Raw genomic sequence first — 53,877 nt, 5'->3', positions numbered from 1 at the left:
TTTTCAAGTACCCATGGGACATCGTCATCGTTAACAGCGCTCAAACGCTGGTTGCCCCCTGAGCCCCATTCCTACCCACAAGGTCCGGAGGAATTTTGATGAAGTGGAAATCAGCTCTTCTAATCGCACTTGGCTCGGGGTTCCTGGCCGGCCAGTCCCCGGCGCACGAGGCCCGGGGCAAGATCCAGATCTTTGTCGACACCACGACATTCCATGACTACAACTTGGCGAGCATCAATAACTATGTGTTCACCGACAAGGCGAAGGACCAGGTTGGAATCGGTCTCAGGTTTGTCGCCGATTTCCCGGACGCGCCCAACTGGGGCCTTGAACTGGGAGGCCGGTTCCCCCAGCGGTCCAAATTCCAGCTCAATGGTTCCGGGGGTGGATGGAGCATCGATAACATGGAGACGAAGCTTCGCTATTCCTGGTGGTCGGTCGGCCTGGGGTATGCCTTGCGTCCGTCGTCTTCGTTCGAGATCGCGTTCCACCTCGAGGGTCGGGGCGAGAACCTGAAGGTCGAAGGGGCGACCACGGCGACCTCCGGCGGAGTCACCACCCAATACCCCGCTTCGCAGGGGGTGAACTTCTGGCGCCCCTGGGCCAGGATCAGCGCCGAGTTCAGCCTGCCGTCGAGTGGAAGGACTTGGGCTCCCCATTTCGGGGCGGATGTCTCCGGAGCGCTCAAGAACACGACCCAAGACGGGGTCCAGCTGCTCAGCGATTCCATCCACAACGACACGACCCTGAAATCCATGGGCCCTCGCTGGGAGGCTTCGGTTTACGCGGGAATCCAGTTCTGAACCCGGTATCACGCTGATATAACACGCCAATCCCCCCAAAAACCCGCGCTGGCTCCTCTTCGGAATTGGCGCGGGGCCGGTGTGCCCTCAAGCAGGCCGGGTGTCGCGGAACGGCGGGCCAGAACCCTGGGGGCGTCGAACCGGGTCGGGTCAGGAGCGGGGCCTTGAGGAGGTGGGGTGGTGGCGGAGGGATCCGCCTCTGCTTTCACGCGCTTGCGGCGGGCAGGGGATGCGGTGACATGCGACACTGGAGGGCCGGAGTTTCCATGCCCTTCCTCCCGCCCCACGACGGATCCGACCTGGAGCGTTTCGAGCATCCCCTGGCCAGCCGCTACGCGAGCAAGGCCATGGTGCGCCTGCTCTCGCCCCTCTACCGCCAGCGGGTCTGGCGCCGCCTCTGGGTCGCCCTGGCAGAGGCCGAATCCGAGCTGGGTCTGCCGGTGACCAAGGCCCAGATCACGGAGCTGAAGGCCACGCAGGACGATGTGGACCTGGACGCCATCGCGAAGCACGAGTCCGCCCTGCGCCATGATGTCATGGCCGCCATCCACGCCTGGGGCGAGCAGGCCCCGGGGGCCCGGCCCATCATCCACCTGGGCGCCACCAGCTGCTTCGTCACCGACAACGGGGACCTGCTCATCGTGCAGGAGGCCCTCGCCCTGCTGCGCCGCCGCCTCCAGGACGTGATCGCGGCCCTGGCCGCCTTCGCGGACCAGTGGAAGGACCAGCCCACCCTGGGCTTCACCCACTTCCAGCCCGCCCAGCCCACCACCGTGGGCAAGCGGGCCAGCCTGTGGATCCAGGACCTGCTGCTGGACCTGGAGGACCTGGACCACCTCATCCGCACCACGCCCGTGCGCGGCGTGAAGGGCACCACGGGCACCCAGGCCAGCTTCCTGGAGCTGTTCGAAGGTGAAGGCGACAAGGTGGAGGCCCTGGAGCGGCGCTTCTGCGAGAAGGTGGGCTTCCCCGCCATCCCCGTCAGTGGCCAGACGGCCACCCGCAAGTTGGAGGACCGCATCGGCCAGGTGCTCTGCGGAATCGCCGCCAGTGCCTCGAAGTTCGCCTGCGACCTGCGCCTGCTCCAGCACCTGAAGGAGGTCGAGGAACCCTTCGAGTCCAAGCAGATCGGCTCCAGTGCGATGCCCTACAAGCGCAACCCCATGCGCAGTGAGCGCATCAACAGCCTCGCCCGCTTCGTGCTGGGACTCATGCCCTCCAGCTACCAGACCAGCGCCACCCAGTGGATGGAGCGCACACTGGACGACAGCGCCCACCGCCGCCTCACCATCAGCCAGGGCCTGCTGGCGGCGGACGCCATCCTGATCCTCCTGCGCAACGTGGCCTCGGGCCTGGTGGTCTACCCGAAGATGATCGAGGCACGCCTGGCCCAGGAGCTGCCCTTCATGGCCGCCGAGGTGCTGCTCATGGAGGCGGTGAAGCGCGGCGGCGACCGCCAGGACCTGCACGAGCGCTTCCGCGTGGCCGCCCTCGAGGCCGGCCGGCGCATCAAGGCCGAGGGTCGCCCAAACGAACTGCTGAAGCTCCTGGCGGCGGATCCCGCCTGGGCCATGACCGAGGCCGAGCTGGCCGCCCTGCTGGACGCCAGCCGCTTCACGGGCCGCGCCGGGGACCAGGTGCGGGCCTTCCTGGCGGGTCCCGTGGCCGCCGCCCTGAAGGACCACGCTCCGGCCGACGAGGCCGCCGTCCGCGTCTGACACTGACATCGAAAGGTACGACATGTTGAAGCTCGCCGTCATCGGCGCCCAGACCCTGCTGGGTCGCGAACTCGTGAACGCGCTGGAGGCTCAGGATGCCTCGGTGGTGCCCCTGTCCATCGGCCCGCTCACCGTGGCCGAGGAGGAGGGGGACCTGGTGGTCTTCGCTCCCGATCCCGCGCTGCTGGAGGGCCTGGATGCGGTGATCCTCGCCGACACGCCCGACCCTTCCTTCCTGGAGGGATTCCCGGGCCGCATCCTGGACCTGCGGGCCGAGCCCGAGGTCCGGGTGGACCCCATGCCCCTGGCGGGCGGATGGCCCAAGGGCGCGAAGTCCCTGAGGGGACGCCCGGCCCTGGAGCAGGTGCTGGCGCTCCTGCCCTCCCTGCTGGACGGCATCGGAGACGTGGGCGGCACCCACCTTCGGTCCGTGGCCTGGATGGGGGACCGGGGCCTGGACGGCCTCGTGGAGCAGACCCTGGCCGTCCTCAACGGCGAGGATCCGGATCTCGCCAAGCTGGGCTACCGCCAGGCCTTCGAGGTGGTGCCGGTCCCGCCTACGGCGGGCAAGGGCCGGCTCATGGAGATCCGCGTGCCCTCGTTCCATGGGGATCTGCTGATCCTCCAGATCCGCGCCGCGGAGGGGCGTTCCTTGGCGAAGAAGGCAGCTCCGGCCGGCGTGGCCTGGGTGGATGCGGCACCCAGCTCCCGAGACGTGGCCGTGAGCGCGGACCTGCTGGCCCACCTGGACCTCGCGGGGGATGGGAAGGCCGCCGTCCTGACCCTGGGCTTCGATCCCGTGCTCTGGGGGACCCTGCGGCCCACCATGCGCGTGCTGGGACTCATGAGCTGAGGCGGCGATGGCGAAGAAGCTGGACGAACCCCAGGAACGAGGCGACTTCTTCAAGTCCCTCGGCACCTTGTTCGCCGGCTTCGTGGCGAACCGCGTGGAAGAGGCGGTGACGAACCTGGGGCCCCGGCTGCTCCGGCCGCCCGGCGCCCTCGATGAGCTGGAGTTCCTCACCAAGTGCACCCGCTGCGACAAGTGCATGCGGGCCTGCCCCGAGAACGCCATCCTCAAGGCGGGCCCCAACGCGGGCCTTGGCCTGAAGACGCCCTACCTCGACCCGCGCAGCATCCCCTGCTTCCTCTGCACCACGCTGCCCTGCGTGGCCGAGTGCGATGACGAGGCCCTGGTTTGGCCCCGGCTCGTCCGGAAGGATGGCACCGTGCTTGAAGGGCCGAAGGCCGTGCGCATGGGCACGGCCCGCGTGAAGCCGAGCCTCTGCGTCACCTGGGGCGACCTGGACCGGGAGCCCCGCGCCTGCCGCGTCTGTGTGGATCGCTGCCCCTACCCAGAGGAGGCCATCCGCATCGCAGAACTCCGGGAGGGGGAGACCGTGGGCCACCCGGTGGTGGATGCGGATGTCTGTACGGGCTGCGGCCTCTGCGTCTTCGCCTGCCCCGCCGAACCCGCAGCGATCGTGGTGGATCCGCGGCGGGACTGAGTCCGGAATCCGGCGCGGAACCAAGCCTCAGGCGATGCTGATGCCTTCCATACTTGCGACCTCGTGGGCGTTGAAGCTGGAGCGCACGAGGGGTCCGGCGTAGACGGTCTGGAAGCCGAAGGCCTTGGCCTTGGCGCCCAGGGCCGCGAACTCGTCCGGATGCACGTAGCGCTTCACGGGCAGCTGGTGGCGGGTGGGGCGCAGGTACTGACCCAGGGTGAGGATGTCCACGTTGGCCTTGGCCAGGGCCTCGAAGGTCTGCATCAGCTCGGACTCAGCTTCGCCAAGGCCGAGCATGAGTCCACTCTTGGTGCGGAAGCCGCCGCCATAGAGTGCCCTTCCCATCTCCTTCGCGTGCGCCAGTACGCGGAGGCTGCGCTCGAAGCGCCCCGCGGGCCGGACTTCGGCGTAGAGGCTGGGCACGGTCTCCGTGTTGTGGTTGAACACGGTGGGGCCCGCGGCCACCACCCGGGCCACGGCCTCGAGATCGCCCAGGAAGTCGGGCACCAGCACCTCCACGCCCACGCCGGGGTTGCGGCGCTTGATGGCCAGCACGGTCTCGGCGAAGTGGGCGGCGCCGCCATCCGGCAGGTCATCCCGGTTCACGGAGGTCAGCACGGCGAAGCGCAGCCCCAGCGCCGCCACGCGCTCGGCCGTCTCTGTGGGCTCGTGGGGGTCCAGGGCCCTCGGCTTGCCGCTCTGGATGCTGCAGAAGCCACAGGCCCGGGTGCAGACCTCGCCCATGAGCAGGAAGGTGGCCGTGCCGTGGGTGAAGCAGTGGGTGCGGTTGGGGCAGCGGGCTTCCTCGCAGACCGTGTGCAGGTGCGAATCCCGGAGGTCCGCCTTCATGCCGTGGAGGTCGCCCAGCTTTACCCGCTCCTTGGTGATCCACTCGGGGAGGCGGGGGTGTCCTTCGAGCACTTCGCGGCCCACGCGCTTCGAGAATCGGGGCATCCGCCCTCCTTGCGAACCTCCAGTTTCCTGTAGCGGGCCGGATTCTCCAACCCACCGCCCGGACGGGGCGGGCCCGGCGCCCTGTGGCGTCCGTCAACCCTTGTCCCCACAGCCTGCGCCTGCCCCCATAATGGGTTCCTTTGGGGTGTGCCGGGTATGGCGTGGTTGGGTTGGGCAATGGCGGCAATGGTCCTCATGGGCCTGGGCAACCTGGGCATGAAGGCCGCGGGTCACCACGGGCTTCCGCCAGCGGCGGTCCTCGTCTGGGTGGTGGCCGGTGAGGTGCCCCTGGCGCTGGCCTACTGGCTGTGGCGCGGGCGCCCCAGCGCGCCCGCCGGAGCCACGGCCTGGGCGCTGGTGGCCGGAATCGCCACCGCGGCGGCCCTGATCGCCGTGAACGAAAGCTTCTTTCGGGGCGCCAAGGCCGCCGTGGGCGTGGGCATCATGAATGCGAACTTCGTCCTTGTGGCCCTGATGGCCTTCCTCCTCTTCCGCGAGCAGCTCCAGCCCTCCAAGCTGGTGGGACTCGCGGCCACCCTCTCCGGCCTCTGGCTGATGGCCCGCTGAACCAGGAGCCTTGAACATGGCCAATGTCCGACGCCTCCTGCTGGGCCGCCGCCTCGCCAGCGAGGAAAGCCACGAGGCCCGCATCAGCAATCCCGTCGCCCTGGCGGTGTTCAGTTCCGACGCGCTCTCCTCCGTGGCCTACGCCACCGGCGAAATCATGGCCGCCTTGGGCCCCTACATGGCCATGGCGGCCTTCGGGCCGGCGGTGCTGTCCTGGTCCTGGCCCGTGGCCGTGGGCATCGTGCTGCTGCTGACGATCCTCACCATCAGCTACCGGCAGACCATCTTCGCCTACCCCAGTGGCGGCGGCGCCTACATCGTGGCCAAGGAGAACCTGGGCGAGCTGCCGGCCCAGGTGGCGGGCGCCTCCCTGCTGGTGGACTATGTCCTGACGGTGGCCGTGAGCGTGTCCGCCGGCGTCACCGCCATCACCAGCGCCTTTCCCGGGGCGGATGCCCACCGGGTGGCCCTCGCCCTGGCGGTGGTGGCCTTCATCGGACTGATCAACCTGCGGGGGGTGAAGGAGAGCGGGGCGGTGTTCTCCGTTCCGACCTACGGGTTCGTGATCTCGATGTTCGCGATCATCGCGCTTGGGTTCTGGCGCTACTTCGCGGGTGGCGTGGCCGCGGGGGGGCATCACGCGGTGGTGGCGCCGCCCCTGCCGGGCTGGATCGCCATCTGGGTGTTCATGAAGGCCTATGCGGCCGGCTGCACGGCGCTCACGGGCGTGGAGGCCATCTCCAACGGGGTATCGGCCTTCCGGGAGCCCACGGCGCGGAACGCGGGCAAGACCATGATCGCCATGGTGCTGATGCTCGGCGCCATGTTTCTGGGCATCACCTGGCTGTCCAACCACTTCGGCATCATGTACACCGGCGAGGGCGAATCCCTGCTCTCCATGCTGGAGCACCGGATCCTCGGGAACGGCCCTGGGCTTCCCCACATCACCTACCTGCTCATGCAGGCCTTCACCATGCTGATCCTCTGCCTGGCGGCCAACACGGCCTACGCGGACTTCCCGCGCCTGGCGGCCATGATGGCCCGCGACGGCTTCCTGCCCCGCCAGTTCTCCAGCCAGGGCGACCGCCTGGTGTTCTCCAACGGCATCTTCATCTTGTCCTTCCTCTCGGGCGTTCTCCTGTGGATCTTCAATGCCCGTGAGCATCACCTGCTGCCGCTCTACGCCGTGGGCGTCTTCCTGGGCTTCACGCTATCCCAGATGGGCATGGTCCGGCACTGGCTGAAGCTCCGGGGCCGCCGGTGGGTCTTCAAGTCGCTCATCAACGGGGCCGGGGGCCTCACCACCCTGATCGTGATGACGGTGATCATCTTGACGAAGTTCACCCACGGGGCCTGGGTGGTGGTGCTGGTCCTGCCCCTCATGGTGATGACCTTCTTCAACATCCACCGTCACTACATCCGCGTGAAATCCATCCTGGCCGGCAGCCGGGCGGATTTCATCACGCCCCGCAAGAACCGCGTGGTGGTGCTGGTCTCCGGCATCCACTCCGGCGTGGTGCAGTCCCTGAACTACGCCAAGGTCATCGCGGATCACGGCGAGGTGGAAGCGCTGACCGTGGACTTCCCCGACGAGCACGGCCGCGACAGCGCCGCCCTGGAGAAGCTGCGGTCCGACTGGCCGCGGTACTGCGAGGGCATCCCCCTCCGGTCCATCCGCAGCCCCTACCGCAAGATCGTGGAGCCCATCGTGGAGGAGCTGGACCGCATGCGCCGCGTGGAGCCGGAGTACACCATCACGGTGATTCTGCCGGAATTCGTCACGGGCCACTGGTGGGCCAACCTCCTGCACAACCAGACCGCCTGGCGCATCAAGGGCACCCTGCTCATGAAGCCCAAGACCGTGGTGATCTCGATCCCCTACCACCTGGAGCCCATACTGGAGTAGCGTTCTGTCCGGGAGACACGGATGCAGAGCTTGAGGCGGATCCTGCTGGGACGTCGGCTCTCCAGCGAAGAGACGCAGCACACCAAGATCAGCAATCCCGTCGCCCTGGCGGTGTTCAGCTCGGACGCCCTGTCCTCCGTGGCCTATGCCACCCAGGAGATCATGGCGTCCCTGTCCAGCACGGTGGGCCACGCCCTCGGAGCCGGGGCCCTGGCCGGAGCCGCGGGCTACGCCATGTTCGGCTGGTCCATCCCGGTGGCCCTGGGCATCGTGGCGCTGCTGGCCATCCTGGCCGTCAGCTACCGGCAGACCATCCTCGCCTATCCCGGCGGCGGCGGCGCCTACATCGTCGCCATGGAGAACCTGGGCGACCTCGCCGCCCTGACCGCCGGCGCCTCCCTGCTCCTCGACTACATCCTGACGGTGGCCGTGTCCGTCTCCTCGGGCGTGGCGGCCATCACGGCCGCCCTGCCGGCCCTGGAGGGCCACAACGTCTCCCTGACCCTGGCGGCCATCGGCTTCATCGCCCTGATGAACCTCCGCGGGGTCAAGGAGAGCGGCGGCCTGTTCGCCATCCCCACCTACGGCTTCGTCATCAGCATCCTCGTGGTGCTCGGCTACGGGACGATGAAGCTGGTGATCGCGGGCGGACCCTCGCCGGTCCAGGCGCAGGCGGCCGTCGAGCAGGGCACCCATCTGGCGGGCCTCACCATGGCCTGGGTGTTCATGCGGGCCTACAGCGCCGGGTGCACCGCCCTGACTGGTGTCGAAGCCATCAGCAACGGCACCACGGCCTTCCGGGATCCCGCCGGTCCCAATGCCGCCAAGACCATGCTGTGGATGGTGGGGCTGCTGGCGGTCATGTTCCTGGGGATCACGCTCCTGGCCCACCGGTTCGGCGTGACCTACCAGCACAGCGCGGATCCCGCGGTGGTGGCCGAGACGCTGCTGTCCAAGCTGAACAAGGCGATCCTGGGGGACATCAGCCACGGGTTCCCCAAGCTGGTCTACTACGTGGTCCAGGGCTTCACCTTCGCCATCCTGGTGGTGGCGGCCAACACGGCCTTCGCGGATTTCCCCCGCCTGGCCGCGCTCCAGGCCCGGGACGGGTTCCTGCCCCGCCAGTTCGCGAGCCAGGGCGACCGCCTGGTGTTCTCCAACGGCATCCTCATCCTCTTCTTCTTCTCGGGGGTGCTGGTCTGGCTCTTCCATGCCAATACGGACATCCTGCTGCCCCTCTACGCCGCGGGCGTGTTCATGGGCTTCACCATCAGCCAGACGGGCATGGTGGCCCATTGGCGGAAGGTCCGGGGCCGCCACTGGCACCTGAAGGCGGCCATCAACGGCCTGGGGGCCATCACCGCCTTCGTGGTGCTGCTGGACATCGCCATCACCAAGTTCATCCACGGGGCCTGGATCGTGATCCTGCTGGTGCCGGCCCTGGTGGTGGTGCACTTCAACATCCGCCGCCACTACGTCGGCGTGAAGGGCAAGCTGGCCGCCAGCCGGACGGACGCCACGCTGCCCACCAAGCACCACGCCCTGGTGCTGGTGAACAGCATCCACCGGGGCGTGGTGCAGTCCCTTCTCTACGGCCGCCACGTCGCCGGGGATCGCGTGGAGGCCCTCACGGTGGACCTGGGCTCCGATGGGGTCCGGGAGAGCAGGGCCATGGAGAAGCTGCGGGCAGACTGGACCATCTATGGCATGGGCGTGCCCCTGCGCTGCATCCCGAGCCCCTACCGCAAGGTCGTGGAGCCGATCCTGGCGGAGGTGGACCGCATCCGGCTCGCGGAGCCCGAGCTGGTCCTCACGGTCATCCTGCCGGAGTTCATCGCCCCCAAGTGGTGGCAGCAGTTCCTGCACAACCAGAGCGCCCTGCGCATCAAGGCGGCCCTGCTCGTGAAGCCCGGCGTGATCGTCACGTCCGTGCCCATGCACCTGCCCCAGTAGGCTCCCGTGCCGAGGGCGCCCCTCAGCGCATCCGGCCCGTGGGGCGCGTCAGCAGTTCCTGGCCGCTGAGCAGCTCCCCCAGGGTCTGGTGCCGGGGGCTCAGCACCATGCACAGGAAGCTGAGGGGGAAGCAGGCCACCGATACGAGGTGCACGAGCGAGAAGGTGATGCGCCGCTCCGGGGCATTCTCGGGCAGGGTCACGCCGAAGGGGGCCATGAGCGGAGACTGGCCCGTGAGCACCAGGGGCGCCATGAAGAGAATCCAGGACGTCGCGAACAGGTAGGGCACCACGAAGGGCCAGGCCCCGGCGAAGAGCCGCAGGGGGGAGATGCCCAGGGCCCATGCCGGGAGGGCCAGGGCCAGGCCCTGGACGAGGGTGAGCAGGAGCGCCTCGGTGGCCTCCACCTTCACCAGCGGCCAGAAGCTGGAGCCGGGGTCCTGGATCCCGAGGGTCGCCTGGGGGTGGAACCCGGGGGCGGGGAGGGGATCGCCAGCGTCGGATCGCTGCAGCTCCTCGGGGGCCACCTCCACCGCCACTTCCGGCACCCGGCCCAGGGCGGGGGCGGTCAGGGCCCGGGGTGAGGCCTCGAGCGGCACTTGGGCCAGGGCCGAGGCCTGGAAGAGCATGGGTCGCCCCTGCCGCGGCGGCGCCAGGGCCAGGCCACACTCCGGGCACTCCGCCGCGAGGGGGGAGAGGCGAGTCTGGCAACTGGGGCAGGTGCGCCGGGTGGAGGCGGTCATCATGCACCACTATCGGCCAGGGGCGGTTCCAGGGGAAGGGCGGCCAGAACGAGCGCGCCCCGGCCGAGGCCGGGGCGCTGCGGGGTGGAGGGAAGCGCTACTTCACGTTCACGGCGAGCCAGGCGGTGTTGACCGAGTTGTATTCGGCGGACCCGGCCCCGTAGAGGTCCGTGGCGGCGCTGAGGGTGGCGGTGCGGGCGCCGGCGTAGTTGGTGCTGCTGGTCATGTAGACCGTGAGGGCACGGAACCAGATGCGGGCGGCCTTGTCGTTGCCCACGCCGGCGACGCTGGTGACGCCGTTGGCCATGGGGGACTGGACGCCGTCGGAGAAGCTGTCGATCTGGCTGCCGTGGGAGAGCAGGAAGTAGAAGTGGTTGGCCACGCCGGAGCTGTAGTGGACATCCAGGCGGCCGAGGGTCTTGGACCAGGCGTCGGGACTGGAGCCGTCCAGGCTGGGCTTGTACATGAAGCGCAGGGGATGGGTGAACTTGCTCGTGGCCAGCTGTTCGCCGATCAGGTAGTTCGCGGCGGGCACGGCCTTGCTGGTGGAGGGCGTGGGGGTGGTGGTGCCCGTCCAGTAGACGTTGATGGTCGAGGTGATGTTGGAGTAGTTGGGCACGGTGGTGGTGCCGCCGCCATGGGCCATGAACTCGACCATGGTGCCCATGATGTCGGAGTTGGCCTCGTTCAGGCCGCCGGACTCGCCGCGGTAGGTGAGGTTGGCGGTGCGGGCGCAGACGCCGTGGCTCATCTCGTGGCCGGCCACGTCGATGGACTCGAGGGACTTGAAGGAGGAGCCGTCGCCGTAGGTCATGCAGAAGCAGCTGTCGGACCAGAAGGCGTTGTCGTAGGCGCTGCTGTAGTGCACGCGGCTGTAGGTGGCGGTGCCGATGCCGTCGATGCCGTTCCGGCCGAAGATGTTCTTGTAGTAGTCGTAGGTGAGGCCCACGCCGTAGTGGGCGTCCACGGCCGCGGTCTGGCCGTTGGCGGAGGTGGTGGTCCCGCCGTTGTAGTTGAGCCCGTCGCCCCAGGTGTTGTCGGCATCGGTGTAGGTGGTGCCGTTGCCGGTGGTGGCGTGGTTCAGGTCGCGGGTGTCGAAGTTCATGCCGCGGACGGTATCGCGCAGTTCATAACCACTGGCCAGGCTGTTGGTGTTCAGCGCGACGGTGCCGGAGTACTGGCTGTTGCCGGTGCCGTTGGCGGCGGTGGTGTGGAGGGTGCTCCACTGCTCCAGGATGGCGCCGCTGTGGGCGTCCACGAGGAAGTCGGTGTGGCGGGTCTCCTCGGCGCCGTTCTCCAGCTCCGTGTGGACGTGATAGGCCAGGGTGGGCTGGCCGACGGTCACCACCACGAGCTCGGAGGTGGGCGTGTGGGCGTAGGCGCCCTTGGGGGCCAGGGACTGGTGGGCCACCGCCAGGGCCTCGGAGGCACCGAGGGTGGGAGTCACGTTCAGGTTGAGGCCGCGGACCAGGGCATCCGTGCGGCCGGTGACGACGCCACCCCGCATGTGGACGATGGTCTCGCCCTCGAACACGCGCACGCCCTTGTAGAACTGGTTCATGCGGACGTGGGCGTCGCCGGTGGCCTCTTCCAAGATGTTCTTGGTGGCGAAGCCGGCGTTCCGGTCCAGGCCCAGCTGGAAGACGCGGGCGTCCAGGTGGCGGGCCGCCTCGTTGGCGAGGGGGTTGTCCACGGGGCGGGCGGCGAAGGCCGGGACCACCAGAAGCGCGGCGGCGGCAAGGCGAAGGGCGAGACGAGATGGCAAGGTGACCTCCAGGGAGCTTGAGCTCCAGATGGGTGGATGGGGATGACAAGGACTGAGGTGCGTGGATGAATGCTAGGTGCCAGAAGGCAAAACAACCCTGTTAAGTGTTATGAATTTTTATGAGAATCAATTCTATTTGCGGGGTTTGGGGAGGCCCCTGTCACCATCGGGGATCGAGTCACCCCGGCTTTCCCCTTGTTTCTGCTGTCGCTCTGGCCCACCTGAGGACCCCACGATGACCTCCGCGATTCCCGGCGCCTTTCATCCGAGTTCCCGGCTCTACCGGTTCACGATCCTGATCTTCATCAGCCTGCTGGTGCTGGGGAGCTACTTCGCCTACGACAGCATCGGGGCCCTCGAGACCACGCTGATGCGGGAGCTGAACCTCGACCGGAGCACCATCGGCAATCTCTATACGGCCTATTCGGTGGCCGCCATCGCCATCGTGTTCTTCGGCGGCATGCTCTACGACAAGCTGGGGCCCCGCAAGGCCAGCCTGCTGTTCAGCACCCTCGTCTTCCTGGGCGCGGTCATCGTGGCGGTGGCGAAGGGCAAGTGGATGCTCATCTTCGGACGGCTGATCTTCGGCGCCGGCTCCGAATCCCTCATCGTGGTCCAGAGCGCCATCATCAGCCGCTGGTTCAAGGGCAAGGAGATGGCCATGGCCTTCGGGATCGCGCTGACCCTCAGCCGGGTGGGCACGCTGTTCTCCTTCAACACCGAGGAGCTCATCGCGGACCACTTCCACAGCTTCCGCACGGCCCTCTGGGCGGCGGCCCTGCTCTGTCTCTTCTCCGTGGTCTGCAACCTGGTCTTCGTCGCCATGGACCGGCACGGCGAGCGCGAGCTGTCCCTGCCGAAAGCCGGCGCCGGCGACAAGATCGTCTTCTCGGACCTCAAGAAGTTCACCTCGTCCTACTGGTTCGTGGTGCTGCTCTGCGTGACCTTCTACAGCGCCATCTTCCCGTTCACCGCCCTCTCCACGGACATGTTCCACGACAAATGGGGGATCCCCCTGGTCAGCGTCTCGAACGGGGGGTTCCTGTCCCGGGTGTTCTACAACTTCACCCACATGTTCAGCACCGCGCCGGGGATCACGAGCATCGCCATCGCCGCCTCGATGTTCTTCGCGCCCTTCGCGGGTGACCTGGTGGATCGCCTGGGCCGGCGCGCCTCTCTGATGGTGGTGGGCTCCCTGCTGATGATCCCGGCGCACCTCCTGATGGGCATCACCCACTGGAATCCCATCCCGATGATGGTGATGCTGGGCGCGGCCTTCGTGCTGGTGCCCGCCGCCATGTGGCCTTCGGTGCCCCTGGTGGTGGAGGAGAACCGGGTGGGCACGGCCTTCGGCCTGATGACCGCCATCCAGAACCTGGGTCTGGCGCTGTTCCCCTATCTCAACGGCAAGCTGCGGGACGTGACGGGAACCTATACCTCCACCCAGATCATGTTCGCGGGGCTGGGCTTGGCCGGGCTCGTCTTCGCCTTCCTCCTGCTGCGGGCGGACAAGCGGCATGGCGGCGTCCTGGAGGCCGGATCCTCCAAGGCCTGATCATCGGAGCCCGGGTAGACTGAAGGCCCTTTCCGGAGCACCCATGACCTGCTGGCGGAGGACCCTCGCACACCTGGCCGGTGGCTTGGCGCTCCTGGCCGCCTTGGTGGCCCCGCTGGCCTGCGGCCCCGAGCCGGCGCCTCCGACTCAGCCGGCCCAGGTTCAGCAGGCCCCGCCGAGCGACCCGATTCCCGCGCCGGCCCGAGAGACCCTGGCCTACGTCCGCCAGCACGGCTACGCTCCGCCGGGGTACATCGGCGGGCGGGTCTTCGGGAACTACGAGGGGGCGCTGCCCCGCTACGACGCCCGCCGCAAGCGCATCGAGTACCGGGAATGGGACGTGCACCCCAAGGCCGAGGGGCGCAACCGCGGTGCCGAGCGCCTGGTGACCGGCAGTGACGGCCGGGCCTGGTACACGGCGGACCACTACCGCACCTTCACCGAGGTGAAGTGATGGCCGAGGTGGACTGGTCCTTTCTGGCCTCGACCCAGCGGCCCCGCGTGCATGTGTGGTCCGGGTCCGCCTCCGCCCTGGTGGATGCCGCGCCCGTGGAGACGGGCCGCATGCTCCGCTGGCTGCGGGGCGATCGCATGCGGACCCGCCAGGGACTCCTGGACGAATGGGCGGCCGCGGCCCAGTTCCCGCCCCACTTCGGCGGCACCTGGGACAGCCTGCGGGACTGCCTCTCGGACCTGCCCGAGGGCGGCGCCTTCCTGATCCTGGAGGCGGATCAGCTCCTTCAGGACGCACCGCCGGAGGATGGGGTCACGCTGATGGCCGTCCTGGCCGATACCGCCGAGGATCTGGCTCCCCAGCCCTTCCACCTGGTGCTCCAAGTGGATCCCGCCCGCCGGGGCGACCTGGTGGCCGGCCTCCGGGCCCTGAATGTGGCCTACCGGGATCTTTGACGTGGGATTTTCGGCCGGCTCTAGAACTGGGCCCTGAAGGCTTCGAAGGCCTGGCGCAGGTCCGCGAGCTCCTCGCGCAGCGAGGCGACCTCGACTTCCAGCTGTTCCACCCTGCCGGGCGTGACGGGAACGGTGGCCTTGGCGGGAGCGGTCTCGGCCGCCACCGGGCCCGAGAGCAGGTGCGCCACCCGCGCCTCCCGGGCGCCCGGGGCCCGGGTCAGGCGCACGGCCAGGGGGGGCTCCGCTTCCATCAGGGCCGCCAGGCAGCCCTCCAGCTCCGCCAGGTCAGGGAAGGCGTACATGCGCTTCGTGTTCGTGCGCAGCTCGCCGGGCGTCTGCGGACCCCGCAGCAGCAGCTCCGCCAGCAGGGCCGCCTCCTGCACGGACAGGTTCCAGGTGGGCTTGGCCGTGTGGGCGAACTTGAGCACCCGGCCCGGCCAGGTCTCCACCAGGCCCCGGCCGATGAGCGCCTCCACCGCCGCATGGACCTCCGCCTCTGCCACCGCCAGCACGGGCTCCCGGTTGCTGGACTGGTTGCAGGCGTTCACCAGGGCGTTCAGCGAGAGGGGATAGACGTCCGGCGTGCTGAGCTGCTTCTCCAGCAGGCAGCCGAGGATGCGGCATTCCAGGGGAGTGAGGTCGACGTCGGGCATGGAGGCATTATGCCTCTGCCGGAGGCCGTCCCAGGTCCTCCAGCAGGGCCCGCTGGGTGGCGGGGCCGAGCGAGGTGCTGGCTGCGAGCTCCGGCAGGTCCACCATCAGGCCCGCGGGGACGCGGTCGTCCACGGGAAAGATGAGGAACTGCACGGAGGAGAGGCGGGCCTCATCCATCTGGGTCGCATCGAAGCGGGCCGTCTCCCGGGTGCCGTCCGTGAAGGTCAGGTGCAGGTGGCCCGGGAGGCCCCGCCAGCGCCGGAGGAGCACGGGGCGCAGGGCCGCGTCCGGGATCTCGATGAGCAGGGTGCAGCCCAGCTCCCCCTCGCCGCCCAGGAGGGCGTTGTAGGTGTCCAGCTCGTGCTGGATGTCCGATTCGCGCACCATCTGCTCGGCCCGCACCATCTCCTGGATCTGGTAGCGGATGGTCTCCCGGTTCTCGAAGAGCAGGGTGAGGTGCTCGCCCAGGTGGACCCGGCGCAGGTCCTTGGCGGCCATGGCGGAGGCCCGGATGGCGTCCCGCCGGTCGGCGTAGGTGAGGAAGTCCAGGATCTCGGAACGATCGACCCGCGCCATCGTCACTCCACCTGAGGATCCACGGCCTTCGGAAACCCATCCTTGCGGTAGGCCCGGGCCAGGATGGTCATGGGATGCAGGGCCCGCCGCCCGGCGTGCTGTTCGAACTGCATGCCCGCCAGGGGGCACTCTGTGGCCCAGACCTCCGCCTCTTCCGCGGCCTGCATGCCCGTGAAGGCCTTCTGGCCCACGCGCCGGCTGGCCTCGTAGGTCTCGGCGCGCATGGCGTAGGTGCCGTCGTGGCCGCAGCACTCCATCACGGAGGTGAGGGTGACACCGGGGATCTTCTTCAGCAGGTCGCGGCCCTTGAAGCCCACCCGCTGGGCGCGGAGGTGGCAGGGGGCATGGTAGGCGATGGGACCGGGGCTGGATTCGAAGCTCCAGTTCGCCCGGGGCTCGTTCCGGATGGACCAGAGGAACTCCGCGGGATCGCGCACGGCGGCGGCGAGCTTCTTCGCCCGCTCACGGTCCGCGCCCTCCAGCAGCTCCGGATACTCCTGGCGCAGCATCATGGCGCAGGTGGGGTTGATGGCCAGCACCAGCGAGCCCGCCTCCACGTGGGGCATGAGGGCGTCCAGGTTGGCGTGGGCCTGCTTCCGGAGGCTCTCCAGGTCGCCGTGCTCCCAGGCGGGCATGCCGCAGCACTGGAGCCCCTTCACACAACCCGCCCGGCAGCCGTTCTTCTCCAGCACCTCCAGGGTGTCCTTGCCGAGCTGGGGCTCGTTGTTCTGCACAATGCAGGTCTGGAAGAGTACGGCCTCAGCGCCGGGCTCCGTCTGGATGCGGCCGCTCTTCTCGGCCCAGGCTTCGAAGGTGGCGGCGGCGAAGTCCGGCAGGTGGGCCGCCCGGTGGATGCCCAGCGTCTTCTCCATGAACCAGCGGTGGATCGACACCCGGTTCATGGTGTTGGCCAGGCCGAAGGAGGCCCGGGCCAGCTTCGCGGAGAGGTCCGGATTGCCCAGGAGCTTGTCCCGGAGCGTGCCGCCCTCGCGCTTCCGGCGCTGGGCCTGGTAGCGGTGGACGAGCTTGGGGAAGTCGAGGGCGAAGGCGTGGCCTTCCCGGGGTGTGTAGGGGCACTGCACCTCGCAGAGCTTGCACTGGAAGCAGCCGTCCATGACGCCGTCGCGCTCCGCCTTCGAGAGGGCGCGCACGTCGCCGTGGTGCTTCTCGTCCAGCAGGGCGAAGAGGCCGGGGAAGGCGTCGCAGTACTTGAAGCACATGCGGCAGCCGTGGCAGATCTCGAAGGCCCGCTCCACCTCCTCCTTCAGCAAGGTCTCGTCCCAGTAGCGCGGATCCGCGGCATCGTAGGTGGTGCCCTTCCCGGCCACGTAGCTGATGCGCTCGCCCGGTGTGGTGTGCGGGCGCGCGTGGTCGCCCACCTCGTAGCGCTCGGCCATGCGTCACCTCGAAAGGATCCGGAACGCGAAGAACGCAGAGGTAGCGAAGGACGCCGAGCAATCATTCTTTGTTCGCGGCTCTTCGGCCTGTTCGCGTCCTTCGCGTTCCCGCTTTTTTTAGCTGATGGATTCGAGCATCTTCTGGAAGCGGCCGGCGTGGCTCTTCTCGGCCTTGGCCAAGGTCTCGAACCAGTCGGCGATCTCGGCGAAGCCCTCCTCGCGGGCGGTCTTGGCCATGCCCGGATACATGTCCGTGTACTCGTGGGTCTCGCCGGCGATGGCGGACTTGAGGTTCAGGGCGGTGTCGCCGATGGGCAGGTCCGTGGCGGGATCACCCACAGCCTTCAGGTAGTCCAGGTGCCCGTGGGCATGGCCGGTCTCGCCGTCGGCGGTCTCCTTGAAGTTGCCTGCCACCTCCGGGTAGCCCTCGATGTCGGCCACCTTGGCGAAGTAGAGGTAGCGGCGGTTGGCCTGGGATTCGCCCGCGAAGGCGTCCTTCAGGTTCTGGTGGGTGCGGGTGCCTTTGAGCTTGGTCATGGCTCCTCCGGGATCGGGTCCCCAACATAGGTCCGGGGGCGCCGGCGGGCCGATACTTCTTCCAGATCGCGTTGATAGGGTGTGGCTATCGGCTTCGCCATTGAGTCTTGGCAGATCCGATTACGGCTGCCATCCTCCCCCCGTGGCGCGCCCCTCGGACCTCTCCTTCCGGCAGCTGGAGTACCTGGTGGCCCTGGCAGACACCCTGGGCTTCCACCGGGCGGCGGCGCGCGTCCACGTCTCCCAGCCCTCCCTCAGCGCCCAGATCCAGCAGATCGAGGCCACCCTGGGCCTGCGGCTGTTCGAGCGGGACCACCGCCGCGTGCTCCTCACGCCCGCGGGCGAGGCGGTGGTGGCCCGGGCCCGCCGCATCCTGCGAGAAACCCAGGACCTGCTGGCCTCGGCCCAGGTCTGGCGGGATCCCTTCCAGGGCGTTTGGCGCCTGGGGGTCATCCCCACGGTGGCGCCCTACCTGCTGCCGGAGGTGCTGCCCGTCCTGGCCGCCGCGCACCCGGACCTGCGCCTGAAGCTGCGGGAGGAGCGCACGCCCGTCCTGCTGGCGGAGCTGGCCGCAGGGGGCCTGGAGGCGGCCATCCTGGCGGAGGGGACGGACCTGGGCGACCTGGTGCGGGTGCCCCTGCAGGAGGATCCCTTCCTGCTGGCGGCACCCCTCCACCATCCCGCGACCCGGAAGGCCCAGGTGAGCCTGCGGGACCTGGAGGGCCAGCCCCTCCTCCTGCTGGAGGATGGTCACTGCCTGCGGGGCCAGGCCCTGGCCTTCTGCGGGGAGGCGGGGGTGCGGGAGGTGGACTTCCGGGCCTCCAGCCTGCCCACTCTGGTGCAGATGGTGGCCGCGGGCCTGGGCCTCACGCTGCTGCCCGGCCTTTGCATCCCGGTGGAGGCGAGCCGTGCGCCGCTGGCCCTGCGCCCCTTCGGCCGACCCACACCCGGACGCACCCTGGTGCTGGCCTGGCGGCGGGAATCCCCCCTGGCCGAAGCCATGGGGGTCTTCGCGGAGGATCTGCGGAGGGCCTGGCCGGAAGCCCGCTAACGACCGCCTATCGCCCCACGACGCCAGCCACCGGGCTGCTGGCGCTGGCGTAGAGGCGCTTGGGCATGCGGCCGCTCTCGAAGGCGAGTCGGCCCGCCTGCACGGCGTGGTCCATGGCCTGGGCCATCTTGGTGGGCTCGCCGGCCTCGGCCACGGCGGTGTTGAGCAGCACGCCGTCGGCGCCCAGCTCCATGGCGAGCGTAGCGTCCGAGGCCGTGCCCACACCCGCGTCGACGATCATGGGCAGCTGGTAGGCCTCCACGACCTCCTTGATCAGGAGCAGCGTCATGGGGTTCTGCACGCCCAGGCCCGAGCCGATGGCGCTGCCCAAGGGCATGACGGCGGCGCAGCCCACGTCGCAGAGCTTCTTGGCGAGGATGGGATCGGCGTTCACGTAGGGCAGCACCGTGAAGCCCTCCTTCACGAGGATCTTCGCGGCCTCCAGGGTCTCTTCGTTGTCGGGGTAGAGCGACTTCTGGTCGCCGATGACCTCCAGCTTCACCCAGGGGGTGTCCAGGGCCTCCCGGGCCAGGCGGGCCACGCGCAGGGCCTCCTCGCGGGTGTAGCAGCCGGCGGTGTTGGGCAGCAGGGTGATGTCCTTGGGGATCCAGTGGAGGATGTTGTCCTGGCCCTTGGCGTTCAAATCGAAGCGGCGGACGGCCAGGGTGACCATCTCCACCCGCGCGGCCCGGTAGCAGGCCTGCATGGTGGCGAAGTCCTTGTACTTGCCCGTGCCCAGCACGAGGCGATTGCTGAAGGTCTTGCCGGCGATGACGAGGGACATGGGGCGCTCCGAGACTCCAGTCTAGCCCCGCCTGCCTCCGCCTAGAGGGGCCGCGCGCCCGGACCGATCAGGGCCAAATTCCGTTCCCCCGCGCTGCCCCGGTAGATGATCAGCAGGGGCAGGGGTGCATAGAGATCTGGGGCCCGCAGGAACACCAGTCCCCGCCGGGTCTGGCCGGCCCTCAGCAGCCCCGGGGACCAGGCCTGGTCTCGGAAGAACGCCTCCAGATGCCGGTTGCTCCGGGCGGCGATGAGGGCGTTGGGAATCCCGATGCAGGCGCCGACGATGACGAGGCCCTGGAGGATCGCTTGATCCGAAGGGCCCACAGAACCGCTGGGGGGCTTTTCCGCGGCCCCCAGACTGGCCAGGCCCGGGAGCAGTGGATAGAGGATGTAGGCGAGGCTTCGCTGTTTCACGAGGCTTGTGGCGGCCGCTGGCAGAAGGGCCGTGGCTCCCTCCGGGAGGTCCAGGCGCAGAATCTCAAGGTCGACCGAAGAGGTGTTCTCGAGAGTCAGCACGAAGACGCGCAGGTTCGCCTGAAGGGCCTTCCGCTCGTACCTCGAGTTGTCGCCCCAGGGCTGCAACGCCACCTGCCCCGCAAGCCCTTCACCGCGAATACTGGCGGGTGGCGTGGCGAGGGTCACGGGCCGGTAGATCCGAGCGCACCCCAGGCCCCCGATGATCGAAAGAAGGGCGCAGATCAGCCTTCTCATGGGGCCTCCTCAGGAGGTGGAGATCAGGCGGGATGAGGGCGGGGCCAGGGCGGCAGGGCGGAAGCGAGGCCCAGCAGCGTCCCCCACAGGTGGGCGCCAGGTAGGGTGCGCCAGCCTTCAGGGTGGAGCAGGAAGCAGCCGCCGAAGGCCGCCTCGGTCCCCAGTTTCAGCATGAGCCCCCCAAGCATCAACAGACCGAGGGGTGTGGATCCTTGCCGCCCGGTCAGGCGCAGGCCCACCAAGCCCCAAAGTGCGCAGGCCAGGCCCGAGGCGCCGCGGTAATCGCCGCCGCCGAGGGAGGGCAGGAGGAGCAGGCTCAGGAGGGGCGGAAGGACGAGCATCGCCAGGGCCAGCCGCCGCCGATCCTCGGGTGGGGCCAGGATCCACGGTACGGCCAGGGCCACGGCATTGGCCAGGGCATGCTCCCAGCCGAAGTGGACCAGGTGCCCCGTCCAGAGGCGCCAGGGCTCCCGGAGGGCCTCGGCGGTGAGGGCGAGGGGATCCATCAGGCCCGCCGGAACCGCAGGGCGAGACCGAGGACGAGGAGGGCGCCCAGGACCTCGATCCAGCCGGTGCTTCCGCCGAAGTTCCGGCCACCGCTCTGGCGCAGGGACACGCCCTGGCGGTCCACCACGTCCACGTCCTTGCGCTCACCCCGGGCCACCTCCGCCTTGAAGGCGCCCACTTCGGCGTCGAGGTTCTTGGCCAGATCCGTCATGGCCAGCTCCAGGCCCTTCGCCGAGTGCTCGCGCAGCTGCTTCTCGCGGTAGGCCCAGGTGGAGCTGCCCTTGACCTGGCTCTGGCCGGGGGCGCGCAGCAGGAAGGTATGGCTGGCCACGTCGTAGACGGCCGCGTCGATGAGGGTGTTCGTGTCGTTGGCGTCACCGGGCAGCACGTAGGCGCCCACGATGGAGAGGTAGGTGAAGCTGTACCAGCGGGGATCCGTGTTCTGCACCTGGTCCACGCTCACCAGGGCCATGACGTCCACGCCATACATCCGGGCCACCTGGTCCATGTTCTCGAAGCCGCCACCCGGACGGAGGTAGGCGCTGGGGACGAGCTTGATCTCCGAGATCCAGGGCCGGTCCTTGAAGCTCTGCTTCACCACGTCCAGAAGCTGCTTCTCCTGGCCCGGAGCCATGAGGTTCTGGACCCGCCAGGAGGCCGTGCCGCCCGGGACGAAGGCCACGCCCAGCTTCAGGGGCAGCTTGAGGCGGGCCCCGGCGGGGTTCGGCATGGGGGCGGCCTTCTCCTTCGGATAGAGGTAGTCCATGAGGCTGCTGCGGCGGACGTGCGTCTCCGGCGTGTTGCAGCCGAGGAAGGTCAGGAGCGCCAGGGCGGCAGTGAGGAAGGGGTGGCGGGGCATCGGAACTCCTTGGAAGCTGCACTCAATACGCATGCGTATGGATGCCATACGGTATGGTATGGTATGCTGGCCCGGTCACCTGTCAAGGCCGCCATGCCCGCTCCCCGCAAGAAGCCCCGCCGCCCCACTGAGCCGCTGTCCCCCGAGGTCTGGGTGAAGGCGGCCCAGGCCCTCATCATCCGGGAGGGGGTGTCGGCCGTGGCGGTGGAGCCGCTGGCCCAGGCGCTGGGGGTCACGAAGGGAAGCTTCTACTGGCACTTCGACAGCCGGGACGCCCTCATCAAGGCGGCCCTGGCGGACTGGGAGCAGGACCAGAGCGCGGACGTGGTGGCCCGCTACGGGGGCATCGCCGACCCGCGGCGGCGCCTGCGGGTGCTGCTCTTCGCGGCCTTCGAGGACGTGGAGAACGGCCTCTTCTTCGCGGCCCTGGCGCTCTCCGGGGAAGACCCCCGGGTGGCGCCCTTCCTCCGCCGCGCCACGGAGCGCCGCCTGGCCTTCGGCGCGGAGGCCTTCCTGGCGCTGGGCCTGACGGAAACCGAGGCGCGCCAGCGGGCCCTGCTGGCCTATGCGGCCTATGCGGGCTACTTCCAGCTCCTGCGGGCTACCCCCAAGGCCGTGAAGGAAGTGACGGACCTCAGCGGCTATGTGCGCCAGCTGGCGGACGCCCTGGTGCCCGCGCGGGCTCCAAGGAGGGCTTGAACTCGGGCTCCGGTGGGCGTTCCATGGAGCCATCCCACGGTGATCCATGGCCGCCATCCTGATCGTCCCCGGCTACCAGAACTCCGGCCCTGGCCACTGGCAGAGCCTGTGGGAGGGCAGCCTCCGGGACGCGAAGCGGGTGGAGATGCCCAACTGGGAGTTCCCCCGCAAGGTGGAGTGGGTGGAGGCCCTGGACGAGGTCATCGCCGATTGCACGGAACCGCCCATCCTCGTGGGGCACTCGCTGGGCTGCCTGGCGATCGTCCACTGGGCGAAGGACCACGACCGCGAGATCCGCGGGGCCCTCCTGGCGGCGCCCACGGATGTGGAGCGTCCGGATGTGCTGCCCCTCCTGCGCGGCTTCGCGCCGATCCCCCGTCAACGGCTGGCCTTCCAGGCCATCCTGGCCGCCTCGTCGGACGATCCCTTCCTGGCCCCGGCCCGGGCCCACGCCCTGGCCTCGGACTGGGGGGCCCGGCTGGTGGACCTGGGGCCCTGCGGGCACCTGAACCTGGCCTCGGGCCACGGCCCCTGGCCCCGGGGCGAGGGGCTGCTGGCCGACATCCGTTAGCGGGTTGCGGAAGGGGGCCCCGGCATGGGAAGGTGGAGGTTCCGATGGAGGAGCGGTCCCCATCAGTACCAGTGGCGAGGGCGATGAACCCGATGACCCGGTGGGAAAGGGGAGGATCGCCGAAGGGTTCGCGAGTCATCGGCGCGGCCCCTGGACGTCGAGGCGAAAGCCCGGCGGCTGTCGTGCCGGTCACCCGGCGCGGAGGGCCTGAGGCGCGGCGGCGGGATCCTTCCCACCGCGTTCCTGATGGCACCGTCGGCCCGCCGAGGTTTCCATGAACGCCACCCCCGCTGATCTCCGAAGCTGGCTCACCGGCAGCCTGCGGCGGCTCTGCGCGCAGGAGACGACCTCGGGCCGGGAGGACGCGGGCCTGCCGGAGCTCCGGAAGCTTCTCCGAGAGCTCGGCGCCACGGTGGTGGAGCAGCCCGTGGCTGAAGGCCGCACCAACGTGCTGGCCACCTGGGGCCGGCCGAGGGTCCTCTTCTCCACGCACCTGGACACGGTACCGCCCCACCTGCCGCTCCGCCTGGAGGGCGAGGTCTTCCATGGCCGGGGGGCCTGCGACGCCAAGGGCCAGGTCGCGGCCCAGCTCGGGGCCGTGCGGACCCTGCTGGCCGAGGGCCGGGAGGGCCTGGCCTGGCTGGGGGTGGTGGGCGAGGAGACGGACAGCGCCGGGGCCACCGCGGCCCTGGGTTTGGCGGACCGGCTGCGGGACCTGCGGGTCCTCATCAACGGCGAGCCCACGGACCTGAAGCTGGCCACGGGCCAGCGAGGGGCCCAGCACCTGCACCTCCGCTGCGTGGGCCGCGCCGCCCACAGCGGCAGTCCCGAACTGGGTCGCGATGCCGCCTGGCCCCTCCTGGACTGGCTCCAGCGCCTGCGCGACCAGGCGCGCCCCGTGGACCCGGCTTTGGGTCCGGAGGTGTGGAATCTGGGCATCCTCCACGCGGGCGAAGCCCTCAATTCCATCCCCGCCTCCGCCGAGGCCCGGCTCATGATCCGCACCCTGCCCGGGAGCACCTTCGTGGACGAGGCGCGACGCCTGGCCCCGCCCGAGGGCACCCTGGCCCTCACGCTGGATGAGCCGCCGGACCGGTACCCCGAGATCCCCGGCTTCGAGCGCGCCCCCATGCCCTTCGGCTCCGACGCCCCCACCCTGCGGGCCCTGGTGCCGGACCGCACCGTGGTGCTGGCGGGGCCCGGCAGCATCCGCGTGGCACACACGCTGGAGGAACGCCTCAGCCTCGCCGACCTCGAGGCGGGGGTGGAGCTCAACCACCGACTGGCCTTGCACTTCCTGGGAGACTGAACCATGACCGCCAAAATCCCCGTCACCGTTCTGGGCGCCACCGGCGTCGTCGGCCAGCGCTTCGTGCGCCGGCTGGCCAACCATCCCCTCTTCCGCATCGAACACCTGGCCGCCAGTGAGCGCAGCGCGGGCAAGCGCTACCGCGAGGCCTGCGCCTGGCGCCTGGACGGCGAACCCTACGGCGGCCTGGGCGACCAGGTCATGGCCGAGGGCACGCCGGAGTTCGCCCTCTCCCCGGTGATCTTCAGCGCCCTGGACACAGGCCCCGCCAAGGAGCTGGAGCCCGAGTTCGCCCGGGCCGGCGCCATGGTGTTCTCCAACGCCGCCGCCTTCCGCATGTCGCCGGAGGTCCCGCTGCTGGTGCCCGAGGTGAACGCGGACCACCTGGGCCTGCTGGACGTGCAGCGCCACCACCACGGCTGGAGCGGCGGCATCGTTACCAACGCCAACTGCACGGCCACGGTGCTGGTGATGGCGCTGGCGCCCCTGCACCGGGCCTTCGGCATCGAGGCCGTGATGATGACCTCCATGCAGGCCATCAGCGGCGCGGGCTATCCCGGCGTGGCCAGCCTGGACATCCTGGGCAACGTCATCCCCTTCATCCGCAACGAGGAACCCAAGGTGGAGGAGGAGACCCCCAAGATGCTGGGCCGCTTCACGGGCAAGGAAGTGGAGCTGGCGCCCATGCTGGTGAGCGCCCTCTGCCACCGCGTGCCCGTCATCGAGGGCCACACGGAGGCCGTCAGCGTGAAGCTGAAGGGCAACCCGTCCCTGGAGGCCGTGCGCGACGCCTGGCTGAGCTGGAGGCCCGAGCCCCAGCAGCTCAAGCTCTTCTCCGCGCCCGCGGTGCCCATCCATGTCCACACCCTGGAGGACCGCCCCCAGGTGCGCCGCGACGTGGAGAAGGATGAGGGCATGAGCGTGCACGTGGGCCGCTTGCGGCCCTGCCCCATCCTGGGCGTGAAGTTCGCCCTCCTCGGCCACAACACTGAGCGAGGGGCGGCTGGTGGCAGCATCCTCAATGCGGAACTCGCCCATGCGAAGGGGTACCTCCGATGATTCGTACATCCATTCGTCCCTCGCACGTGTTGTCTGGCAGCCCGCGATCGGACATGCCATCAAGGCATGTCCTCCTGCTCCCCGCTGCGTGGGACCGCAGAGCGGGGCCCCCCCGAGCGGGGGCGGCCGGTAGCAGCATCCTCAATGCCGAACTGGCCCACGCGAAGGGGTACCTCCGATGATCGTCCTCAAGTTCGGTGGCAGCAGTGTGGCGGACGCGGCCTGCATGCGGCAGGTGGCAGGCCTGGTGAAGGCGGCGCTCCCCCAGGCGCCCCTGGTGGTGCTGTCCGCCATGGGCAAGACCACCAACGGCCTCTTCGATGCCGCCAAGGCGGCGGAGGCGGGCGACCTGGGTGGCGCCATGGAGCGGCAGCGCAAGCTCATGGCCGCGCACCGGAAGGCGGCGGAGGATCTCTTCGCCGGCGAGGTGCCCGAGGACCTGGACGCGGCCCTGACGGACCTCTTCGGTGAGCTGGAGCTGCTGCTCCGCGGCGTGGCCATGCTCCGCGAGCTGAGCCCCCGCAGCATGGACGCCATCGCCTCCCTGGGCGAGCGGCTGTCCACGCGGATCTTCGCGGCCTTCGTGGGCGGCGCCTGGGTGGACGCCCGCACCGTGCTGCGCACGGACGCGGTCTTCGGCGAAGCGGCCCCGCAGGCGGAGGCCATCAAGGCCCTGGCGGCGGAGCACCTGAAGCCGCTGCTCGGATCGGGCCGATCCGTCATCACCCAGGGCTATATCGGCGCCACGGAGGACGGCCTCACCACCACCCTCGGCCGCGGCGGAAGCGACTTCTCCGCGGCCCTCTTCGGCGCGGCCCTGGGGGCGGCCGAGGTGCAGATCTGGACGGACGTGGAAGGCGTGCTCACCTGCGACCCCCGCATCGTCCCCGAGGCCCTGCCCATCCCCGAGCTGAGCTTCGCGGAAGCCGCCGAGCTGGCGGCCTTCGGGGCGAAGGTGCTGCACCCGGCCACCATCCAGCCCGCCGTCGAGGCGCGCATTCCCGTCACTGTTCGGCATACGCAAAAACCGGAGGGCCGGTTCACCACCATCTCCGCCGAGGTCCGCACGGGCCGGCCCATCACGGCCCTGGCCAGCCGCGGGCCCGTGACGGTGCTCACGGTGAGCAGCTCGCGCATGCTGGCCCAGAGCGGCTTCCTGGCCCGCCTCTTCGAAGTGTTCGGGCGGCGCGGCGTGAGCGTCGACCTCGTCGCCACCGCCGAGGTGAGCGTCTCCCTCACGGTGGAGGCGGACATGCCCCTGAAGGCGCTCATCAAGGACCTCTCGGCCTTCGCCACGGTGGAGGTGAACGAGGACCGGGCCATCATCGCCGCCGTGGGCGAGCGCCTCAAGTCCACGCCGGGCCTGGGCGCGCGCCTGCTCTCGGCCCTGGGCGACATCAACGTGGAGATGATCAGCATGGGCGCCAACGAGATCAACCTGAGCCTCGTGGTGCGCCGGGAGCAGGGCGATGAGGCCCTGCGGCGCCTCCACAAGGTGCTGGTGGGAGGGGCGCCGTGACGCTCCGCCTCGGGCTCTTCGGGAAGGGCCGCCTGGGCTCGGCCATCGCCGCCGAAGCTGGACCGGCCCTGGTCTGGCACGTCGGCCGGGGCGAGACCCCGGCGCCCAGGGCCGACGTGGCCCTCGACGCCAGCGTGGCCGAGGCCGTGGAGGCGCACCTGGCCTGGGCCCTGGAGACGGGCACGGACCTGGTGATCGGCACCACCGGCTGGTCCTTGCCCGATCTTGAGACCCGGGTCGCCGGCCGCATCGGCGTGCTGACCGCCTCGAACTTCTCCTTGGCCGTGGCCCTGATGGCCCGGATGGCCACCGTGCTTGGCCGTTTCGCCGCCCTGGACCCCGCCCGGGATCCCTACCTGGTGGAGCATCACCACCGGCTCAAGGCCGATGCGCCCTCGGGCACCGCCAAGACCCTGGCGGCGGCCCTGATGGCGGGTTGCCCCCGGAAGACGGAATGGACCCTCGGCACCCCGGCGCCCCACCAGCTGAGCCTGGGGGTGGTCCGGGCCGGCGCCGAGTTCGGCACGCACACCGTGGGCCTGGACGCGCCGGCCGAGGTGCTGGAGCTCACGCACCGGGCCCGGTCCCGCGCCCCCTTCGCCCAGGGCGCCCTGGCAGCCGCCCAGTGGCTCCACGGCCGCAAGGGCGTCTTCACCATGGATGACCTCGCCGCGGATCTGCTCGATCCCCTCTTTGTGTTTGGAGGAAGACCATGACCCTCGATCTCTCCGGCCTCGCCGTCGCCCTGGCCACGCCGTTCAAGGCCTCGGGCGAGGTGGACCTGCCCGCCTATCGCAAGCTGGTGCGCCACGTGGTGGCCGGCGGCGCGGACTTCCTCGTGCCCCTGGGCTCCACCGGCGAGGCCGCCACCATCCTCGACGCGGAGCGCGACGCCATCATCACGGCCTGCCTCGAGGAGGCTGGCGGCCGCCCGGTGGTCGTGGGCACGGGCCACAACGCCACCCGCCAGGCGGCGGCCCTGACGAAGCGGGCCCAGGCCCTGGGGGCCCAGGGGGCCCTGGTGGTGACGCCCTACTACAACAAGCCCACGCCGGACGGCCTGGTGGCCCACTTCGCCGCCGTGGCCGAGGCCGCGCCGGGCCTGCCGATCGTCGCCTACAACGTGCCGGGCCGCACGGGGCTGAACGTGACCCCGCCGGTCCTGGCGCGGCTCTGGGAGAACCCCCAGGTGGTGGCCGTGAAGGAGAGCAGCGGCAACCTCGCCCAGATCGCGGAGATCGTCCGCCAGCTGCCCAAAGGGAAGGTCCTGCTGTCGGGCGACGACAACCTGGCCGTGGCCTCCATCGCCGTGGGAGCCTCGGGCCTGATCTCGGTGCTGGGCAATGCGCTGCCCCGGGAGACCGCCGCCCTGGTCGCCGCGGCCCGCCGGGGAGACCGCAAAGAGGCCATCCGCCTCCACCAGCAGCTGCTGCCCCTCATGGACGCCCTGTTCCTCGAGAGCAATCCCATCCCGCTGAAGGCCGCCCTCCGCATGCTGGGCCTCTGCGGAGAAGGACTGCGCCTGCCCCTGGTCCCCGCCGTCGCCGCCACGCGCACCCGCCTGGCCGAGGCCCTCTGCCTCTCCACCGAGGGCACCTTCCCCGGAGTGATCTGATGGTCGTCGACCTGGATACCGTCCACCACTTCTTCAGCCGTTCCCCGGAGGAGCTGGCGAACGATCCCGAAGCGCCGGCCATGCACCAGGTGCTCCTCTCCGCCCTGGAGAGCGGCCTCGTGCGGGCCGCGGAACAGCGGCCCGACGGCAGCTGGCAGGCCAACCCCTGGGTGAAGCAGGCCATCCTCTGCGGCTTCCGCCGCACCAACCTCGTGGAGATGCCCGGGCCCGGCTTCCCCATGTTCGACAAGACCGCCTACCCGGCCCGCCACTTCGGACTGGAGGACGGCGTGCGCCTCGTGCCCGGCGGCTCCTCCGTGCGCCGTGGCGCCCACATCGCCAAGGGCGTGGTGATCATGCCCCCGGCCTACGTGAACGTGGGCGCCTTCGTGGACGAGGGCACCATGGTGGACAGCCACGCCCTGGTGGGCAGCTGCGCCCAGATCGGCAAGCGCGTGCACCTCTCCGCCGCCGCCCAGATCGGCGGCGTGCTGGAGCCCGCGGGCGCCCGGCCCGTGGTGGTGGAGGACGACGCCTTCGTGGGCGGCCTCGTGGGCCTGTTCGAGGGCATCGTCGTCCGGAAACGGGCGGTGCTGGCCTCGGGTGTGGTCATCACCGGCAGCACTGTGATCTACGACCTGGTGCACGGCCGGGAGCTGCGCCAGGAGGTACCGGAAGGCGCCGTGGTGGTGCCGGGGTCGCGCCCGGCCTCGGGCGACTATGCCAAGGCTCACGGACTCCAGGTGTCGGCCCCCTGTATCGTGAAGTACCGCGACGACAGGACCGACGCGGCCACCGCCCTGGAACAGGCGCTGAGGTAGCCCTGTTCCGGCCCGACCGAGAGAAGCCATGAAGCCCGCCTCCCGCCTATCGCTGCTGAAGCCCTCTCCCATCCGCGCCATCACGGACGGCACACCACCCGGGGCCATCCCCCTGGGCTTGGGCGAGCCCACCTGGGACCTGCCGGAGGTGGGCCGGAAGGCCCTGCTGCGGAGCCCGGGCCCCTGTCCCTACGTGCCGCACGTCGGCCTCCTGGACCTGCGGAAGGCCGTGGCCGCCTTCCACGGCGCCCATGTGGACGAGGTGCTCATCACCACGGGCTCCCAGGGGGCCCTGTTCTCGCTCTTCCAGGCCTGGGTGGACCCGGGCACGAAGGTGCTGGTGCCCGATCCCGGCTTCGTGGCCTATCCGGCCCTTGCCCTCATGGCGGGCGCCGAGGCCGTGCCCTACCCACTGTCCAAGGACCGCTTCCGCCTGGATGCGGAGGCCCTGATCCGCGTGCTGGACGCCACGCCGGACGTGTCTGCGGTGGTCCTCAACCTGCCCTCGAACCCCACGGGCGGCGGCGGGAGCCTGGCGGCCCTCAAGCGCGTGGCCGACGCCTGCATCGCCCGCGGCGTGCTACTCATCTCCGACGAGGTCTACCGTGACCTGCACTTCGGCACCCGCTGCCCCAGCCTGCGGGACGTGACCGACCGCGGCGTGGTGACCAGCTCCGTCAGCAAGGGCTGGGGCGCCCCGGGCCTGCGCGTGGGTTGGGCCGTGGGCGATCCCGCCTGGCTCCTTCCCGCCCGCACGGTGCACGGCTACGCGGTGACCGGTACGGCCACGCCCGCGCAATGGGCGGCGCTGGCCTTGATCGAGGATTCCGACACGGTGCTCGCCGAGGCCCGCGCCGCCGTGGGCGAGCGTTGGCAGGCCCTGGCCGAGGCGCTGCGCGAGGAACTGGGCCAGGCCCCGGCCCCGCCCGATGGCACCTTCTACCACTTCATGGCCCTGCCCGAGGCGGCCCATGCGGATCCCGTGGCCTTCTGCCTGAAGCTGCGCGACGAGGCCAAGGTGGTGCTCATCCCCGGCCTGGCCTTCGGCGAAGGCGGCCGCGGCCACGCCCGCCTCAGCTTCGCCGCCACGCCCGAGCAGCTAAGGGAAGGCGTGCGGCGGCTGGCGCCGTACTGGAAGCACTGACGAGGGCGTTCTCCGTGGTTCGAGGTTCCCATGCTATTCGCGCTCGATGATGCTCAATGCCAGTCCCTCGCCGAGACCCACGGCACGCCCTGCTTTGCTTATTCGGGAGCGGTGGCGGAGGCGGGCTTTCAGGCTCTGCGGGCGGCATTGCCGGCCCGGGTGCGGGTGGCCTATGCGGTGAAGGCCAACCCGCACGCGGATCTGCTGAGGTGTTTCGCGGCCCAGGGCGCGAGCTTCGACTGCGCCTCCATCGGGGAGCTGGAGCGGGTGGAGGCGCTGGGCCTGCCGGTGGGCCGCACCTTCTTCGCCGGGCCGGGCAAGCGGGAACCCGAGCTTCAGAAGGCCCTGGAGCTGGGCGTGCGGGTGCAGGCCGAGGGCTTCGAGGACCTGGCCCGCATCGACGCCCTGGCCACCCGGGAGACGGCGGTGAACCTGCGGGTGCACCCGGCCTTCGACATCGATGAGGGCAACCGCATCATCGGCGGCAGCGGGCCGTCGGCCTTCGGCGTGGACGAGGAGGACGTGCCGGCCCTGCTCGAGAAGGCCGCGAGCCTGACGCACGTACGCATCAAGGGGCTGCACGTCTTCGCCGCCAGCAACCAGCGGGATGCCGCCAAGCTGAAGGCCATCCACGGCGCGGTGCTGGACCTGGCGAAGCGTCTGCACGAGGCCCATGGGCTGGCCTTCGAGCAGATCGACCTGGGCGGTGGCCTGGGCGTGCCGTACGCGCCGGACGAAGCGCCCCTGGACCTAGTGGGTTTTGGACATGGACTGTCCGATCTGCTGACCCAGCACGCCTGGTTCACGGGCGAGCTGATCCTGGAGCCGGGCCGGTTCCTGGCCGGCCCCTGCGGCATCTACCTGGCCCGGGTGGTGCGCCTCAAGGAGAGCCGCGGCACCCGCTTCGCCATCCTGGAAGGCGGCATCAACCACCTCATCCGGCCCCTCCTCACGGGCCAGCCGTTTCCGGTGAAGGCTGTGGGGAAGGGCGAGGGGACCGTGCATTACACGCTGGCCGGGCCCCTCTGCACCAGCCTGGACCGCCTGGGCGAGGTGCGCCTGCCGGAGCTGGCGGCAGGGGATCTGCTGGCCTTCGGCACCGCCGGCGCCTACGGCCTGAACGAGGGCATGACCCACTTCCTGAGCCACCCGGTGCCGCCGGAGGTCTGGGTGGCGGGCTGATCCCCGCAAGATCCGGGTGGGTGCGGGTCGTCCGTGATCGCATCTTGGCCTGGGAGGTCCTCATGTCCAGCAGCGACTACAGCCGGGTGGAGCGGGCCATCCGCTTCCTCGCCGATCACGCGGAGGAGCAGCCGAGCCTGGAGCAGGTGGCGGAGGAGGTGGGCCTCAGCCCCTTCCACTTCCAGCGGCTCTTCCAGCGGTGGGCGGGGGTGAGCCCCAAGCGCTTCCTCCAGGTCCTGACCCTGGCGGAGGCGAAGCGCATGCTCGCCGAATCCCGGAGCCTGCTCGAGGTGAGCCACGCGGTGGGCCTCTCGGGCCCCGGCCGCCTGCACGACCTCTTCCTCGCCCTCGAGCGGATGACCCCCGGGGAGTACAAGGCCCAGGCCGGCGGCCTCACGATCCACTGGGGCGTGGAGGAGACGCCCTTCGGCCCGGCGCTCTTCGCGGCCCTCGACCGGGGCCTCTGCGGCCTGACCTTCCTCGGCGAGGATGGCCGCGACGGCGCCCTGGCCGAGCTCCAGGCCCGCTGGCCCGGGGCACGCCTGGAGCGAGGGGACGCGCTCGTCCGCCCCTATGCGGAGGCCTTCGAAGCCCGCATGCGGGATGGCGTGGGCCAACCCCTCAGCCTCGTCCTCAAGGGCACGCCCTTCCAGCTCCGGACCTGGGAGGCGCTGCTGCGGGTTCCTCCGGGCCAGGCGGTGTCCTACCGCGACCTGGCCACCCTGTCCGGCGCCCCGGGTGCGGTGCGCGCCGTGGGCACGGCCGTGGGGCAGAACCCCATTGCCTGGCTCATCCCCTGCCACCGCGTCATCCAGGCCACCGGGGCCCTGGGCCAGTACCACTGGGGCGCCACGCGGAAGCAGGCCATCCTCGCCTTCGAGCGGGCGAGGACGGCCTGAGCCCTTCCTGAGCCTCTCCTGAACCGGGCCTCAGGAGGCCGCCACGGGCGGGCGCCAGGCCCGGGCCAGGCGGGAGGGCAGGAGGGGCGTCCCGCCCAGGCCGAAGAAGTCGCAGAAGCTCATGATCAGGGGCTGCCAGAGCTGGGGATCGATGTAGTCCCCTTCCCGCGGCATCATCAGGGCCTCGTCGATGTGGACGCGGACCACCTGGGTCTCGATGGCGGCCAGGTGGCTGTCCTCGCCGCCGATCCGACGGATTTCGCGGACCCGGGCCTCCAGGTGGACGGGGCACTCCAGAGCTCTCGGCGGCTTCACCAGGTCCGCGGGGACCGGGGTCAGGCCCGCAGCCTCGAACTTCCGAGGCTCATGCCGGTAGCCCATGGCGGCCTTGTAGGGCGGCACCGGATCGCTCCCCGTGAGGAGCGCCAGGCGGTCCACAGCGGCCACCAGCGTCTGGGAAGGGAGGTTGAGGACGCACTCCCCCTCGCGGGCGAGGTTCTCCACGGTCCGCGACCGGCTGCTCATCCCCAGCTGGCAGGTGTCCCCCAGCCACCAGGCCGAGGACATGGGCGCCAGGTTGGGCGAGCCATCGGGATTCAGCGTGCTGATGAGGACCACCGGGGTCCCGAAGTACAGCATCTTCGGACGGACGACCTTGTGCATGGCGCACCTCCCAGGCGGGAGGCGGAAAGGGCTCCCGTGGACCCAGCATCCGGCGCGCCAGCGCCCCCGGGCGACCCGGTTCTTGCCGCGACATGGGTGGCGGGTGGTGGTCCGCGGCCTAGCCGAGCAGCGGAAGCCAGGCCGCCTGCTGCGACTTGGGCAGGGTCTTCATGCGCTCGAGCAGGAGCAGGCGCGCCTGCCAGGACTTGTCGCTGGGGAACAGGGCCCGGCCCTGGCGCAGGTCATCCGCGGCCTCGTCCCACTTGGCCTGGCCGGCATGGGCCGCGCAGAAGGCCAGGTGCAGACGGGCCGCCTTGGCGCGGAGCGCGGCATCATCGGGCTGGGCCCGCAGGAGCGCGTCCATGACCTTGGCTGCGGCGTCGAGATCGCCGACCTGGAGGTGCTTCTGGAACTCCGGGAGGCTCGCTCCGGCGGCCCCGCCGGGCAGGGCGGCCTTGGCCTTCTCCAGCAGCTGGGCGGCGGCGGCGTCGCCAGGATTCTGGGCCAGGATGAACTGGGCCCGGAAGTAGGCCCGGAGTGGGTCCGTCTCCAGGGCCGACTCGCCCTCGCGGAGGATCGCCGCGGGCGTTTCGGTGAGGTCGGGTGACTGGGCCTGCTGGGCGACGGGAGCGATGGCCGCCTGGCGGGCGGCCTTGACGGCCTCCTTCAGCTCCTGGTCCCTGCGGTAGGAGTGGATCGCGTAGAGGGTCAGGGCCAGCGTCAGGGCGCTCCCCCCGGCGATGGCCCAGACCTTGGGTTCCCGGAGCCAGGGAAGTCGGGACGAAGCCTCCTGCAGGCGAGCCGGAAGGCTGAGGCCTTCGCGGAGGGCCGGGGCGCTGCGGGTCATGGAGGCGGGAGGCTCCACGCGGCCGGGATCGGTGACGATGAGGGTGGGCTCCTCCTCCACCATGGCGATGCGGTCCGGGAGGTCCAGGCTGATGCCGGAGCTGGAGGATCCGGCCTGGGGCCGGGGCCGCCGGCAGCGTTCGAGCCCCGCCAGGGCCTCGGGGTTTCCGGGCGCCAGCCGGAGGGCCTGCTGATAGGTGAAGGCGGCCTCGTCGGGGCGCTGGAGCGTCAGCAGGTGCTCGGCCTGCCGGAGCTTGAGGGCCAGGGCCTCTGCCTCGGGGGCCGGAACCTGGGCGGAAGCAGCGGCGGGGCTTGCGGCCGGCACGGGAATTGGCGCGGGAGGCGGGGGTTGGACGGGCGCCGGCTGGGCCGCGGCCTGGGTCACCTCTATCCGTGCCTGGCGGAGGTACCCCCGGATCTCCTCCCGGTGGGGTTCCACGGCGAGCACATGCTCCCACTTGGAGATGGCCTCTTCCGTCAATCCCATGTCGTAGAGCTGGACCGCCTCGCGAAGCAGCTTGTCCACGTCCTCGTCGGCCTGGGGGGGCTTCTCCTCGATGGGGGCGGCTGGAGCCGATCCCTGCAGGGGCGGGAGCCCGAGCTCGCGGCGGGCGCCATTGGCGTAGCCCAGGGCCAGGCTCTGGGTGGGATCGAGGGCCAGGGCCTGTTCCCACTTCTGGAGGGCGTCGGCCACCTGGCCCATGTCGTAGAGCGTGCAGCCCTCGATGACCAGCCGTTCGGGTTCCACGTGGGCGGAGGCCGGGGGGGGCGGGACGGGTGGTAGGGGAGCGGGGGGAGCCGGGGCCGGAGCGACCGGCGGAGGCGGTGGAAGAGGCGAGGGAGGAGGTGGGGGAAGGGGCGTGACTGGCACGGCGACGGGGGGTGCGGGCGCGGGGAGCGGGGGCTGGACCGGCTCGGAGGGGGGTGCCGGAGGGGCGGGCAGGGCCGCGGCGGTCGCGGCGCGTTCCTCCTCCTGCCGCTGGACCAGCAGGCGGTCGCGCAGGGCCAGGAGGCGCTCCCGGGCTTCGGCGTGGGCGGGCTGCTGCTTGAGGATCGCCTGCCAGATCTGTCCGGCCTTGACGATCTCGCCCTGGGCGAACAGCTGGTCCGCCTGGCGGAGATAGGGCGCGTAGGGATCTGGCGTCATGGCTTGGCTCGGTTCAGGTCGTGGGAATGGCGGAATTCAGTGCAGCGGGTACTCGGCGGTATTGCGCACCAGCAGCATGAAGGTGCTGTTCCCGCAGGTGAATTCCTGCTGGCTGACGAGCTGGACCGGACCTGTGATGCGTTCGCCGTTGACCTGGGTGCCGTTGGTGGAGTCCTGATCGGTGATCCACACCGACCCGTCCGCCCGGATCTCCAGCAGTGCATGGCGGCGGGAGGTCTCGGGATCCTGGGTGATGACGTCGCCTTCCTCCCGCCCGATGACGATGAGGGGCCGCTCCAGCACCTGCACGGTGGAGGCCTGCGGACCGGTGAGGAAGGCCAGGCTGAACTTGAGCCCCGCGGGCAGGCCGCCCGGCTGGATCCCGGCGGCCGCCAAGAGGGAGTCGCGGTCCCGGCGGGCGGTGGACCGGGCGGAGGCCAGCGTCGCCTCCATGACGGGATCCTGCTCGGGAAGGGGGGCGGTCATGACCAGGGGCCGGGTCGGCGGCGCGGGACTGGGCGCGGGAATGGGCGCCGGCAACGCCTGCGGGGCGGGAACCGCCGGCACCGCCGGGTTCGCCACCTCGAAGACGTGGGCACACTTCGGGCACTTGAAGCGCTTGGTCCGGGCTTGGCCGAACCGGCTGTCGTCGTACTGGAAGCGGGCCTGGCAGGCCGAGCAAACCACAATCATCGGGCCCCCGTCTGATCTCCTGTGCAGTCTACCGCTACTTCTTGCGGGTGGCGAAGAAGCTGAAGTCGCTCTTCAGGGGAATGCCCTCGGGAAGCTTGAAACCGGTCACCGCGGCCGGCAGGGCCTGGTTGATCCGGAGCGGGCCCAGCTCCACCAGCCAGGAATCCCCGCTGCGCTCGACCCACTGGACCTGACGGGGCAGCCAGGTCTCCTTGTCCACCCAGAGGTTCAGGGCCTGCATCCGCTTGCGCATGGACAGGGTGCGGGGCGTCATGGCCAGCAGCCAGGCGCCGGTGGGATCCTTGGATTCCCCCAGCTGGATCTGGAAGTACTCCGACAGGTAGCTGAGCCTCTGGCCCAGGCCCAGGAACTTGCGGTTGGCGTTCTTGATGAGACCGATCTTCATCAGCTCGCCGGCGCGGGCCTCCGGACTGTAGGAGATCAGGGCCTTGGGCGTGAGGTGGAGGATCAGATCCTCCGGCGGCTGGAAGGCGAAATGGGCGAAGTCGGAACCCTGCAGGTAGAGGGTCCCCTTCGTCACGGAGGGAGTCTTCAGCAGGGCCCGGCGCAGGGTCAGGGTGAAGGGGCACTGCAGGGTCTGCACCTGGGCCTGGGCGGCGTCGAAGCGCTCCACGGCCTCGCGCAGGGAAGGAGGAGTCCCCTGTCCCGCGAGGGGCAGGACCAGGAGGAGGTGGGCCAGGGCGCGTCGAAGCATCGGTCTCCTTGGGGCCTCAGGCCACGGCCGGGGGCAGGGTGAGGGGGTCCCGCTGGTGGGCCAGGTGGAGGGCCACGTCGGTGCCGCGGAGAACCTCCTCCGCGGCGAAGCGGGCGAGGCCGGGATCGTTGTTGGATTCACTCAGGTGCGCCAGTACGACCTGCTTGAGGCGGGGCGACAGGACCCGGCCCAGCAGCTCGGCCATGGCGGCGTTGCTCAGGTGCCCCACGCGGCTGAGGATGCGCGCCTTGAGCTGGGGCGGATAGTCCCCCTCGCGCAGCATGTCCACGTCATGGTTGGCCTCCAGCACCAGCAGATCCAGATCCTGGAGGTGGTCCGCCACGAGGGCCGTGGGATGGCCGAGGTCGGTCACCACGGCCGCGGCGGTGGCCCCCGCCTCGATCCGGTAGGCCACAGGGTCCTCGGCGTCGTGGGGCAGGGCGAAGGGCAGCAGGCGCCAGCCCTCCCAGTCGCGGGGCCGGCCGGCCTCCACCTCGATCCAGCGGGAGGTCGGGATCTCGATCCCCTGGATCCGCTCAACGGCCTCGCGGGTGGCGGCGGTGGCGACGATGGCCCAGTCCGTGCGCCGGAGGATCACGCCCACCGCGGCGATGTGGTCCGAGTGCTCGTGGGTGAGCGCCAGGGCGCGCACGGAGCCTGAGTCCAGTTCCAGCGACTCCATGCGCCGGCGGATCTGGAGCAGGGAGATGCCCGCGTCGATGAGCAGCGTCCGCCCTCCCTCCGACAGGGCGTGGCAGTTCCCCTTGGAACCCGAGGCCAGGGCCGCGTAGTGCATGGCCCAGGATAACGCCTACACTGACCGCATGAGCCCTTCCCTCCGTCCCTCCACCACCGCTGACCTGGACATTCACGTGGCCCATCGCGTGGCCTTGTTCCGCGACATGGAGAAGGCCTCCGAGGACGGGCTGCGGCGCATGGCGGACACGTTCCGCGTCCAGCTCCGGAACTGGATGGTGTCGGGGCAGTGCCGGGGCTTCCTGGTGGAGGAGGACGGCCGGCCCGTGGCCGGGGTGCTCCTGCTGATGAAGGAGTCCCTCCCCACGCCGGTGACGCCGCTCTCCGTCCGGGGTTACCTCTTCAACATCTACACGGAGCCTTCGCACCGGCGCCAGGGCCTGGCCGCGCGGCTCACGGACGCGGCCCTGGACCTGGCCCGCGAATGCGGACTGGAGATCATGGAGCTGCATGCGAGTGTCGAGGCGGAGGGCCTCTACCAGCGCATGGGCTTCGTGCCCACCAGCGAGATGCGCCTGGTGATGGGGGCCGGGATCAAGACGCCGAAGCAGTGGAAGCACCGCCGCTAGGCCGGCCTTTCCACCGCCACAACCCGAGCACGACCAGGCTGCAGACCAGGGCGCAGACCCCGCTGGCCTCCAGGCCGAAGGCGCCCCCCGTCAGCCATTCCGGCCGGCCGTGGAAGACCGGCGTCCACCATCCCGGGGCCTCGGTGCCGCTCACGCCGAACCCGAGGAGGTTGCCCTGGGTCCAGTTCCACCCCAGGTGCACGCCGATGGGAAGGGCCAGGCTGCCCGTGCGCCGCCAGCAGAGCCCGAGGAGCAGGGCCGCCAGAGCGATGTTCAGGGTGGCCCAGGCCTTCGTGGCGCCGGTCATGCCCGGGTTCCCCCAGTGCACGATGGCGAAGGCCAGGGCGAAGAGGGCCTGGGTGAGGCTGAAGCCCAGGCCCCGGACGGCGCGCTGGAAGGCGTAGCCGCGGAAGAGGATCTCCTCGAAACAGGCCACGGCCAGGAAGAGCCAGGCTCCCGCCGCCAGGTCGGCGGGACCCGTTCCGGGCGTCCGGACCCAGTGGAAGCCGCCCAGCCCGCGGATGAGCCCCGCGGTCGCCAGCATCAGGAGGCAGCCCCCCGCCGTGCCCACGAGGATCTCCCGCAGGAAGCGCCAGTCCGGGCGGAGGCCCACCTCGGCGAGGGACGCCCCTTCCGCGCGGAGGCAGAGCCAGGTGACGACGAGCACCAGGGCGACATCGAGCCACCGCCCCGGGAGCAGGGTCCCCCAGGCGGCGGGCCAGAGGCGGGCGAGGGGGGCCGCGCCGGAGGCGGCGAGGCTGAAGAGGGCGACGAATCCGAGCACCTTCCAGCCGTTGCGGACCGCGCCACGGCCGTCGATGAACACAGTGCGCATGGGGCTCCTGGAGATCGGGGCAGGGCGCGGGCTGGTCCCGCGCCGAACCGGGTCCAGAGTCTAGGGGAGGGTTTCCAGGGGCCGCAGGTCCCACTCCGCATCGAAGGTGACCTGGAGGGCCGGGCCGGCCTTGGGATCCACGCCCGCGCGCCAGATCGTGAGCGTGTTGAGCCCCTGCCAGCGGCCCGGAGCCCCGCTGTCCGGCCGCATGTCCCAGGCCTGGTCCTGCCTGCCGGATTCCGGGGCATCCCCCTGGGCGATCTTGTACCCGACGAGGTAGAGGCGGTCCTTCTGCATGAACCCGGACACCGGGGGGAGGGCGGGGCCTTCCACCCAGTGGGCGGCCGCACCCACCTGGAGGAGGGGCGCCGTCGGGTCGGGCTTGGCCACCCAGTCCCTGGGCCAGGACTCCGATTCCTTCAGGAGGGTCTTGTCGTGGCCCGAGACGCGACGGAGCTTGACCCGGGTCTTCGTGATCCGGAAGCTCCGGACCGCCAGGGGCTCGGTGACCCGTTCCGGGCGGCCGGTTTCGATAGCCTTGAGCAGCGACTCGTAGTCGAACATCGCCGGCGTGTCTTCCGCGGAGGCGTGCAGGCTCTCCAGGTTCCCGCCCTGGGCCAGGACGGCCTGGGCATGGCGCTTCATCGCGTCCCACTCCCCCAGGTGGGCCGACACGAAGAAGCAGTGGATGAGCTCCCGGGGGTTCAGGGCGGGCTGGGCCGCCACGGCCGCGTAGGCGGCCTTCATCCGGTCCGGGTCGAGCAGGCGCCAGGCCACCTCCAGCCGCATGGCGTTCCGGGGGCGCGCCAGGTCGTCGCCCACGGTCTCCAGCAGCGTCCAGGCCTTCTGGAGTTCGACCTGCCCCCGCGCGGCCTTCAGGTAGGTCCCATCCACCCCATGGTTGAGGCCCCGGATCAGGCTGGTGGCCCAGAGCCAGGACGCCGCGGCGTAGCGGGCCTTCTCCGGCGCCTTGGCGGGATCCATGGCCAGCGCGGTGGCGCGCAACGGGCTGCCCGCCTCCAAGTCCTTCTTCCCGGCAGGGTCCTGCTTCTCGAGTCGGGCCATGGAATCCAGGAAGGCCCGCTCGTCCTGGGCCGCAAGGGTGAGGGTGGCGAGGGCCAGGATGGCGGCGCGCATGGGACCTCCTACAGGGGGATGTTCCCGTGTTTCTTGGGCGGCATGGTGTCGCGCTTGGTGTCGAGGAAGGCCAGGGCCTTGACCAGCTTCTGGCGGGTCTCGCGGGGGAGGATGACCTCGTCCACGAAGCCGTGCTCGGCGGCGATGTAGGGGTTGGCGAACTTCTCGTTGTACTCGGCCACCAGCTCCGCCTTCCGGGCCGCCGGGTCCGGGGCGATGGCGATGGACTTGCCGTGCAGCACGTTCATGGCGCCCTCGGCGCCCATGACGGCGATCTCGGCGGTGGGGTAGGCGAAGTTGAAGTCCGTGCGGATGTGCTTGCTGGCCATCACGCAGTAGGCGCCGCCGTAGGCCTTGCGGGTGATGACGGTGATCTTGGGCACCGTGGCCTCGCAGAAGGCGAAGAGCAGCTTGGCGCCGTGGCGGATGATGCCGCCGTGCTCCTGGGTGACGCCGGGCAGGAAGCCCGGCACATCCTCGAAGGTGATGAGCGGGATGTTGAATGCGTCGCAGAACCGCACGAAGCGGGCGCCCTTCTCGCTCGAGGCGATGTCGAGCACGCCGGCGTAGAAGGCCGGCTGGTTGGCCACGATGCCCACGCTGCGGCCGTCGATGCGGGCGAAGCCCACGACGAGGTTGGGGGCGAAAGCTTCATGAACCTCGAAGAAATGGGCGTCATCCACCACCCCGCGGATGATGTCGCGGATGTCGTAGGGCTTGCTGGGATCGTCCGGCACCACCTTGTCCAGGTCCGGGTTCTCCAGGGGCATCTCGCGCTTGGGGGCCCGGCGGGGCGCCTCGCCCAGGTTGTTGCTGGGCAGGAAGGAGAGCAGCTCCCGGGTGTGGGCCAGGGCGGCCAGGTCGCTGGCCGTGACGAAGTGGGCCACGCCGGACTTGGCCGCATGGGCACTGGCGCCGCCCAGCTCCTCCTTGGTGACCTCTTCGTGGGTGACGGCCTTGATGACGTCCGGCCCGGTCACGAACATGTAGCTCGTGCCCTTCACCATGGTGATGAAGTCCGTGATGGCGGGGCTGTAGACCGCGCCGCCAGCGCAGGGGCCCATGATGAGGCTGATCTGGGGGATGACCCCGGAGGCCAGGGTGTTGCGCAGGAAGATGTCCGCGTAGCCGCCCAGGCTCACCACGCCCTCCTGGATGCGGGCGCCGCCGCTGTCGTTGAGGCCCACGACGGGGCAGCCCACCTTCATGGCCAGGTCCATGATCTTGCAGATCTTCTTGGCGTAGGCCTCGCTCAGGGACCCGCCGAAGACCGTGAAGTCCTGGGCGAAGATGGCCACCGGGCGGCCGTCCACCCGGCCGAAGCCGGTCACCACGCCGTCGCCGGGGATCTTCTCCACGCCCCAGGCCCGGTGGACCATGAGGGCGTCCATCTCCTCGAAGGAGCCCTCGTCCAGGAAGGCGGCGACGCGCTCCCGGGCCGTGAGCTTGCCCCCCTCATGCTGCTTCTGGACCCGCGCCTCGCCGCCGCCGGCCAGGGCCTGGGCGTGCTTGGCCTTGAGGATCTCGATCTTCTTCTCGAGGGACATGGGGACTCCCGGATGCGTGAAAACGGCGGCCGATCAGAGGGATCAGCCGCCAGTTTACCCGAGCGCCGGAGCCTCCCCCGGCCTACTTGACGGCGCGGACGGCCACGAAGGTGGCGAATTTATCGGCCCATTTCACGAGCTTGTCCTGGATGGTGGACATGGCGGTCCCGCTGATGGAGCGGTGGTGGACGGCCAGAAGGAGTTCGCCGGTCTTGGTGTCCACGACCTTCAGGTCCCAGGTGGCGGTCTCGCTGCCGGCGCCCAGGCCGATGAGCCACTTGGCGGCCTTGCTCCCGGCATTGGCGTCCACGAATCTCCCCACCAGGGTCAGGTCGCCCTCGGTCCGGCTCACCTTGGCCTTGCCATTGACGGCGCCGGTCAGCGCGCCGCGAAGCATGCCCGGAAAGCTGTCGGTCAGCTCGGTGGCCTTGGCGTTGTCCTTTCCGTCCCGCCCCTTGCGGAGCATGGCGGGATCTTCCCAGGGCTTCATGAACACCGTGTGGCCAGTGAGGTCGAGGCCTGGCTTGATCCAGAAGAAGTCCACATCGTCACCAGTGGCGAAGGTTGTGCCGTCGCCGAACCAGGCAGGATCCAGAAGCCCGTTGTCCTGGAGGGGGGCCTTCGGGGCCGCGGGTTTCGGGGGCTCGGGTTTTGGGGCCGGCGCTGCCGGGGGTGCTGCTGGAGCAGCCAGAGGCTGTGCCTCGGGTGTCGTTGCGGTCGGCGCAGCCTGGGCGGGCGGGGGTGTCGGCGGCTCCTGGGCGCATAGGCACAGGGCAGAGCCCATCAGCAGGGCGAGAGGACGAGGCATAGAAGACTCCTTGGATTGGAATCTCCAAGCGTAGCGCGAAACAAGGATTGTCAGCGGATGGGTCTCGGCTGGGTCATGGCCTCGAGGCTGAGGGCCTCGTCCAGCTCGGCCGGGCTCAAGTAGGCTTTGCGGAGGATGATCTCGCGCACGGCCACGCCGGTCTCCAGGGCCTCCTTGGCCACCTCGGTGGCGCGCTTGTAGCCGATGGCCGGCATGATGGCGGTGACGATGCCGATGCTGTGCTCCACCAGGTCGCGACAGCGGTCGCGGTTGGCGGTGATGCCCACGATGCACTTGGTGGTGAGCACGTTCACGGCGGCGGTCAGGGTGCGGAGGCTGGTGGCCAGGCTGTAGGCCAGCACGGGCTCCATCACGTTGAGCTGCAGCTGGCCGGCCTCGGCCGCCAGGGTGATGGTGAGGTCGTTGCCGATGACCGAGTAGGCCACCTGGTTCACCACCTCGGGGATCACGGGGTTCACCTTGCCGGGCATGATGCTGCTGCCGGGCTGCATGGGGGGCAGGTTGATCTCGCCGAAGCCGCAGCGGGGGCCGCTGCTGAGCAGGCGCAGATCGTTGCACATCTTGCTGAGCTTCACGGCGGCGCGCTTGACGGCCCCGGAGAACATGACGAAGGCGCCCGTGTCCGGCGTGGCCTCCACGAGGTTCTCCGCCAGGACCACCTCCAGGCCCGTGATCTTCCGCAGCTCCTCCACCACGGCCTCCGGGTAGCTCGGATCGGCGCAGATGCCGGTGCCGATGGCCGTGCCGCCCATGTTCACCTCGAGGAAGAGCCGGGCGCATTCCTGGAGGCGCAGGATGTCCTCGCCCGTGGTGACGGCGAAGGCCTCGAACTCCTGGCCCAGCGTCATGGGCACGGCGTCCTGGAGCTGGGTGCGGCCCATCTTGATCACATCGGCGAACTCCCGGCCCTTGACGTGCAGGGCCGCCTTCAGGCGCTCCATGGCGTCCAGCAGGTTCCGCAGCATGAAGATGGTGCTGAGGCGCAGGGCCGTGGGGTAGACATCATTGGTGCTCTGGCCCAGGTTCACGTGGTCGTTGGGGTGGCAGTGGGCGTAGTCTCCGCGCTTGTGGCCCAGCAGCTCCAGGGCCCGGTTGGCGATGACCTCGTTGGCGTTCATGTTCGTGGAGGTGCCCGCGCCGCCCTGGACCATGTCGGTGGGGAAGTGGCCGTGCCAGTGGCCGTCGATGATCTCCTGCGAGGCACGGTCGATGGCGGCCGCGATGGCCAGGTCCAGCAGGCCCAGCTTCGCGTTGGCGCGGGCCGCCGCCTGCTTGACCATGGCCAGGGCGCGGATCATGGCCGGGAAGTGGCTGGTGGGCGTGCCCGTGATGGGGAAGTTGTGGACGGCGCGCAGGGTCTGGACGCCGAAGAGGGCGTCCTCGGGCACGTCCAGGGGGCCGATGAGGTCCGACTCCCGCCGCGTCTGCCCGCTGGCGTAGGCCTGCTCGCGTCCGGTGCGCGGGGTGGCCGAATACAGGATGCGCCGGTGGAGCACGTTGGCGATCTTGCTGAGGACGGCGATGGCCGCGGCGCCATCCTGGCCGAGGCTCTGGAGGACGGTCTCGCGGTCCAGGTCCAGGAGCACGGCGGGGGTGAGCGTGGTGGCCGTGGCCGAATGGGGGCTGGGGGCCAGGAAGGACTGCTCGCCGGCCACGTCGCCTGGGCCCAGGATCACCACGGGCTCCGGTCCGTCGCCGTTGTCGCGGGTGATCTCCACGCGGCCCTCGGCGATGACCGTGGCGCCCTTGCGGGGGTCGCCCTGGGTGAAGAGGCGGGTGTCCGCGGGGACCTCCCGCCGGCGGGCGGCCTTGGCGATCAGGCCCAGGTCCGGGTCGGACAGGCCCGAGAAGATCTCGCAGCGGCGCAGGACAGACGTGATGGCATCCATACAGGACCTCCGGCCCGAGTGGGGCCAGGGGTCATGGTATCGAGCCCTCTTTACGATTCGGTCACGAATTGACGGAACGACTTAACGCTCCGCTTGACGAACGAATCGGGAAGCTATCGGCCACCCTTTTTCCAATCCGCCAGGAAGCCCTCCACGCCCTTGTCGGTGAGGGGGTGCTTCAGCATCTGGTCGAAGACCTTGGTGGGGATGGTGGCCACGTGGGCGCCGGCCAGGGCCGCGTCCGTGACGTGCCGGGGCTGGCGGATGGAGGCGGCCAGGCACTGGGTGTCGAACTCGTAGTTCTCGAAGATGGCCACGATCTCGCGGATGAGCTCCATGCCGTCGAGGTTGATGTCGTCCAGGCGGCCCACGAAGGGGCTCACGTAGGTGGCGCCCGCCTTGGCGGCCATGAGCGCCTGGGTGGCGCTGAAGCAGAGGGTGACGTTGGTGTTGATGCCCTCGGAGGTCAGGGCCTTGCAGGCCTTGAGGCCCTCGGCGATGAGGGGCAGCTTCACCACCACGTTCTCGTGGATCTTGGCCAGCTTCAGGCCCTCCTGGATCATGGCGGGGGCCTCCAGGCCGATGACCTCGGCGCTGATGGGGCCGTCCACGATGTCGCAGATCTCCGCGATGATCGCCTCGAAGGGCTTGCCGGTCTCCTTGGCGATGAGGCTGGGGTTGGTGGTCACCCCGTCCAGCACGCCCAGGGCGTTGATGCGCTTGATCTCGTCGATGTTGGCGGTGTCGATAAAGAATTGCATGGAGGCTCCTGGCGGACCTTCCATTCTCCCAGGGCCGGAGCGAAGCTGGAAGCGCGGAGTCTTCCATGACACATACCGAGATCAAGGTGCTGGACAAAGGGTTCGTCCGGCTCATCGACCACATGGGGTCGGACCTGTCCGTGGTGAACGCGGCCCGGGTGTCCTTCGGCAAGCGGAAGGAGGCCTTCGAGGCGGGGGACGCCAAGCTGATCGGCTACCTGGCGGAGCATGAGCACACCTCCCCCTTCCGCCACACGGCCATGACCCTGCACGTGAAGGCGCCCATCTTCGTGTTCCGCCAGTGGATGAAGCACCGCATCGGCTCGGAGTTCAACGAGATCAGCGGCCGCTACGTGGAGTTCCCCGAGGACGAGTTCTTCGTGCCGGCGACCTTCCGGAAGCAGGCCAAGGTCAACAAGCAGGGCAGCGAGGGGGAGATCGACGCGGCGAACCGCGCCCGGGCCATGGAAAGCTACCTGGAGAGCTGCCGGGGGGCCGTGGCCCACTACAAGGAGCTGCTCTCCCTGGGCGTCTGCCGCGAGCAGGCCCGCTGCGTGCTGCCTGTGGGCCTCTACTCCGAGGTCTACTGGACCGTGAGCCTCCAGGCCGTGGCCCACTTCATTCGCCTGCGGGCGGACGGCCACGCCCAGTGGGAGATCCAGCAGTACGCCGCTGCCGTGCGCCAGGTGGTGGAACCCCTCTTCCCGGTGGGCCTCAAGGCCCTGCTCGCGGACCGCCAGGGATGAGCGCGCCGCCCCTCGACCCCGCCCTGTTCCACCTGGATCCGGAGCACCTCTGGGTCATGCACTGCTCCGAGGGGCCCGTGCCCCGGGCCGCGCTGGACGCCACGCAGGCCTTCATGCGCAAGGAGCTGCGGCCCTGGGAGGTGCGCTGGGAGGAGGACTTCCAGGGGATCCCGGCCGCCGCCCGGGCGGAGGCCGCGGTGCTGCTGGGCGGCCGGCCCGAGGACATCACCCTCACTCCCAGCGCCTCCTCGGGCCTGGTGGCCGTCGCCCAGGGCTTCCCCTGGCGGTCCGGCGACGAGGTGGTGGCGCCCCTGGGGGAGTTCCCGGCCAACGCTTGGCCCTGGCTGGCCCTCGAGGCCCGCGGCGTGGCCTTCCGGGAGGTGCCGCTGTGGGAAGGGCACCTCGCCGGGGCCGAGGCCTGGGCGAGCCGGCCGCCCACCGCGGAGGCGGGTCCCGAGGCCCGGCTCGTGGAGGCCCTGGGACCTCGCACGCGAATCCTCGCCGTCTCGTGGGTGCGTTTCCAGGATGGTTTGAAGCTGGACCTGGGGCGCCTGGGCGCCGCCTGCCGGGAGCGGGGCGTGCATCTGGTGGTGGACGGCATCCAGGCCGCGGGCACGGTGCCCGTGGATCTGGAGGGCCTTTCCGCCTTCGCCACCAGCGGGCACAAGGGCCTGCTGTCGCCCCAGGGCATGGGGTTCCTGTGGACGGACGAGATGTTTCGCCGGTCCCTGTCCCCCTCGGGCTCCTGGCTCTCCGTGGAGGACGCGACGGATTTCTCGCGGCCGTCCACGGACCTCCGCCGGGCCTGGCTGACGGATGGACGGGCGCTGGAACCCGGGGGGCCCAACCTGCTCAACCTCTCCGCCCTGCTCGAGTCCCTGCGCCTGATCAACCGGGCGGGCGTCCCCGCCATCGCCGCGCACGGAGCGGCCCTCCAGGCCCGGCTCCTGGACGCCATCGAGGGATCGTCCTGGGCCGCGGATGGAGCCCGCCTGCGGGGTCTGCTGGAGGCCGGGCGGCTGGGCTCCATCTTGGCCTTCCACCATGGCGGCGCCGGGGCGGATGGCCTGCAGGCCCTGCTCCGGTCCGGGCATCGACAGGGCATCCTCGCCTCCGTGCGCGAGGGCTACCTGCGCGTGGCCTTCCACGGCTTCCACACGGAGGCCGATGTGGACCGCGTGGGGGCCTGGCTCAGCGGAACAGCCAGCTGACCTTGGCCTGCACCACGTCGTCCGAAGGCAGGTGCCGCAGGAGGGCGAGATCCGGCCGGGGGGCGAGGCTGGCGCGGTCGTTGATGAGGGCGTCCGTGCTGGCGCCGTGGGTGTAGACGAGGAAGAAGGTGGAGCCGGGACGGAACTCCCAGCGCGTGATGAGGTTCAGGTTCCAGGTCCGGTAGCTGAAGGCGGTCTGGGGCGTGGTGCCTGCGGGCTGGTCCTCCGGGAGGCCGGGCTCGAGGGTCTCGTCGTCGACGTAGTGCTTCAGGTCCCGGTAGTTCCAGTTCGCGGCCAGCCACTGGCTGAAGAGCTGGAGCGTGAGGGTGGGGTTGAAGGCGTAGGCCACCCGCACGGTCTGGTTCAGCTGGCTGAGGCGGCGCAGGCCCACGATGGGCGTGGCCACCGGGGTCTCCAGCCACTTCAGCTCGCCCTCGTCCCGGGTGACGGAGGTCGTGACCTGGATTTCGAGGTTGGGTGCGGGTCGGAGGGTCTGGAAGAGCGTCGTGTCGGTGGAGGGCCCCCCCTCTTCCCAGGCTCGGCTGGTGTTGAGGCGGAGGTACCAGGGCCGGTTGCCGGGCGTGTCGAAGCCCAGGTTCGCGTAGGGCACGGCGGAGCGGGCCAGATACTTCTTCTGCGGATCCGAGTAGGTGCGCAGCTCCCGGTCGTCCTCGGCGGGCAGGTCCACGCCCCCACCGCCCCAGAGGGACCAGAAGCTGGTGAAGTCGGTCCGGCCCCAGGTGTTGAGGTTGCGGATGAAGGCACGGCCGGCCTGGTCCCGGGCGTAGGTGTGGCCCAGCCCCCAGGCCCAGTTGCGGAAGACGCCCCAGGTGCGGTCCCAGCGGCGCGAGACCTCGCCGTACAGGCGCTGCTCGTCGGCGCGGCCCAGGTAGCCGACGTCATTGGGGTTGTAGTCGTGCCCCGCGTCGATGGCCTGGAACTCGGCGTTCCAGCCGCTGCGCCACTCCTGGTGGGCCCGGAGCCGCGCCCGCCAGCCCTGATCCTGGGCGCCGGCGGGGCCGGTCTGGCTGCGGCTGAGGGTGGTCTCCAGCGTTCCGCCCCGGTCCTCGGTGCGGTAGACCCCGTCCAGCGCCTGGACGTGGGCGGACCGGCCCGCCGCGCCCGCCTGGTCCATCTCCGAGGCGAAGGTGCCCACGTAGCTCCCCCGGTCGTCCAGGAGCTGCTGGATCCGCAACACGCCGAAGCTGGTGAGCGGCGAGATCTCCCGCCGGGAGCGGGTTCCGGCGGCATCGGCCACTGTGGCCCGAGCGGGCTCCACGCTGGCGCCCAGGAGACCCACCTTGGTGTCCGAATCGTACGTGGCGGTGTACTTCGCGGCGGCGGTGATGTCCGTGGCGTTCGGGCGATCCTGCAGGGTCTCGCCGGGGGCCAGGTCCGGGTCGGACAAGCCATGTCCAATTCGCCGGCTGTAGAAGAGATCGGGACCGGCGACCCGGAAGAGGTCCATGCCCTCCAGGAAGAAGGGGCGCTTCTCCGGGAAGAAGGTCTCCACGGTGCCGAGGTTCAGCACGGTCTGGTCCACCTCGACCTGCCCGAAATCTGGCCGCACGGAGAGGTCCACCTGGGCGTGGGAGTTCAGGCTCCAGTGGGCGTCGAGGCCGGCCCGGGTGTCCCAGCCCCGGTCGTCATAGCTCCGGGCGGTCTCGAACTTCCGGGCGGTCCCCAGGTAGGGCACGTACTCCCGGCGCGGCTGGGGAGCCAGTCCCTCCAGGCCGCTCAGGTCGGGAAAGCGGCTGACGAAGCCGTTGTCCCCCGGCGGCACGACCATCCAGCGGCTGGATTCCCGCACCACGCCCTGGTCCGTCCGGCTGAAGTTGATGCCCCAGGTCTGGGGTTCGGAGCCCTCCTTGAACCGGAGGAGGGACAACGGGATCTTCAGCTCCGCGGTCCAGCCTTCGGCATCCACCGACACGGCGCTCTCCCACACGCCGTCCCAGCTCGGATCGAAGGTGCTGTCGTTGTAGATGATCTGGTCCTTCTGCACGCCGGCCGCGTTCACCTCGAACAGGAGCGCGGTGCGCCGGTCGTGGCTGGAGTCGATGGCCACCCCGAACCAGTCGCTGGGACTGTCCTGGTCGCGGCGATGGACGCGGCGCACCACGTGGGCCCGGCCGCCCTCCAGCCGGCGGTTGTGGAGCATCCGCGCTCCCACGTAGAGGAACCGGGCGTCGTAGAGCACCCGCACTTCCGTGCGCTGGCGGGCTGGTCGCCCGCGCTGGGGCCACTCTTCGGTGAATCCCGAGGCGAAGGGCGCGCGCTTCCACGCGGGATCGTCGAGGCGGCCATCCAGCTGGATGGCTGCGCCGATCCGCATGGCCTGGAGCCCGGTCTCCGGACCCGGGGCCGCCATGGCCAGCGCGCCGAGGAGGAGGGCGGAGCAGGTGGGAGTGCGCATGATCCTCCGGAGTCGGCGGGAAGCTCCATGTTGCCACATCTTGCGAGGTATCATGGATTTTGGAAGCCTTCCATCCCCTCCAGGCACTTCTATCGATAATGGAATTCCAGGAGTCGACATGCGCACGATCTTCGCCATCCTGCTCTCCCTGCCCCTGTGGGCGGGCGGAGGCACCGTGGCCTTCAAACAGACGGCCTTCATGGCCGAGGTGGCCGCCACGGACCAGGAGAAGGCGAAGGGCCTGATGTACCGGCAGAGCCTGGCCAAGGACCGCTGCATGTTCTTCGTCTACGGCGAGGAGGGCTACCACGCCATCTGGATGAAGAACTGCCTCATCGCCTTGGACGTGGCCTGGGTGGACGCGGAGGGCAAGGTGGTGGAGACGGCCGAGCACGTGCCCCCGTGCAGCCCCATGCGCGGCGACGACTGCCCCACCTACGGGGGGAACGTGCCGGCGCGCCACTTCATCGAGTTCGCCGCGGGCACCTTCAAGCGCATCGGCCTGAAGAAGGGCGATCGCCTGGGCTGGGACCTGGTCCTGGACGACGGCCGGGCCGTGCGCGGCGGGGCACCGATGCCCAAGGCCAAGAAGAAATAAAAGGCGAACGCGGAGACCTCCGCCGCGTCCGCTGTTGAAGGTCCGATCCCGGGAACGGCCTATTCGCCGTTCTTCGGCGCGCCCTTGCGGGGCGGACGGGTGAGCGTGCGCAGAGCCTCGGGAGCCGGGGGGAGGTCCGTCAGCTCCAGGGGGCTCAGGCGATCCGCCAGCAGCTTCCAGGCGCGCGCCTGGCGGGGCAGGCGCTCGGCCTGGATGACCTCGAAGCCCTGGGCATAGCTCACGAAGGGCGGCATCACCAGGGCGAAGCCGGTGTAGAGGAAGGCGGGAAGCCTCATCCAGTCCGGTTCTCCGGCGGGTCCGATGCCGGGCACGGCGAAGAGGGGATGCACCCCGCCATTGATCCAGAAGCCCTGAGATGAGTCGTGGCGGGGATAGACGAAGATGCGGCGACGGTGCATGAGGGTGAAGGGGCCGACCCGGTACTGCTCCACGGGTTCGATGCCGGTGCCCTCCAGCGCCGGGCCGCAGCTGCGGTCCGGGTGGCCCACCACCTGCACCACCTGGCGGCCCCCGGCCTGGAGCTTGCGGAAGATGGTCCGGAGCTCCTCGGCCTCGTCCCCCTCGACCGTGCCCTGGCTGGGTTTGAGGTCGCCCAGCAGGGCGATCTGGGCGGGGGCGTAGTCATCGATGAGGCTGAACAGCCGCTCCCAGATCTCGGTCTGCTGGGGCGGGGGCAGGGGGTCCGGGCGCCGGCGTCGGGCGGCGCCCAGGCCGAAGAAGAGGTCCGCCAGCACCAGCGTCTTCTGCCGCGGGAGCCAGATCGCCCGCCGGCTGTCGAGAATCACATCCTGGTTGAGCTGGACCTGCACCGGCGCCTCCGCCTTCCATTGGAACACGGCGGGGGCCAGAATCCGGGGATGGGGGATCGGTGCGGCACGGCCAGAGCCACTACCTGAAGCTGGAATGGCAAGGCGAGACCCGGAGGGTCCTGGTCCATGACCCTCCGGCGGCCTCGGATCAGGAACTCCCGCTGGTGCTGGCCCTCCATGGGACCGGCGGCACGGCGCGGCTCATGGCCGCCTTTTCGGGCCTCGGCCGCCTGGCCGACGAGCGGGGTTTCCGCGTGGCCTATCCGCAAGCCCTGGGCGAGGCGGGCACGGAGGACCCCGGACTCGGCGCCGCCTGGAACGTGGGGCCGGGGCTGGGCTGCCCCGGTCATGCGGAGGTGGACGACGTCGGGTTCCTCGGGGCCGTGGTCGACCGCCTGGGCCAGCGCGGGATCGTGGATCCCCGGCGGATCTTCGTGGCGGGCTTCTCCAATGGGGCCCGCATGGCCTATCGCCTGGCCCTGGGGGCGCCATGGGTGGCGGCCATCGCGCCCGTGGCGGGGGCGCCGACCTGGGGCCCTTCTCCGACCCGCCCCGTGCCCACCCTGGCCTTCCACGGGACGGAGGATGGCCACATCCCCTACCGGGGCGGCCTGGGGCCGCGGGGGCGGCGGGTGCCCGTCCTGGGCGCGCCAGAGGCGGCGGCCCGCTGGGCGGCCCTCATGGGATGTGATGAGGGGCCCGTCCGCGAGGCCATGGACCCCCATCACCTCGACCTCTGGTCGGGCGCCGGATGTGAGGTGGGCCTCTGGACGGTGGCCGGCATGGGCCACGCCTGGCCGGGCGGACGGCCCTACGCGCCGGGGGCGGATCGGCCCGCGCCGGACCTCTCGGCCAGCCACCTCATCTGGGCCTTCTTCGAAGCCCATCCCCTGGAGGCGCCTTGATCGCGGACCCGAACCATTTCATACCCGGCTTGGGCACGGGCCTGGCCGGCGGCGTGCTGTCAGGCCTCTTCGGGGTGGGCGGGGGCGTGGTGATGGTGCCCCTGCTGGGCCTGTTCCTGCACCTGGACCAGCACCGCGCCCAGGGCGCCACCCTGGCGGCGATGCTCCTGCCCACGGGCCTGCCCGCCGTGCTGCAGTACCGCAGCCGGGGCATCCACACCAGCCTGCGCCTGGTGGGCGTGCTGGTGCTGGCCTTCCTTCTCGGCATCTACGGCGGGGCCCGGGTGGCGAACCTCATTCCTTCGGGGCCCCTGCGCTGGGGCTACGCAGCCTTCCTGGTGCTCCTGGCCTTCAAGACCTACTTCCGGCACGAGCCCCCGGCCGTGGACCGGACCGCGGAACCCCTCGACCTCTCCTCGGGCCTCTGGTCCGCGGGGCTGCCCATCGGCCTGCTGGCAGGGGTGGTCTCGGGCCTCACGGGACTGGGGGGCGCCGTGGTGGTGATTCCCCTGCTGGCCTCCCGCTTCCGCATGACCCAGCACGAGGCCCAGCTCACCAGCCTCATGATGCTGCTCCCCCCCATCGGCCTGCCTGGCGTCTATGTCTATGCCCAGGCCCAGGGCGGGCTGCCCTGGATGGTGATCGCCGGGGTGGCCGTGGGCTTCGCGGTCGGCGCGCTGGCCGGGGCGCGGGTGGCCACACGCATGCGGGGCGCGAAGCTGAAGCAGGTCTACGCGGTGATCGTGCTGTTCATGGCCCTCCTGGTGGTCCTGCGGGGGCGCTGACCGGAAGCCCGTCCCGGGGGACGCACGGCGCGGCCTTGCGCTATCCTCGACCCGGAGGTTGCCGTGCCCCTGGATGCCCCGACCCCCCTCTACGTGGGGGAGCGCCTGCGAGACCTGATCCTGTGCTACGCGGGGCCCTGGGCGTTCCTGCCCTACATGCGGAACCGCGAGGACCCGGAGCTGCTCTGGCACGCGCGCCAGGGCGTCATCCTGGCCTTCGCCGAGTGCGCCCTGACCCTGGCCATGCTCATCCTGGGCCTGTTCCCCATCTTCGGCGCCGTGTCCATCCGCTTCTTCCTGCCTCTCTGGCTGCTCTGGTGCCTGGGCATGTCCGTGACCAGCATCCTGCAGGCCACCAAAGGCAAGCGGCACCGCATCCCGGTGATCCACCAGTTCATCGATTATCTCTGATCCGATGCGGGTCGCGGAGCAGGCGACTGAATGTCGCCTGCGGAGCGGGGACCCGCACGGATCAGAATCACGAAGGGGTGGGACGACGGGAGCAGGCAACTGAATGTCGCCTGCGGAGCGGGGCCGCACAGGGAGCGAATCAAGAGTCGCTGGGTTTGGCATTCAAGATCAGCATGGCATCCCCATAGCTGAAGAACCGGTAGCGCTCCTTCACGGCCTCGGCGTAGGCGGCCTGGGCCAGATCGAGGCCCAGGAGGGCGGCCACCAGGACGAACAGGGTGCTTTCCGGCAGATGGAAGTTGGTGAGCAGGTGGTCGGCGGTGCGGAGGCGGTAGCCCGGCGTGATGAAGAGGCGCGTGGCGCCCTCCCGCGCGAGCCGCGTGCCGTCCCAGGCGCCTTCGAGCGTGCGCAGCGAGGTGGTGCCCACGCAGAGCACGGGCCGCGTGCGATCGCGGAGGACGGGCTCAAGGGCCTGAGCCGTGGCCTCGGGGACCTCGAAGCGCTCCTCGTGCATGGCGTGGTCTTCCAGCCGTTCGGCGGTCATGGGCCGGAAGGTGCCCAGGCCCACGTGGAGCCGTACCGGGTGCCAGCCGCAGCCGCGGGTCTCCAGGGCGCCGATAAGTTCCGGCGTGAAGTGCAGGCCCGCCGTGGGGGCCGCGACGGCCTCGCCCTCCCGGGCGGCGAAGACGGTCTGGTAGCGGGTCTCGTCCTCGGCCTCCGCCAGGTGCTCGATGTAGGGCGGCAGGGGCAGGCGGCCGATGCGGTCGATCTCGTCCCAGTCCAGGCCATGCGCGGCATGCACTCGGACGGCCCGCAGCCCCTCGGGCAGGGTCTCCAGGATGTCGAGGCGGGCCAGCTCCGCGTGGGTGACGGGATCCACCACGGCGGCGGAGGCCCCCGGTTTCAGCCGCGCCCCCGGCTTCACCATGGCCTCGAAGCGCCCCTGGCCCAGGCTCCGCAACAGGAGCGCTTCGCCCGCCCCGCCGCCGGCCCGCCTCAGGAAGAGGCGCGCGTGGCGGACGCGCACGTCGTTGGGGACACAAAGGCTACGCGCGGGCACCAGGTCCGGCAGGTCGCGGATGGCGCGGTGGGACCAGGCCCCGGTCCGTGCATCCACCACGAGGAGCCTCGCCCCGTCGCGGTCGGGCGCGGGGTGTTGCGCGATGAGCTCCGGGGGCAGGTCGAAGTGGAAGTCCGAGCGCCGCATCAGGCGTCCGCGAACTGCAGCCGGTGCAGCCGCGCGTATTCGCCCTGGCGGGCCAGCAGCTCATCATGGGTGCCCTGCTCCACGATGCGGCCCTGCTTCATGGCG

General features: G+C 70.3%; 56 protein-coding genes and 1 riboswitch (2 of these 57 running past the window's edge). Of the genes, 30 read left to right on the top strand and 26 right to left on the bottom strand.

Translation table 11 applies throughout. The features are described from left to right. From MLE42_RS08510 to MLE42_RS08490, 5 genes are all read left to right on the top strand, one after another. Window positions 1-62, top strand: the final stretch of a protein-coding gene (locus MLE42_RS08510; RefSeq protein WP_243287444.1) for a PKD domain-containing protein. Its footprint begins 3,472 nt before the window's first position; 62 of the gene's 3,534 nt are visible here — the last part of the coding sequence; its start codon lies off the left edge, out of view; its stop codon occupies window positions 60-62. Window positions 63-98: 36 nt separating this feature from the next. Continuing rightward, window positions 99-803, top strand: coding sequence for a hypothetical protein (locus MLE42_RS08505; RefSeq protein ID WP_243287443.1), 705 nt, complete (start codon window positions 99-101; stop codon window positions 801-803). 266 nt (window positions 804-1,069) lie between these two features. Beyond that, window positions 1,070-2,521: an adenylosuccinate lyase gene (gene purB / locus MLE42_RS08500; protein WP_243287442.1), complete on the top strand. Its 1,452-nt coding sequence runs from the start codon at window positions 1,070-1,072 to the stop codon at window positions 2,519-2,521. Window positions 2,522-2,543: 22 nt separating this feature from the next. Further along, the gene (locus MLE42_RS08495; RefSeq protein WP_243287441.1) at window positions 2,544-3,374 is read left to right on the top strand and encodes a hypothetical protein; all 831 of its coding nucleotides are present in this window, start codon (window positions 2,544-2,546) and stop codon (window positions 3,372-3,374) included. A gap of 7 nt (window positions 3,375-3,381) precedes the next feature. Continuing rightward, complete coding sequence (locus MLE42_RS08490; protein WP_243287440.1) at window positions 3,382-4,029, top strand: 4Fe-4S dicluster domain-containing protein; 648 nt, start codon at window positions 3,382-3,384, stop codon at window positions 4,027-4,029. A gap of 27 nt (window positions 4,030-4,056) precedes the next feature. Here MLE42_RS08490 and lipA read toward each other — a convergent pair whose 3' ends face one another. Further along, complete coding sequence (gene lipA, locus MLE42_RS08485; protein ID WP_243287439.1) at window positions 4,057-4,983, bottom strand: lipoyl synthase; 927 nt, start codon at window positions 4,981-4,983, stop codon at window positions 4,057-4,059. 156 nt (window positions 4,984-5,139) lie between these two features. Here lipA and MLE42_RS08480 point away from each other — a divergent pair, with 156 nt between their 5' ends. From MLE42_RS08480 to MLE42_RS08470, 3 genes are read left to right on the top strand one after another with little or no spacing between them, the layout of a single operon-like run. After that, window positions 5,140-5,550 carry an EamA family transporter gene (locus tag MLE42_RS08480; RefSeq protein WP_275975785.1) on the top strand — a complete coding sequence of 137 codons (411 nt, stop codon included), beginning with the start codon at window positions 5,140-5,142 and terminating at the stop codon, window positions 5,548-5,550. A gap of 16 nt (window positions 5,551-5,566) precedes the next feature. Further along, window positions 5,567-7,456 (top strand): APC family permease, encoded by a 1,890-nt coding sequence (locus tag MLE42_RS08475; RefSeq protein WP_243287437.1) that lies wholly within the window; start codon window positions 5,567-5,569, stop codon window positions 7,454-7,456. Window positions 7,457-7,477: 21 nt separating this feature from the next. Continuing rightward, window positions 7,478-9,409: an APC family permease gene (locus MLE42_RS08470; RefSeq protein WP_243287436.1), complete on the top strand. Its 1,932-nt coding sequence runs from the start codon at window positions 7,478-7,480 to the stop codon at window positions 9,407-9,409. Between the two features lie 22 nt (window positions 9,410-9,431). On the opposite strand, the gene MLE42_RS16125 is transcribed toward MLE42_RS08470, so the two are convergent. Together MLE42_RS16125 and MLE42_RS08460 are read right to left on the bottom strand one after the other, a co-directional pair. After that, window positions 9,432-10,151 (bottom strand): hypothetical protein, encoded by a 720-nt coding sequence (locus tag MLE42_RS16125; protein WP_275975784.1) that lies wholly within the window; start codon window positions 10,149-10,151, stop codon window positions 9,432-9,434. A 97-nt stretch (window positions 10,152-10,248) separates the two neighbouring features. Then, window positions 10,249-11,916 carry a M4 family metallopeptidase gene (locus tag MLE42_RS08460; RefSeq protein ID WP_243287435.1) on the bottom strand — a complete coding sequence of 556 codons (1,668 nt, stop codon included), beginning with the start codon at window positions 11,914-11,916 and terminating at the stop codon, window positions 10,249-10,251. 235 nt (window positions 11,917-12,151) lie between these two features. Between MLE42_RS08460 and MLE42_RS08455 the strand changes: the two genes are divergently transcribed. The 3 genes from MLE42_RS08455 to MLE42_RS16120 are packed head-to-tail and all read left to right on the top strand — an operon-like array spanning window position 12,152 to window position 14,380. Next, window positions 12,152-13,471 carry an MFS transporter gene (locus tag MLE42_RS08455; RefSeq protein ID WP_243287434.1) on the top strand — a complete coding sequence of 440 codons (1,320 nt, stop codon included), beginning with the start codon at window positions 12,152-12,154 and terminating at the stop codon, window positions 13,469-13,471. Between the two features lie 43 nt (window positions 13,472-13,514). Then, window positions 13,515-13,925, top strand: coding sequence for a guanyl-specific ribonuclease (locus MLE42_RS08450; RefSeq protein WP_243287433.1), 411 nt, complete (start codon window positions 13,515-13,517; stop codon window positions 13,923-13,925). Next, the gene (locus MLE42_RS16120) at window positions 13,925-14,380 is read left to right on the top strand and encodes a barstar family protein (protein ID WP_275975783.1); all 456 of its coding nucleotides are present in this window, start codon (window positions 13,925-13,927) and stop codon (window positions 14,378-14,380) included. Before MLE42_RS08450 ends, MLE42_RS16120 begins: the two co-directional genes overlap by 1 nt. Before the next feature lie 20 nt (window positions 14,381-14,400). On the opposite strand, the gene MLE42_RS08440 is transcribed toward MLE42_RS16120, so the two are convergent. From MLE42_RS08440 to MLE42_RS08425, 4 genes are all read right to left on the bottom strand, one after another. Continuing rightward, a complete protein-coding gene (locus MLE42_RS08440; RefSeq protein WP_243287432.1) occupies window positions 14,401-15,033 on the bottom strand; it encodes a YceH family protein in 633 nt (210 codons plus the stop codon). Window positions 15,034-15,040: 7 nt separating this feature from the next. Then, entirely contained in the window at window positions 15,041-15,610 is a 570-nt protein-coding gene (locus MLE42_RS08435; RefSeq protein WP_243287431.1) for a DUF3501 family protein, read from the bottom strand. Window positions 15,611-15,612: 2 nt separating this feature from the next. Further along, window positions 15,613-17,007: a heterodisulfide reductase-related iron-sulfur binding cluster gene (locus tag MLE42_RS08430; protein ID WP_243287430.1), complete on the bottom strand. Its 1,395-nt coding sequence runs from the start codon at window positions 17,005-17,007 to the stop codon at window positions 15,613-15,615. A gap of 117 nt (window positions 17,008-17,124) precedes the next feature. Next, the gene (locus MLE42_RS08425) at window positions 17,125-17,544 is read right to left on the bottom strand and encodes a rubrerythrin family protein (RefSeq protein WP_243287429.1); all 420 of its coding nucleotides are present in this window, start codon (window positions 17,542-17,544) and stop codon (window positions 17,125-17,127) included. Between the two features lie 142 nt (window positions 17,545-17,686). Here MLE42_RS08425 and MLE42_RS08420 point away from each other — a divergent pair, with 142 nt between their 5' ends. After that, window positions 17,687-18,595, top strand: coding sequence for a LysR substrate-binding domain-containing protein (locus MLE42_RS08420; protein WP_243287428.1), 909 nt, complete (start codon window positions 17,687-17,689; stop codon window positions 18,593-18,595). 7 nt (window positions 18,596-18,602) lie between these two features. On the opposite strand, the gene MLE42_RS08415 is transcribed toward MLE42_RS08420, so the two are convergent. From MLE42_RS08415 to rhlP, 4 genes are read right to left on the bottom strand one after another with little or no spacing between them, the layout of a single operon-like run. After that, window positions 18,603-19,379, bottom strand: a complete 777-nt coding sequence (locus MLE42_RS08415; protein WP_243287427.1) for a thiazole synthase — start codon at window positions 19,377-19,379, stop codon at window positions 18,603-18,605. 41 nt (window positions 19,380-19,420) lie between these two features. Next, window positions 19,421-20,092, bottom strand: coding sequence for a hypothetical protein (locus MLE42_RS08410; RefSeq protein ID WP_243287426.1), 672 nt, complete (start codon window positions 20,090-20,092; stop codon window positions 19,421-19,423). Between the two features lie 23 nt (window positions 20,093-20,115). After that, window positions 20,116-20,598: a rhomboid family intramembrane serine protease gene (locus MLE42_RS08405; protein WP_243287425.1), complete on the bottom strand. Its 483-nt coding sequence runs from the start codon at window positions 20,596-20,598 to the stop codon at window positions 20,116-20,118. Then, window positions 20,598-21,458 (bottom strand): rhombotarget lipoprotein, encoded by an 861-nt coding sequence (gene rhlP / locus MLE42_RS08400; protein ID WP_243287424.1) that lies wholly within the window; start codon window positions 21,456-21,458, stop codon window positions 20,598-20,600. Before rhlP ends, MLE42_RS08405 begins: the two co-directional genes overlap by 1 nt. A gap of 93 nt (window positions 21,459-21,551) precedes the next feature. Here rhlP and MLE42_RS08395 point away from each other — a divergent pair, with 93 nt between their 5' ends. The 11 genes from MLE42_RS08395 to MLE42_RS08345 all read left to right on the top strand — a co-directional run bounded on the left by MLE42_RS08395 (window position 21,552) and on the right by MLE42_RS08345 (window position 32,276). Next, a complete protein-coding gene (locus tag MLE42_RS08395; protein WP_243287423.1) occupies window positions 21,552-22,157 on the top strand; it encodes a TetR/AcrR family transcriptional regulator in 606 nt (201 codons plus the stop codon). Between the two features lie 46 nt (window positions 22,158-22,203). Next, complete coding sequence (locus tag MLE42_RS08390; RefSeq protein ID WP_243287422.1) at window positions 22,204-22,728, top strand: RBBP9/YdeN family alpha/beta hydrolase; 525 nt, start codon at window positions 22,204-22,206, stop codon at window positions 22,726-22,728. A gap of 37 nt (window positions 22,729-22,765) precedes the next feature. Beyond that, window positions 22,766-22,945: riboswitch (Lysine riboswitch) on the top strand. A gap of 57 nt (window positions 22,946-23,002) precedes the next feature. Then, window positions 23,003-24,037, top strand: coding sequence for a M20/M25/M40 family metallo-hydrolase (locus MLE42_RS08385; RefSeq protein ID WP_243287421.1), 1,035 nt, complete (start codon window positions 23,003-23,005; stop codon window positions 24,035-24,037). A gap of 3 nt (window positions 24,038-24,040) precedes the next feature. Beyond that, window positions 24,041-25,096, top strand: a complete 1,056-nt coding sequence (asd, locus tag MLE42_RS08380) for an aspartate-semialdehyde dehydrogenase (protein WP_243287420.1) — start codon at window positions 24,041-24,043, stop codon at window positions 25,094-25,096. 178 nt (window positions 25,097-25,274) lie between these two features. Next, complete coding sequence (lysC, locus tag MLE42_RS08375) at window positions 25,275-26,615, top strand: lysine-sensitive aspartokinase 3 (RefSeq protein WP_243287419.1); 1,341 nt, start codon at window positions 25,275-25,277, stop codon at window positions 26,613-26,615. Beyond that, on the top strand, window positions 26,612-27,331 hold the full coding sequence (locus tag MLE42_RS08370) for a 4-hydroxy-tetrahydrodipicolinate reductase (protein ID WP_243287418.1): 720 nt from the start codon (window positions 26,612-26,614) through the stop codon (window positions 27,329-27,331). Before lysC ends, MLE42_RS08370 begins: the two co-directional genes overlap by 4 nt. Further along, on the top strand, window positions 27,328-28,230 hold the full coding sequence (dapA, locus tag MLE42_RS08365) for a 4-hydroxy-tetrahydrodipicolinate synthase (protein ID WP_243287417.1): 903 nt from the start codon (window positions 27,328-27,330) through the stop codon (window positions 28,228-28,230). Before MLE42_RS08370 ends, dapA begins: the two co-directional genes overlap by 4 nt. Beyond that, window positions 28,230-29,051, top strand: a complete 822-nt coding sequence (locus MLE42_RS08360; RefSeq protein ID WP_243287416.1) for a 2,3,4,5-tetrahydropyridine-2,6-dicarboxylate N-succinyltransferase — start codon at window positions 28,230-28,232, stop codon at window positions 29,049-29,051. The genes dapA and MLE42_RS08360 overlap by 1 nt, the downstream gene beginning before the upstream one ends. Before the next feature lie 28 nt (window positions 29,052-29,079). After that, window positions 29,080-30,195: a pyridoxal phosphate-dependent aminotransferase gene (locus MLE42_RS08355; RefSeq protein ID WP_243287415.1), complete on the top strand. Its 1,116-nt coding sequence runs from the start codon at window positions 29,080-29,082 to the stop codon at window positions 30,193-30,195. 30 nt (window positions 30,196-30,225) lie between these two features. Beyond that, window positions 30,226-31,377: a diaminopimelate decarboxylase family protein gene (locus MLE42_RS08350; protein WP_243287414.1), complete on the top strand. Its 1,152-nt coding sequence runs from the start codon at window positions 30,226-30,228 to the stop codon at window positions 31,375-31,377. A gap of 62 nt (window positions 31,378-31,439) precedes the next feature. Beyond that, window positions 31,440-32,276 carry a bifunctional transcriptional activator/DNA repair enzyme AdaA gene (locus MLE42_RS08345; protein ID WP_243287413.1) on the top strand — a complete coding sequence of 279 codons (837 nt, stop codon included), beginning with the start codon at window positions 31,440-31,442 and terminating at the stop codon, window positions 32,274-32,276. A 30-nt stretch (window positions 32,277-32,306) separates the two neighbouring features. Here MLE42_RS08345 and MLE42_RS08340 read toward each other — a convergent pair whose 3' ends face one another. The 5 genes from MLE42_RS08340 to MLE42_RS08320 all read right to left on the bottom strand — a co-directional run bounded on the left by MLE42_RS08340 (window position 32,307) and on the right by MLE42_RS08320 (window position 37,136). Then, window positions 32,307-32,939: a flavin reductase family protein gene (locus tag MLE42_RS08340; RefSeq protein ID WP_243287412.1), complete on the bottom strand. Its 633-nt coding sequence runs from the start codon at window positions 32,937-32,939 to the stop codon at window positions 32,307-32,309. 118 nt (window positions 32,940-33,057) lie between these two features. Continuing rightward, window positions 33,058-34,932, bottom strand: a complete 1,875-nt coding sequence (locus tag MLE42_RS08335; RefSeq protein WP_243287493.1) for a hypothetical protein — start codon at window positions 34,930-34,932, stop codon at window positions 33,058-33,060. A gap of 36 nt (window positions 34,933-34,968) precedes the next feature. Then, window positions 34,969-35,625 (bottom strand): FHA domain-containing protein, encoded by a 657-nt coding sequence (locus tag MLE42_RS08330; protein WP_243287411.1) that lies wholly within the window; start codon window positions 35,623-35,625, stop codon window positions 34,969-34,971. A 34-nt stretch (window positions 35,626-35,659) separates the two neighbouring features. After that, window positions 35,660-36,340 carry a LolA family protein gene (locus MLE42_RS08325; RefSeq protein ID WP_243287410.1) on the bottom strand — a complete coding sequence of 227 codons (681 nt, stop codon included), beginning with the start codon at window positions 36,338-36,340 and terminating at the stop codon, window positions 35,660-35,662. Window positions 36,341-36,356: 16 nt separating this feature from the next. Then, complete coding sequence (locus tag MLE42_RS08320; protein WP_243287409.1) at window positions 36,357-37,136, bottom strand: MBL fold metallo-hydrolase; 780 nt, start codon at window positions 37,134-37,136, stop codon at window positions 36,357-36,359. A gap of 28 nt (window positions 37,137-37,164) precedes the next feature. On the opposite strand from MLE42_RS08320, the gene MLE42_RS08315 reads away from it, so the two are divergent. Further along, window positions 37,165-37,665: a GNAT family N-acetyltransferase gene (locus MLE42_RS08315; protein WP_243287408.1), complete on the top strand. Its 501-nt coding sequence runs from the start codon at window positions 37,165-37,167 to the stop codon at window positions 37,663-37,665. On the opposite strand, the gene MLE42_RS08310 is transcribed toward MLE42_RS08315, so the two are convergent. The 6 genes from MLE42_RS08310 to fsa form a co-directional block, all read right to left on the bottom strand. Continuing rightward, complete coding sequence (locus tag MLE42_RS08310) at window positions 37,631-38,500, bottom strand: CPBP family intramembrane glutamic endopeptidase (protein ID WP_243287407.1); 870 nt, start codon at window positions 38,498-38,500, stop codon at window positions 37,631-37,633. The genes MLE42_RS08315 and MLE42_RS08310 overlap by 35 nt on opposite strands. A gap of 60 nt (window positions 38,501-38,560) precedes the next feature. Beyond that, complete coding sequence (locus tag MLE42_RS08305) at window positions 38,561-39,637, bottom strand: hypothetical protein (protein ID WP_243287406.1); 1,077 nt, start codon at window positions 39,635-39,637, stop codon at window positions 38,561-38,563. Between the two features lie 8 nt (window positions 39,638-39,645). Beyond that, complete coding sequence (locus MLE42_RS08300; RefSeq protein ID WP_243287405.1) at window positions 39,646-41,184, bottom strand: acyl-CoA carboxylase subunit beta; 1,539 nt, start codon at window positions 41,182-41,184, stop codon at window positions 39,646-39,648. Between the two features lie 82 nt (window positions 41,185-41,266). Beyond that, on the bottom strand, window positions 41,267-41,992 hold the full coding sequence (locus MLE42_RS08295) for a DUF4410 domain-containing protein (RefSeq protein ID WP_243287404.1): 726 nt from the start codon (window positions 41,990-41,992) through the stop codon (window positions 41,267-41,269). A gap of 50 nt (window positions 41,993-42,042) precedes the next feature. Beyond that, window positions 42,043-43,902, bottom strand: a complete 1,860-nt coding sequence (locus tag MLE42_RS08290) for an aspartate ammonia-lyase (protein WP_243287403.1) — start codon at window positions 43,900-43,902, stop codon at window positions 42,043-42,045. Window positions 43,903-44,015: 113 nt separating this feature from the next. Continuing rightward, window positions 44,016-44,663 carry a fructose-6-phosphate aldolase gene (gene fsa / locus MLE42_RS08285; RefSeq protein WP_243287402.1) on the bottom strand — a complete coding sequence of 216 codons (648 nt, stop codon included), beginning with the start codon at window positions 44,661-44,663 and terminating at the stop codon, window positions 44,016-44,018. A 65-nt stretch (window positions 44,664-44,728) separates the two neighbouring features. Between fsa and thyX the strand changes: the two genes are divergently transcribed. Together thyX and MLE42_RS08275 are read left to right on the top strand one after the other, a co-directional pair. After that, window positions 44,729-45,409: an FAD-dependent thymidylate synthase gene (gene thyX, locus MLE42_RS08280; RefSeq protein WP_243287401.1), complete on the top strand. Its 681-nt coding sequence runs from the start codon at window positions 44,729-44,731 to the stop codon at window positions 45,407-45,409. Continuing rightward, window positions 45,406-46,620: an aminotransferase class V-fold PLP-dependent enzyme gene (locus MLE42_RS08275; RefSeq protein WP_243287400.1), complete on the top strand. Its 1,215-nt coding sequence runs from the start codon at window positions 45,406-45,408 to the stop codon at window positions 46,618-46,620. Before thyX ends, MLE42_RS08275 begins: the two co-directional genes overlap by 4 nt. Here the strand turns inward: MLE42_RS08275 and MLE42_RS08270 are convergent. Beyond that, window positions 46,601-49,036, bottom strand: a complete 2,436-nt coding sequence (locus MLE42_RS08270; protein WP_243287399.1) for a DUF5916 domain-containing protein — start codon at window positions 49,034-49,036, stop codon at window positions 46,601-46,603. The two genes, MLE42_RS08275 and MLE42_RS08270, sit on opposite strands and share 20 nt — an antisense overlap. A 118-nt stretch (window positions 49,037-49,154) precedes the next feature. Between MLE42_RS08270 and MLE42_RS08265 the strand changes: the two genes are divergently transcribed. Further along, window positions 49,155-49,634, top strand: a complete 480-nt coding sequence (locus MLE42_RS08265; protein ID WP_243287398.1) for a DUF192 domain-containing protein — start codon at window positions 49,155-49,157, stop codon at window positions 49,632-49,634. Between the two features lie 59 nt (window positions 49,635-49,693). Here MLE42_RS08265 and MLE42_RS08260 read toward each other — a convergent pair whose 3' ends face one another. Then, on the bottom strand, window positions 49,694-50,491 hold the full coding sequence (locus MLE42_RS08260; protein WP_243287397.1) for a metallophosphoesterase family protein: 798 nt from the start codon (window positions 50,489-50,491) through the stop codon (window positions 49,694-49,696). A 32-nt stretch (window positions 50,492-50,523) separates the two neighbouring features. Between MLE42_RS08260 and MLE42_RS08255 the strand changes: the two genes are divergently transcribed. The 3 genes from MLE42_RS08255 to MLE42_RS08245 all read left to right on the top strand — a co-directional run bounded on the left by MLE42_RS08255 (window position 50,524) and on the right by MLE42_RS08245 (window position 52,565). Continuing rightward, window positions 50,524-51,369, top strand: a complete 846-nt coding sequence (locus MLE42_RS08255) for a CE1 family esterase (protein WP_243287396.1) — start codon at window positions 50,524-50,526, stop codon at window positions 51,367-51,369. After that, the gene (locus tag MLE42_RS08250; protein WP_243287395.1) at window positions 51,366-52,154 is read left to right on the top strand and encodes a sulfite exporter TauE/SafE family protein; all 789 of its coding nucleotides are present in this window, start codon (window positions 51,366-51,368) and stop codon (window positions 52,152-52,154) included. The genes MLE42_RS08255 and MLE42_RS08250 overlap by 4 nt, the downstream gene beginning before the upstream one ends. 63 nt (window positions 52,155-52,217) lie before the next feature. After that, on the top strand, window positions 52,218-52,565 hold the full coding sequence (locus MLE42_RS08245) for a hypothetical protein (RefSeq protein ID WP_243287394.1): 348 nt from the start codon (window positions 52,218-52,220) through the stop codon (window positions 52,563-52,565). Between the two features lie 139 nt (window positions 52,566-52,704). On the opposite strand, the gene queA is transcribed toward MLE42_RS08245, so the two are convergent. Together queA and MLE42_RS08235 are read right to left on the bottom strand one after the other, a co-directional pair. Further along, window positions 52,705-53,772 (bottom strand): tRNA preQ1(34) S-adenosylmethionine ribosyltransferase-isomerase QueA, encoded by a 1,068-nt coding sequence (gene queA, locus MLE42_RS08240; RefSeq protein ID WP_243287393.1) that lies wholly within the window; start codon window positions 53,770-53,772, stop codon window positions 52,705-52,707. After that, window positions 53,772-53,877, bottom strand: partial view of an ABC transporter ATP-binding protein gene (locus MLE42_RS08235; protein ID WP_243287392.1) — the 3' portion only. 1,700 nt of this gene lie beyond the right edge of the window; 106 of the gene's 1,806 nt are visible here — the last part of the coding sequence; its start codon lies beyond the right edge, outside the window — the gene reads right to left on this strand; the stop codon is at window positions 53,772-53,774. Before MLE42_RS08235 ends, queA begins: the two co-directional genes overlap by 1 nt.

It is taken from the genome of Geothrix terrae (assembly GCF_022808775.1).
Lineage (GTDB): Bacteria > Acidobacteriota > Holophagae > Holophagales > Holophagaceae > Geothrix > Geothrix terrae.
The sequence above is the reverse complement of the archived record's forward strand: the minus strand, read 5'-3'. Positions and strand labels throughout refer to the sequence as shown.

Excerpts from the sequence above, each read along its gene's own strand:
- MLE42_RS08415 (WP_243287427.1), bottom strand. The coding sequence starts at position 19,379 with ATGTCCCTCGTCATCGCCGGCAAGACCTTCAGCAATCGCCTCGTGCTG.
- queA (WP_243287393.1), bottom strand. The coding sequence starts at position 53,772 with ATGCGGCGCTCGGACTTCCACTTCGACCTGCCCCCGGAGCTCATCGCG.
- MLE42_RS08395 (WP_243287423.1), top strand. The coding sequence starts at position 21,552 with ATGCCCGCTCCCCGCAAGAAGCCCCGCCGCCCCACTGAGCCGCTGTCC.
- MLE42_RS08335 (WP_243287493.1), bottom strand. The coding sequence starts at position 34,932 with ATGACGCCAGATCCCTACGCGCCCTATCTCCGCCAGGCGGACCAGCTG.
- MLE42_RS08405 (WP_243287425.1), bottom strand. The coding sequence starts at position 20,598 with ATGGATCCCCTCGCCCTCACCGCCGAGGCCCTCCGGGAGCCCTGGCGC.
- MLE42_RS08475 (WP_243287437.1), top strand. The coding sequence starts at position 5,567 with ATGGCCAATGTCCGACGCCTCCTGCTGGGCCGCCGCCTCGCCAGCGAG.
- MLE42_RS08360 (WP_243287416.1), top strand. The coding sequence starts at position 28,230 with ATGGTCGTCGACCTGGATACCGTCCACCACTTCTTCAGCCGTTCCCCG.
- lysC (WP_243287419.1), top strand. The coding sequence starts at position 25,275 with ATGATCGTCCTCAAGTTCGGTGGCAGCAGTGTGGCGGACGCGGCCTGC.
- MLE42_RS08350 (WP_243287414.1), top strand. The coding sequence starts at position 30,226 with ATGCTATTCGCGCTCGATGATGCTCAATGCCAGTCCCTCGCCGAGACC.
- MLE42_RS08325 (WP_243287410.1), bottom strand. The coding sequence starts at position 36,340 with ATGCTTCGACGCGCCCTGGCCCACCTCCTCCTGGTCCTGCCCCTCGCG.
- MLE42_RS08490 (WP_243287440.1), top strand. The coding sequence starts at position 3,382 with ATGGCGAAGAAGCTGGACGAACCCCAGGAACGAGGCGACTTCTTCAAG.
- thyX (WP_243287401.1), top strand. The coding sequence starts at position 44,729 with ATGACACATACCGAGATCAAGGTGCTGGACAAAGGGTTCGTCCGGCTC.
- rhlP (WP_243287424.1), bottom strand. The coding sequence starts at position 21,458 with ATGCCCCGCCACCCCTTCCTCACTGCCGCCCTGGCGCTCCTGACCTTC.
- MLE42_RS08480 (WP_275975785.1), top strand. The coding sequence starts at position 5,140 with ATGGCGTGGTTGGGTTGGGCAATGGCGGCAATGGTCCTCATGGGCCTG.
- dapA (WP_243287417.1), top strand. The coding sequence starts at position 27,328 with ATGACCCTCGATCTCTCCGGCCTCGCCGTCGCCCTGGCCACGCCGTTC.
- MLE42_RS08390 (WP_243287422.1), top strand. The coding sequence starts at position 22,204 with ATGGCCGCCATCCTGATCGTCCCCGGCTACCAGAACTCCGGCCCTGGC.
- MLE42_RS08265 (WP_243287398.1), top strand. The coding sequence starts at position 49,155 with ATGCGCACGATCTTCGCCATCCTGCTCTCCCTGCCCCTGTGGGCGGGC.
- MLE42_RS08345 (WP_243287413.1), top strand. The coding sequence starts at position 31,440 with ATGTCCAGCAGCGACTACAGCCGGGTGGAGCGGGCCATCCGCTTCCTC.
- MLE42_RS08315 (WP_243287408.1), top strand. The coding sequence starts at position 37,165 with ATGAGCCCTTCCCTCCGTCCCTCCACCACCGCTGACCTGGACATTCAC.
- lipA (WP_243287439.1), bottom strand. The coding sequence starts at position 4,983 with ATGCCCCGATTCTCGAAGCGCGTGGGCCGCGAAGTGCTCGAAGGACAC.
- MLE42_RS08305 (WP_243287406.1), bottom strand. The coding sequence starts at position 39,637 with ATGCGCGCCGCCATCCTGGCCCTCGCCACCCTCACCCTTGCGGCCCAG.
- MLE42_RS16125 (WP_275975784.1), bottom strand. The coding sequence starts at position 10,151 with ATGACCGCCTCCACCCGGCGCACCTGCCCCAGTTGCCAGACTCGCCTC.
- MLE42_RS08495 (WP_243287441.1), top strand. The coding sequence starts at position 2,544 with ATGTTGAAGCTCGCCGTCATCGGCGCCCAGACCCTGCTGGGTCGCGAA.
- MLE42_RS08505 (WP_243287443.1), top strand. The coding sequence starts at position 99 with ATGAAGTGGAAATCAGCTCTTCTAATCGCACTTGGCTCGGGGTTCCTG.
- MLE42_RS08270 (WP_243287399.1), bottom strand. The coding sequence starts at position 49,036 with ATGCGCACTCCCACCTGCTCCGCCCTCCTCCTCGGCGCGCTGGCCATG.
- MLE42_RS08290 (WP_243287403.1), bottom strand. The coding sequence starts at position 43,902 with ATGGATGCCATCACGTCTGTCCTGCGCCGCTGCGAGATCTTCTCGGGC.
- MLE42_RS08295 (WP_243287404.1), bottom strand. The coding sequence starts at position 41,992 with ATGCCTCGTCCTCTCGCCCTGCTGATGGGCTCTGCCCTGTGCCTATGC.
- MLE42_RS08455 (WP_243287434.1), top strand. The coding sequence starts at position 12,152 with ATGACCTCCGCGATTCCCGGCGCCTTTCATCCGAGTTCCCGGCTCTAC.
- fsa (WP_243287402.1), bottom strand. The coding sequence starts at position 44,663 with ATGCAATTCTTTATCGACACCGCCAACATCGACGAGATCAAGCGCATC.
- MLE42_RS16120 (WP_275975783.1), top strand. The coding sequence starts at position 13,925 with ATGGCCGAGGTGGACTGGTCCTTTCTGGCCTCGACCCAGCGGCCCCGC.
- MLE42_RS08425 (WP_243287429.1), bottom strand. The coding sequence starts at position 17,544 with ATGACCAAGCTCAAAGGCACCCGCACCCACCAGAACCTGAAGGACGCC.
- MLE42_RS08320 (WP_243287409.1), bottom strand. The coding sequence starts at position 37,136 with ATGCACTACGCGGCCCTGGCCTCGGGTTCCAAGGGGAACTGCCACGCC.
- MLE42_RS08300 (WP_243287405.1), bottom strand. The coding sequence starts at position 41,184 with ATGTCCCTCGAGAAGAAGATCGAGATCCTCAAGGCCAAGCACGCCCAG.
- MLE42_RS08450 (WP_243287433.1), top strand. The coding sequence starts at position 13,515 with ATGACCTGCTGGCGGAGGACCCTCGCACACCTGGCCGGTGGCTTGGCG.
- MLE42_RS08355 (WP_243287415.1), top strand. The coding sequence starts at position 29,080 with ATGAAGCCCGCCTCCCGCCTATCGCTGCTGAAGCCCTCTCCCATCCGC.
- MLE42_RS08310 (WP_243287407.1), bottom strand. The coding sequence starts at position 38,500 with ATGCGCACTGTGTTCATCGACGGCCGTGGCGCGGTCCGCAACGGCTGG.
- MLE42_RS08430 (WP_243287430.1), bottom strand. The coding sequence starts at position 17,007 with ATGGCCGAGCGCTACGAGGTGGGCGACCACGCGCGCCCGCACACCACA.
- MLE42_RS08385 (WP_243287421.1), top strand. The coding sequence starts at position 23,003 with ATGAACGCCACCCCCGCTGATCTCCGAAGCTGGCTCACCGGCAGCCTG.
- MLE42_RS08470 (WP_243287436.1), top strand. The coding sequence starts at position 7,478 with ATGCAGAGCTTGAGGCGGATCCTGCTGGGACGTCGGCTCTCCAGCGAA.
- MLE42_RS08330 (WP_243287411.1), bottom strand. The coding sequence starts at position 35,625 with ATGATTGTGGTTTGCTCGGCCTGCCAGGCCCGCTTCCAGTACGACGAC.
- asd (WP_243287420.1), top strand. The coding sequence starts at position 24,041 with ATGACCGCCAAAATCCCCGTCACCGTTCTGGGCGCCACCGGCGTCGTC.
- MLE42_RS08340 (WP_243287412.1), bottom strand. The coding sequence starts at position 32,939 with ATGCACAAGGTCGTCCGTCCGAAGATGCTGTACTTCGGGACCCCGGTG.
- MLE42_RS08410 (WP_243287426.1), bottom strand. The coding sequence starts at position 20,092 with ATGAGAAGGCTGATCTGCGCCCTTCTTTCGATCATCGGGGGCCTGGGG.
- purB (WP_243287442.1), top strand. The coding sequence starts at position 1,070 with ATGCCCTTCCTCCCGCCCCACGACGGATCCGACCTGGAGCGTTTCGAG.
- MLE42_RS08435 (WP_243287431.1), bottom strand. The coding sequence starts at position 15,610 with ATGGCGCGGGTCGATCGTTCCGAGATCCTGGACTTCCTCACCTACGCC.
- MLE42_RS08275 (WP_243287400.1), top strand. The coding sequence starts at position 45,406 with ATGAGCGCGCCGCCCCTCGACCCCGCCCTGTTCCACCTGGATCCGGAG.
- MLE42_RS08440 (WP_243287432.1), bottom strand. The coding sequence starts at position 15,033 with ATGCCCGACGTCGACCTCACTCCCCTGGAATGCCGCATCCTCGGCTGC.